This window comes from Pseudomonas sp. 3-2, from assembly GCF_019710535.1.
Classification (GTDB): Bacteria; Pseudomonadota; Gammaproteobacteria; order Pseudomonadales; family Pseudomonadaceae; genus Aquipseudomonas; species Aquipseudomonas pharyngis.
Window position 1 is genome coordinate 5537208 of record NZ_CP081200.1, and the last position, 56183, is coordinate 5593390.

General features: G+C 62.0%; 55 protein-coding genes (2 of these 55 cut by a window edge). 23 read left to right on the forward strand and 32 right to left on the reverse strand.

Features of this window, described 5'->3' with window-relative positions; all coding sequences use genetic code 11:
- Positions 1-396, reverse strand: the 5' portion of a protein-coding gene (locus K3819_RS25110; protein ID WP_221398138.1) for a ferredoxin--NADP reductase. Its footprint begins 381 nt before the window's first position; only the first 396 of its 777 coding nucleotides appear in the window; it begins with the start codon at positions 394-396; the stop codon falls past the left edge of the window.
- A 551-nt stretch (positions 397-947) separates the two neighbouring features.
- Here K3819_RS25110 and K3819_RS25115 point away from each other — a divergent pair.
- Entirely contained in the window at positions 948-1424 is a 477-nt protein-coding gene (locus tag K3819_RS25115) for a LuxR C-terminal-related transcriptional regulator (protein WP_260328995.1), read from the forward strand.
- Between the two features lie 151 nt (positions 1425-1575).
- Positions 1576-2700, forward strand: coding sequence for a class I SAM-dependent methyltransferase (locus K3819_RS25120; protein ID WP_221398139.1), 1125 nt, complete (start codon positions 1576-1578; stop codon positions 2698-2700).
- Positions 2701-2769: 69 nt separating this feature from the next.
- Here the strand turns inward: K3819_RS25120 and K3819_RS25125 are convergent, their stop codons facing one another.
- Genes K3819_RS25125 through K3819_RS25135 form a run of 3 tightly spaced genes read right to left on the reverse strand, consistent with a single transcriptional unit; the run spans position 2770 to position 5442 of the window.
- Positions 2770-2937: a DUF2474 domain-containing protein gene (locus tag K3819_RS25125; protein WP_085612597.1), complete on the reverse strand. Its 168-nt coding sequence runs from the start codon at positions 2935-2937 to the stop codon at positions 2770-2772.
- Between the two features lie 57 nt (positions 2938-2994).
- A complete protein-coding gene (gene cydB / locus K3819_RS25130) occupies positions 2995-4002 on the reverse strand; it encodes a cytochrome d ubiquinol oxidase subunit II (RefSeq protein ID WP_039771762.1) in 1008 nt (335 codons plus the stop codon).
- Between the two features lie 3 nt (positions 4003-4005).
- Positions 4006-5442: a cytochrome ubiquinol oxidase subunit I gene (locus K3819_RS25135; RefSeq protein ID WP_064599574.1), complete on the reverse strand. Its 1437-nt coding sequence runs from the start codon at positions 5440-5442 to the stop codon at positions 4006-4008.
- A gap of 400 nt (positions 5443-5842) precedes the next feature.
- Here K3819_RS25135 and K3819_RS25140 point away from each other — a divergent pair, with 400 nt between their 5' ends.
- Positions 5843-7081: an MFS transporter gene (locus K3819_RS25140; protein WP_221398140.1), complete on the forward strand. Its 1239-nt coding sequence runs from the start codon at positions 5843-5845 to the stop codon at positions 7079-7081.
- Between the two features lie 5 nt (positions 7082-7086).
- Here the strand turns inward: K3819_RS25140 and K3819_RS25145 are convergent, their stop codons facing one another.
- Both K3819_RS25145 and K3819_RS25150 read right to left on the reverse strand, forming a co-directional pair.
- Entirely contained in the window at positions 7087-7638 is a 552-nt protein-coding gene (locus K3819_RS25145) for a DJ-1 family glyoxalase III (RefSeq protein WP_085612657.1), read from the reverse strand.
- 67 nt (positions 7639-7705) lie between these two features.
- Positions 7706-8155, reverse strand: coding sequence for a DUF4879 domain-containing protein (locus K3819_RS25150; protein WP_085612593.1), 450 nt, complete (start codon positions 8153-8155; stop codon positions 7706-7708).
- Between the two features lie 220 nt (positions 8156-8375).
- Between K3819_RS25150 and K3819_RS25155 the strand changes: the two genes are divergently transcribed.
- Both K3819_RS25155 and trmA read left to right on the forward strand, forming a co-directional pair.
- On the forward strand, positions 8376-9671 hold the full coding sequence (locus K3819_RS25155; RefSeq protein ID WP_011336038.1) for an NCS2 family permease: 1296 nt from the start codon (positions 8376-8378) through the stop codon (positions 9669-9671).
- Complete coding sequence (gene trmA / locus K3819_RS25160) at positions 9668-10747, forward strand: tRNA (uridine(54)-C5)-methyltransferase TrmA (RefSeq protein ID WP_221398141.1); 1080 nt, start codon at positions 9668-9670, stop codon at positions 10745-10747. Before K3819_RS25155 ends, trmA begins: the two co-directional genes overlap by 4 nt.
- Positions 10748-10802: 55 nt before the next feature.
- Here trmA and K3819_RS25165 read toward each other — a convergent pair whose 3' ends face one another.
- Positions 10803-11249: a hypothetical protein gene (locus K3819_RS25165; RefSeq protein WP_221398142.1), complete on the reverse strand. Its 447-nt coding sequence runs from the start codon at positions 11247-11249 to the stop codon at positions 10803-10805.
- Positions 11246-11674: a hypothetical protein gene (locus tag K3819_RS25170; protein ID WP_039771768.1), complete on the reverse strand. Its 429-nt coding sequence runs from the start codon at positions 11672-11674 to the stop codon at positions 11246-11248. The genes K3819_RS25165 and K3819_RS25170 overlap by 4 nt, the downstream gene beginning before the upstream one ends.
- Positions 11675-11878: 204 nt before the next feature.
- Here K3819_RS25170 and K3819_RS25175 point away from each other — a divergent pair, with 204 nt between their 5' ends.
- The 3 genes from K3819_RS25175 to K3819_RS25185 all read left to right on the forward strand — a co-directional run bounded on the left by K3819_RS25175 (position 11879) and on the right by K3819_RS25185 (position 14231).
- Positions 11879-12790 carry a LysR family transcriptional regulator gene (locus K3819_RS25175; protein WP_221398143.1) on the forward strand — a complete coding sequence of 304 codons (912 nt, stop codon included), beginning with the start codon at positions 11879-11881 and terminating at the stop codon, positions 12788-12790.
- A 140-nt stretch (positions 12791-12930) separates the two neighbouring features.
- Complete coding sequence (gene aroQ / locus K3819_RS25180; RefSeq protein ID WP_039771771.1) at positions 12931-13380, forward strand: type II 3-dehydroquinate dehydratase; 450 nt, start codon at positions 12931-12933, stop codon at positions 13378-13380.
- A complete protein-coding gene (locus tag K3819_RS25185; protein ID WP_221398144.1) occupies positions 13377-14231 on the forward strand; it encodes a shikimate dehydrogenase in 855 nt (284 codons plus the stop codon). Before aroQ ends, K3819_RS25185 begins: the two co-directional genes overlap by 4 nt.
- Before the next feature lie 32 nt (positions 14232-14263).
- On the opposite strand, the gene K3819_RS25190 is transcribed toward K3819_RS25185, so the two are convergent.
- Together K3819_RS25190 and quiC are read right to left on the reverse strand one after the other, a co-directional pair.
- Positions 14264-14941 (reverse strand): TetR/AcrR family transcriptional regulator, encoded by a 678-nt coding sequence (locus K3819_RS25190; RefSeq protein WP_085612590.1) that lies wholly within the window; start codon positions 14939-14941, stop codon positions 14264-14266.
- Between the two features lie 102 nt (positions 14942-15043).
- The gene (gene quiC / locus K3819_RS25195; RefSeq protein ID WP_085612589.1) at positions 15044-16945 is read right to left on the reverse strand and encodes a 3-dehydroshikimate dehydratase QuiC; all 1902 of its coding nucleotides are present in this window, start codon (positions 16943-16945) and stop codon (positions 15044-15046) included.
- Between the two features lie 273 nt (positions 16946-17218).
- On the opposite strand from quiC, the gene K3819_RS25200 reads away from it, so the two are divergent.
- Positions 17219-18556, forward strand: coding sequence for an MFS transporter (locus tag K3819_RS25200; protein WP_221398145.1), 1338 nt, complete (start codon positions 17219-17221; stop codon positions 18554-18556).
- A gap of 60 nt (positions 18557-18616) precedes the next feature.
- Here the strand turns inward: K3819_RS25200 and K3819_RS25205 are convergent, their stop codons facing one another.
- The 4 genes from K3819_RS25205 to K3819_RS25220 all read right to left on the reverse strand — a co-directional run bounded on the left by K3819_RS25205 (position 18617) and on the right by K3819_RS25220 (position 22334).
- Positions 18617-19495 (reverse strand): DMT family transporter, encoded by an 879-nt coding sequence (locus K3819_RS25205; RefSeq protein ID WP_039771776.1) that lies wholly within the window; start codon positions 19493-19495, stop codon positions 18617-18619.
- A 66-nt stretch (positions 19496-19561) separates the two neighbouring features.
- On the reverse strand, positions 19562-20377 hold the full coding sequence (locus K3819_RS25210) for a sugar phosphate isomerase/epimerase (protein WP_085612588.1): 816 nt from the start codon (positions 20375-20377) through the stop codon (positions 19562-19564).
- A gap of 2 nt (positions 20378-20379) precedes the next feature.
- On the reverse strand, positions 20380-21441 hold the full coding sequence (locus tag K3819_RS25215; protein WP_221398146.1) for a Gfo/Idh/MocA family protein: 1062 nt from the start codon (positions 21439-21441) through the stop codon (positions 20380-20382).
- A 116-nt stretch (positions 21442-21557) separates the two neighbouring features.
- Positions 21558-22334, reverse strand: a complete 777-nt coding sequence (locus tag K3819_RS25220; protein ID WP_221398147.1) for an IclR family transcriptional regulator — start codon at positions 22332-22334, stop codon at positions 21558-21560.
- A 177-nt stretch (positions 22335-22511) separates the two neighbouring features.
- Here K3819_RS25220 and K3819_RS25225 point away from each other — a divergent pair, with 177 nt between their 5' ends.
- From K3819_RS25225 to K3819_RS25240, 4 genes are all read left to right on the forward strand, one after another.
- A complete protein-coding gene (locus tag K3819_RS25225) occupies positions 22512-24248 on the forward strand; it encodes an FAD-dependent oxidoreductase (RefSeq protein WP_221398148.1) in 1737 nt (578 codons plus the stop codon).
- Entirely contained in the window at positions 24232-25065 is an 834-nt protein-coding gene (locus K3819_RS25230) for an aldo/keto reductase (RefSeq protein WP_221398149.1), read from the forward strand. The genes K3819_RS25225 and K3819_RS25230 overlap by 17 nt, the downstream gene beginning before the upstream one ends.
- Before the next feature lie 190 nt (positions 25066-25255).
- Positions 25256-26143: a neutral zinc metallopeptidase gene (locus tag K3819_RS25235; protein WP_039771788.1), complete on the forward strand. Its 888-nt coding sequence runs from the start codon at positions 25256-25258 to the stop codon at positions 26141-26143.
- Positions 26144-27097: a hypothetical protein gene (locus tag K3819_RS25240; RefSeq protein WP_085612583.1), complete on the forward strand. Its 954-nt coding sequence runs from the start codon at positions 26144-26146 to the stop codon at positions 27095-27097. It abuts the gene before it with no gap.
- Between the two features lie 130 nt (positions 27098-27227).
- Here the strand turns inward: K3819_RS25240 and K3819_RS25245 are convergent, their stop codons facing one another.
- The 3 genes from K3819_RS25245 to K3819_RS25255 form a co-directional block, all read right to left on the reverse strand.
- Positions 27228-27821: an HAD family hydrolase gene (locus K3819_RS25245; RefSeq protein WP_221398150.1), complete on the reverse strand. Its 594-nt coding sequence runs from the start codon at positions 27819-27821 to the stop codon at positions 27228-27230.
- Positions 27818-28687 carry an acyl-CoA thioesterase II gene (gene tesB / locus K3819_RS25250; protein ID WP_039771793.1) on the reverse strand — a complete coding sequence of 290 codons (870 nt, stop codon included), beginning with the start codon at positions 28685-28687 and terminating at the stop codon, positions 27818-27820. Before tesB ends, K3819_RS25245 begins: the two co-directional genes overlap by 4 nt.
- Positions 28688-28793: 106 nt before the next feature.
- Positions 28794-29363 (reverse strand): GNAT family N-acetyltransferase, encoded by a 570-nt coding sequence (locus K3819_RS25255; RefSeq protein ID WP_064599611.1) that lies wholly within the window; start codon positions 29361-29363, stop codon positions 28794-28796.
- An 82-nt stretch (positions 29364-29445) separates the two neighbouring features.
- On the opposite strand from K3819_RS25255, the gene K3819_RS25260 reads away from it, so the two are divergent.
- Together K3819_RS25260 and K3819_RS25265 are read left to right on the forward strand one after the other, a co-directional pair.
- Positions 29446-30366, forward strand: coding sequence for a histone deacetylase (locus K3819_RS25260; RefSeq protein ID WP_007958746.1), 921 nt, complete (start codon positions 29446-29448; stop codon positions 30364-30366).
- Positions 30367-30541: 175 nt separating this feature from the next.
- Positions 30542-31783, forward strand: coding sequence for a TIGR03862 family flavoprotein (locus tag K3819_RS25265; RefSeq protein WP_221398151.1), 1242 nt, complete (start codon positions 30542-30544; stop codon positions 31781-31783).
- 38 nt (positions 31784-31821) lie between these two features.
- On the opposite strand, the gene K3819_RS25270 is transcribed toward K3819_RS25265, so the two are convergent.
- A complete protein-coding gene (locus K3819_RS25270) occupies positions 31822-33150 on the reverse strand; it encodes a DEAD/DEAH box helicase (protein WP_221398152.1) in 1329 nt (442 codons plus the stop codon).
- A 65-nt stretch (positions 33151-33215) separates the two neighbouring features.
- Positions 33216-34166: a drug/metabolite exporter YedA gene (gene yedA, locus K3819_RS25275; protein WP_085612579.1), complete on the reverse strand. Its 951-nt coding sequence runs from the start codon at positions 34164-34166 to the stop codon at positions 33216-33218.
- 163 nt (positions 34167-34329) lie between these two features.
- Here yedA and K3819_RS25280 point away from each other — a divergent pair, with 163 nt between their 5' ends.
- Complete coding sequence (locus tag K3819_RS25280; protein WP_085612578.1) at positions 34330-34785, forward strand: Lrp/AsnC family transcriptional regulator; 456 nt, start codon at positions 34330-34332, stop codon at positions 34783-34785.
- A 127-nt stretch (positions 34786-34912) separates the two neighbouring features.
- Here the strand turns inward: K3819_RS25280 and K3819_RS25285 are convergent, their stop codons facing one another.
- From K3819_RS25285 to K3819_RS25295, 3 genes are all read right to left on the reverse strand, one after another.
- Positions 34913-35518, reverse strand: a complete 606-nt coding sequence (locus K3819_RS25285) for a PolC-type DNA polymerase III (protein WP_221398153.1) — start codon at positions 35516-35518, stop codon at positions 34913-34915.
- Positions 35519-35553: 35 nt separating this feature from the next.
- Positions 35554-36033 (reverse strand): NYN domain-containing protein, encoded by a 480-nt coding sequence (locus K3819_RS25290; RefSeq protein WP_007958730.1) that lies wholly within the window; start codon positions 36031-36033, stop codon positions 35554-35556.
- Between the two features lie 137 nt (positions 36034-36170).
- Positions 36171-36929 (reverse strand): DUF2076 domain-containing protein, encoded by a 759-nt coding sequence (locus K3819_RS25295; protein ID WP_221398154.1) that lies wholly within the window; start codon positions 36927-36929, stop codon positions 36171-36173.
- A gap of 178 nt (positions 36930-37107) precedes the next feature.
- On the opposite strand from K3819_RS25295, the gene K3819_RS25300 reads away from it, so the two are divergent.
- Complete coding sequence (locus tag K3819_RS25300) at positions 37108-37782, forward strand: YciC family protein (protein ID WP_218190803.1); 675 nt, start codon at positions 37108-37110, stop codon at positions 37780-37782.
- Positions 37783-37856: 74 nt separating this feature from the next.
- Positions 37857-38933 carry an endonuclease/exonuclease/phosphatase family protein gene (locus tag K3819_RS25305; RefSeq protein WP_221398155.1) on the forward strand — a complete coding sequence of 359 codons (1077 nt, stop codon included), beginning with the start codon at positions 37857-37859 and terminating at the stop codon, positions 38931-38933.
- A gap of 2 nt (positions 38934-38935) precedes the next feature.
- On the opposite strand, the gene K3819_RS25310 is transcribed toward K3819_RS25305, so the two are convergent.
- The 5 genes from K3819_RS25310 to K3819_RS25330 form a co-directional block, all read right to left on the reverse strand.
- Entirely contained in the window at positions 38936-39772 is an 837-nt protein-coding gene (locus K3819_RS25310; protein WP_221398156.1) for an ABC transporter ATP-binding protein, read from the reverse strand.
- Entirely contained in the window at positions 39760-40563 is an 804-nt protein-coding gene (locus K3819_RS25315; RefSeq protein ID WP_064599626.1) for an ABC transporter permease, read from the reverse strand. Before K3819_RS25315 ends, K3819_RS25310 begins: the two co-directional genes overlap by 13 nt.
- A gap of 10 nt (positions 40564-40573) precedes the next feature.
- On the reverse strand, positions 40574-41551 hold the full coding sequence (locus K3819_RS25320) for an ABC transporter substrate-binding protein (RefSeq protein ID WP_221398157.1): 978 nt from the start codon (positions 41549-41551) through the stop codon (positions 40574-40576).
- Between the two features lie 387 nt (positions 41552-41938).
- The gene (locus tag K3819_RS25325) at positions 41939-43309 is read right to left on the reverse strand and encodes an aspartate aminotransferase family protein (protein ID WP_221398158.1); all 1371 of its coding nucleotides are present in this window, start codon (positions 43307-43309) and stop codon (positions 41939-41941) included.
- Between the two features lie 32 nt (positions 43310-43341).
- On the reverse strand, positions 43342-44835 hold the full coding sequence (locus K3819_RS25330; RefSeq protein WP_221398159.1) for an aldehyde dehydrogenase: 1494 nt from the start codon (positions 44833-44835) through the stop codon (positions 43342-43344).
- A gap of 238 nt (positions 44836-45073) precedes the next feature.
- Between K3819_RS25330 and K3819_RS25335 the strand changes: the two genes are divergently transcribed.
- A complete protein-coding gene (locus K3819_RS25335; protein WP_007958716.1) occupies positions 45074-45988 on the forward strand; it encodes a LysR family transcriptional regulator in 915 nt (304 codons plus the stop codon).
- A gap of 3 nt (positions 45989-45991) precedes the next feature.
- Here K3819_RS25335 and hrpB read toward each other — a convergent pair whose 3' ends face one another.
- On the reverse strand, positions 45992-48511 hold the full coding sequence (hrpB, locus tag K3819_RS25340) for an ATP-dependent helicase HrpB (RefSeq protein ID WP_221398160.1): 2520 nt from the start codon (positions 48509-48511) through the stop codon (positions 45992-45994).
- A 108-nt stretch (positions 48512-48619) separates the two neighbouring features.
- On the opposite strand from hrpB, the gene K3819_RS25345 reads away from it, so the two are divergent.
- Positions 48620-49039: a hypothetical protein gene (locus K3819_RS25345; RefSeq protein ID WP_039771823.1), complete on the forward strand. Its 420-nt coding sequence runs from the start codon at positions 48620-48622 to the stop codon at positions 49037-49039.
- A gap of 15 nt (positions 49040-49054) precedes the next feature.
- The gene (locus K3819_RS25350; RefSeq protein WP_221398161.1) at positions 49055-49951 is read left to right on the forward strand and encodes a cation diffusion facilitator family transporter; all 897 of its coding nucleotides are present in this window, start codon (positions 49055-49057) and stop codon (positions 49949-49951) included.
- Here the strand turns inward: K3819_RS25350 and K3819_RS25355 are convergent.
- Entirely contained in the window at positions 49945-50994 is a 1050-nt protein-coding gene (locus K3819_RS25355; protein ID WP_085612564.1) for a DUF6515 family protein, read from the reverse strand. The genes K3819_RS25350 and K3819_RS25355 overlap by 7 nt on opposite strands.
- Positions 50995-51449: 455 nt before the next feature.
- Here K3819_RS25355 and K3819_RS25360 point away from each other — a divergent pair, with 455 nt between their 5' ends.
- Together K3819_RS25360 and K3819_RS25365 are read left to right on the forward strand one after the other, a co-directional pair.
- The gene (locus K3819_RS25360; RefSeq protein ID WP_008081091.1) at positions 51450-51929 is read left to right on the forward strand and encodes an Lrp/AsnC family transcriptional regulator; all 480 of its coding nucleotides are present in this window, start codon (positions 51450-51452) and stop codon (positions 51927-51929) included.
- 106 nt (positions 51930-52035) lie between these two features.
- Positions 52036-52245 carry a DUF2788 domain-containing protein gene (locus K3819_RS25365; RefSeq protein ID WP_003228500.1) on the forward strand — a complete coding sequence of 70 codons (210 nt, stop codon included), beginning with the start codon at positions 52036-52038 and terminating at the stop codon, positions 52243-52245.
- Here K3819_RS25365 and K3819_RS25370 read toward each other — a convergent pair.
- The 3 genes from K3819_RS25370 to K3819_RS25380 form a co-directional block, all read right to left on the reverse strand.
- Positions 52240-52875 (reverse strand): pseudouridine synthase, encoded by a 636-nt coding sequence (locus tag K3819_RS25370; RefSeq protein WP_085612563.1) that lies wholly within the window; start codon positions 52873-52875, stop codon positions 52240-52242. The two genes, K3819_RS25365 and K3819_RS25370, sit on opposite strands and share 6 nt — an antisense overlap.
- 72 nt (positions 52876-52947) lie before the next feature.
- Entirely contained in the window at positions 52948-54447 is a 1500-nt protein-coding gene (amn, locus tag K3819_RS25375) for an AMP nucleosidase (protein ID WP_178076482.1), read from the reverse strand.
- A 192-nt stretch (positions 54448-54639) separates the two neighbouring features.
- A protein-coding gene (locus K3819_RS25380) for an acyl-CoA dehydrogenase family protein (protein WP_221398162.1) crosses the window boundary here: on the reverse strand, positions 54640-56183 show its 3' portion. Its footprint extends 106 nt past the window's final position; 1544 of the gene's 1650 nt are visible here — the last part of the coding sequence; the start codon falls outside the window, past its right edge; its stop codon occupies positions 54640-54642.

Below are 56183 nucleotides of genomic sequence, written 5' to 3' on the forward strand. Positions count from 1 at the left end.
CTGCAGGATCGACAGAAAGGGCGCCACACCCGTGCCTGTGGATAACAGCCAGAGATCACGACCATCAATGAATCGATCCAGCGTCAGATAGCCAAAGGCCTGGCGCTCGATCAGCAAGCTGTCCCCCACCTTCAGGCGGCTCAGTTCGCTGGTGAACTCGCCCCCCGGCACCACAATGGAAAAGAACTCGAGAAATTCGTCGAACGGCGAAGACACCATCGAGTAGGCGCGCCACACCGTGCTGCCATCCTCACGGGTCACGCCAATCCGGGCGAATTGTCCGGCTCGGAAGCGAAAACCGGCATCCCGTGTGGTACGCAGGGTGAACAGACTGGGGGTCAGCGACTGTACATCGAGCAATGTCTGGCGGCTGAATTTTTCGCTGCTGGCGGTCATTGGGTCACTCCATCAACAATGACTGAATTGTTACGCATTAATCCTCATTGGAACACCGACGGTTTGTAATGCTATTTCAATGTGCCACCACCCTGAGAAGGAGTAGTAGATAACATTCAAGCGATGCAATTCTTTAAATGATCCTCCGCATATAAATCGTCATCTGATATTCCCATTACAAGCATCGCTCAAGAGCAAAAGAATCCAACAGACTTGTGGGAATCCTCCTACACTTCCATCCGTGTCGGCGCCTTGGATCCAATCCAGCATTCTCACAAAATAGAAGAGATGGAGAACTCTCGAAATGGAAAGGTGGAAGGAGTATCAAATAGAACAGCTTACGCGCGCGAAGAATATTGAAAACGCATTCCCGATCTTGAGAAATTTTGCCAACAACATCGGTTTTCAATTCTGCGGCATTACAATCTCGCGGCCTGACTCCCAGTCATTCAAACCGTTTTATATCAATAACTTCACAGAGGCGTGGAACGACGAATACGAAAAAACAGTGCTGTGAAAGCGACCCGATTGCGGCTTTTTGCCATCAATCAATGTTGCCGTTTCTCTGGACCAGGAAAGCATTTTCCAGGACACCGAAAATGTGGAGTGCACTTCAGAACCACGGGATGGAACATGGCTGGTCACAGTCGTATCTCGACGAAGAGAACGACCTATGCTGCACAATCAGTCTGGCGCGAACCTACTGCGAAATCTCTGCATTGGAGCTCTACGAACAATACGGTTTGATGCACTTCATCACGCAGCATTTGAGTGAAATGATCGTTCGCGCCCTCCCGCCAGCACAGGCCAAATCACCGCCCGTACGATTGTCTGCCCGAGAGCTCGAAATCGTGAGGCTGTGCGCCTTGGGCAAGACCGCCTGGGAAATCGGTCAGATTCTGAATGTGGCCGAACGGACCGTGAACTATCACATCAAAAACCTGATTGTTAAGTTCAACGCCTGCAACAAGATGTCAGCCGTCATCGCCGCCACCAGGGCCGGGTTCATTCCCAATCACCCTTGCTGAAATCAGACGAGTATTGCCAATAAAAAAAACGTACCATTTGCAACCTTCCTGAGTGATGACGCGATCTTTTGCGCCGCTGTCCACTCGGACGGTTCCGCCGCACTACTCCTGGGCCGCGGGACACCCGTCGATTACCCAGAGTCCCCGCCCCATGCCTTTGCTCGATACGCCCTTCGCCCAGCTCGATCTGATCCGCCAGCCCGAACAGCAGAAGGACCCGCTGCAAGCCTTCGACGCAGCCGACGAATACCTGCTCAATCATCTGGCCGAACAGAACCTGCCGATCGAGACACGGGTTCTGGTACTTAACGACAGCTTCGGCGCCCTGGCCATCAGCCTCTCGGGCAAACTGCAGGTCAGCACCAGCGGTGATTCATTCCTGGCGTTTCAGGGGCTGGAAAAAAACCTGCTGCGCAACAGCAAGGCGTTCGATGCTGTGCGCGGTATTCCCGCCAGCGCGCCATTGGTCGGGCCGTTCGACCGGGTGCTGATTCGCGTCCCGAAAACTCTGGCGCTGCTGGAAGAACAACTGATTCGCCTGCAAGGCCAATTGGCACCGGGCGCTCAGGTAGTGGCAGCGGCGATGGTCAAGCATTTGCCGCGTGCCGCCGGTGATCTGCTGGAACGCTACATCGGGCCGGTTCAGGCTTCGCTGGCAGTGAAGAAGGCCCGACTGCTGATCGCCACGCCCGAGCCCAAGACACCGGCCGTCTCGCCCTACCCAACTCGCTATCGCCTCGACGAGCCGGCCATCGAGCTGCTCAATCACGCCAACGTGTTCTGCCGTGAAGGGCTGGACATCGGCACCCGTGCCTTCCTTGCGCACCTGCCAAAAAATCTTGGCGCTGCACGAGTCGCGGATCTTGGCTGCGGCAACGGCATATTGGCCATCGCCAGCGCCCTGCAAAACCCAGATGCGCATTACACGCTGGTGGACGAATCGTTCATGGCCGTGCAATCGGCAGTCGAGAACTGGCGCGCGGCGTTCGGTGAACGTGACGTGATCGTACGCGCCGGCGACGGTCTGGCCGGTCAGGAAGCGCAATCGCTGGACGTAGTCCTGTGCAACCCGCCGTTCCACCAGCAACAGGTGGTCGGCGATTTCCTCGCCTGGCGCATGTTCCAGCAGGCCCGCGAAGCGCTGGTGGTCGGTGGCGCGCTGTACATCGTCGGCAACCGTCACCTGGGTTATCACAGCAAACTGGCGCGACTGTTCCGGGGTGTCGAGCAAGTCGCCGCGACTCCGAAATTCGTGATCCTCAAGGCGCGCAAATAATCCGGGCAAAAAAAACCCTCCGGTCGGAGGGTCAAAAATCCGTGCCGCAAGGCAGCGGGATGGGAAGTCTCAGTGCGTGGTCAGACCTGCGGCGTTCATGAACATGCGCATCAGGCTGGCGACGACGAACAGAGCACCGACGCTGCCGACCCAGATCATGGCCAACCAGCCGAGCCGCTGCCACAGCGGCTTTTTTTCGGCTTCTTCAATATCGTGCAGGGAATGTTTGCCGGTCATGCTTGCATCCTCCGGTTGCGGGAGATGGCGCCGCGCTCGGCGCCATCGTGATCACCATTAGTGATAACCGTCTTCGTGGGTGACCTTGCCGCGGAACACGTAATAGCTCCAGAAGGTGTAACCCAGGATGAACGGGATGATGAACAGCGTGCCCACCAGCATGAAGCCCTGGCTTTGCGGCGGCGCGGCGGCGTCCCAGATCGAGATCGACGGCGGCACGATGTTCGGCCACAGGCTGATGCCCAGACCGCTGTAGCCGAGGAAGATCAGCACCAGGGTCAGCAGGAACGGCATGTAGTTGGCGTTTCGCGCCACCGCACGGATCAGTGCGTACAGCGTCACCAACACCAGAATCGGCACCGGCAGGAACCAGAACAGATTGGGCAGGCTGAACCAGCGCTCGGCGATTTCCGGGTGAGAGAGCGGCGTCCACAGGCTGACGATGCCGATCACCGCCAGCAACACGAAGGCCAGCGGGCGCGCCAGGTCATGCATCTGCTCCTGAAGCTTGCCTTCGGTCTTCATGATCAGCCAGGTGCAACCGAGCAGCGCATACGCCACAACAAGCGCGGCGCCGCAGAACAGCGTGAACGGCGTCAGCCAGTCCAGTGAACCGCCGGCATATTGCCGGTTGACCACGGGCAAGCCGTCGATGAACGCACCGAGCGCCACGCCCTGGAAGAACGTCGCCGCCACCGAACCACCGATGAACGCCTTGTCCCACAGGTGACGCTTGTCGTCCTTGGCCTTGAAGCGGAACTCGAATGCCACGCCACGGAAGATCAGCCCGATCAGCATGAAGATCAATGGCAAGTACAGCGCCGACAGCACGACCGAATAAGCCAGCGGGAACGCGCCGAACAACGCCGCGCCGCCCAGTACAAGCCAGGTTTCATTGCCGTCCCACACCGGGGCAACGGTGTTCATCATCACGTCGCGGTCGGTCTTGCCGGGGATGAACGGAAAGAGAATCCCGATCCCCAGGTCGAAACCGTCCATGACCACGTACATCATGATGCCGAAGATGATGATCACGGCCCAGATCAGCGGAAGATCAATACCCATGATTCAAATCTCCTTGGTCAGGCTGCGGTCGTGTTCGGCGCCATCGTCGTCGGCAGCGGACAACGGACGGGCCGGCGTACGTTTCTGGCCAGGACCACCCTCGTTGGTTTCCTTGCCTTCGTCGGTCTTCGGCCCTTTGCGCACCAGGCGCATCATGTAGCCCAGCCCCGCACCGAACAGCGCGAAATACACCACCACGAACATGATCAGCGTGATGCTCATCTGCATGAAACTGTGGTTGGACGACGCATCCGCCGTGCGCATCAGCCCGTAGACCACCCATGGCTGACGACCGATTTCAGTGGTAAACCAACCCGCCAGGATCGCGATCAGGCCGGATGGCCCCATCCACAGCGCCAGGTACAGGAACGGCCGCGAGGTGTAGAGCGTGTCGCGCTTGCGCAGCCAAAGGCTCCAGAGGCCGGTGAAGATCATCAGGAAGCCGAGGCCGACCATGATCCGGAACGACCAGAACACAATGGTCGAATTCGGCCGGTCTTCTGGCGGGAATTCCTTGAGCGCCGGGACTTGCTTGTCCAGCGAGTGAGTCAGGATCAGGCTGCCGAGGTACGGGATCTCGACGGCGTATTTGGTTTTCTCTTCCTTCATGTCCGGCCAGCCGAACAGGATCAGCGGCGTCGCTTCGTTGCCGACGTTTTCCCAGTGACCTTCGATCGCGGCGATCTTCGCCGGTTGGTGTTCAAGGGTATTGAGGCCATGGAAGTCGCCGATGACTGCCTGGATCGGCGCAACGATCAGCGCCATCCACATCGCCATCGACAGCATGGTGCGGATCGCCGGGTTGTCCTTGCCGCGCAGCAAGTGCCAGGCTGCCGACGAGCCGACGAAGAAAGCCGTCGCGACGAACGCCGCCGTCGCCATGTGCATCAGGCGATAGGGGAATGACGGGTTGAAGATGATTGCCAGCCAGTCGGTTGGAATGACCTGACCGTTGACGATCTCGAAGCCCTGCGGGGTCTGCATCCAACTGTTGGAGGCGAGAATCCAGAACGTGGAAATCAGCGTGCCGATGGCCACCATCACCGTGGAGAAAAAGTGCAGGCCGCGTCCGACCTTGTTCCAGCCGAACAGCATCACCCCGAGGAAACCGGCTTCGAGGAAGAACGCCGTGAGCACTTCGTAGGTCAGCAAGGGCCCGGTGACGGAACCGGCGAAGTCCGAGAAGCGGCTCCAGTTGGTGCCGAACTGGTAGGCCATGACCAGCCCCGAGACCACGCCCATGCCGAAGTTCACGGCAAAGATCTTCGACCAGAAATGGTAGAGGTCACGGTAAGTGTCATTGCCGGTTTTCAGCCACAGGCCTTCGAGCACCGCGAGATAGCTCGCAAGACCGATGGTGATCGCCGGGAACAGGATGTGGAACGAGATGGTGAACGCGAACTGAATTCGGGCGAGATCCAGGGCCTCTAAACCGAACATAAGCTTTCCTCTATCAGATAACGGTTCCAGGACTGGCGGCCTTGAACCACTGCCCCCACGGGTATGGAGTGCGGCGAACTCGAATTCGTTCTTCTTTTTACAGGCATCGCGACGCAGGGAGTCTGCCGACGGGTCCCGGATCAGTTCCGCGATGGGTCTTGATCTGGATCAATCAACGTTGAAAGAGTAGTCCCATTTCCGACGGAGAACCGCGTGGTCTTTTGCCGCGTGACAAGTTGCCTCACAGACCTGGCAACGCCCTGAAATACATCCGAGGCCGGGGTTCGCGCCACGGCGGGGAAAAATCGATGCCTGGCTAACTAAATTTTTTGTCATAGCAACTTCCTGTTACAGACTGGTGATAATCTCGCGGTTCTCCTCGATCAAGACCGGCCCGCAAATGCCCAGCCAAGAGCCCTTGCTGTTACGTCACCACCGTCCCTTTGTTGCGTTCTGGTTTGCCCGGATCTTCACCGCCAGCGGTTTTCAGATGCTCACCGTGGCGATCGGCTGGAACCTCTATCAACTGACCGGCAATGTGCTCGACCTGGGTCTGGTCGGGTTGGTGGAATTCGCGCCACGCGTATTGTTCATGTTGCACACCGGCCACGTTGCCGATCGCTACGACCGGCGCAAGGTCGCGGCGATCTGCCAGTCGCTGCAGGCCCTGATCGCCCTGGCACTGGCCATCGGCAGCGCCACTGACCATGTCACCCGGGAAATGATCTTTATCCTGGCGTTCCTGCTGGGCGCCGCACGCTCCTTCGAAATGCCGACCACCCAGGCGCTGCTGCCGAGCATCGTGCCCAGCGCGCTGTTTCCACGGGCGGTTGCCGCTGCGCAATCGGCGCAGCAATCGGCCACCATCGTCGCCCCGGCGCTCGGCGGTCTGCTCTATGCCTTCGGCAGCGTGTGGGTCTATGGCCCGACGGTCATTCTGTATGTCATCGCCTGCACGCTGATGCTCAACCTGCCGGCCCGGCAAACCCCGCTGAACAAAGGCAAGGCGACGCTGGACTCGTTGCTGGCGGGGATTCGCTTTATCCGCAGCCGCCCGGACATTCTCGGGGCGATTTCGCTGGATCTGTTCGCCGTGTTGCTGGGTGGCGCCACGGCGCTGTTGCCGGTGTTTGCCAAGGACATCCTGCTGACCGGGCCGTGGGGCCTCGGGCTGCTGCGTTCGGCGCCGGCGGTCGGGGCGTTGATGATGTCGTTGTTCCTGGCGCGGTTTGCCGTTGAGCGAAACGTCGGCCGGGTGATGTTCACTGCCGTTGGCGTGTTCGGTGTTGCCACTATCGCCTTCGGTCTGTCGACCTCGTTCTGGTTCTCCCTGGCGGTGCTGGTGGTGCTCGGCGCGGCGGATATGATCAGCATGGTGATCCGCGCCTCGTTCGTGCAGCTGGAAACCCCGGACGAAATGCGCGGCCGGGTCAGCGCGGTGAACGGCCTGTTCATTGGTGCCTCCAACCAGCTGGGAGAATTCGAATCCGGCCTCACCGCCCACTGGTTCGGCACCGTGCCGGCGGTGGTGATGGGCGGGGTTGGCACGCTGGTGGTGACCGGAACCTGGATCAAACTGTTCCCGACCCTGGCCAACCGCGACCGGATGCATGTGCCGGTGGAAGAGGTGAAGGCCTGACGCTCTCAGGCCAATAACTCCCCCGCCACCTTCGCTCTGACGGCGTTGCCCGCCAGTTGCTCGACCAGTGTCAGCGCAAACGCAAGCGCGGCGCCGGAGCCTTGGGCGGTGATGCAATTACCGTCGACCACTACGGGTTGATCGACAAAGGTGCAACCGGAAAGGTTATGACTGCTGACGGGCAGGCAGGTCATCCTGCGTTGACGTAATACACCGAAGCTTTGCAGGGCGACGGCCGGGGCTTCGGCGATGGCGGCGAACAGGCGTCCGGCACTGGCCTGGTCCTTTAGCAGTTGTTGAAGAGGCTGGTGCGCGGCCAGGTGTTGTGCGCCGACCGCACCGCCGGGCAGGACGATCAGGTCGAAGGTCTGGGCCAGCACATCAATGAGCATGCCGTCGGCGGTCAGGCGCGTGCCTCGGGCGCAGGTCAGCATGCGCCGGCCTTCGATGCTGGCCGCCACCACTTCGATGCCGGCGCGGCGCAGCACGTCGATCAGGGTCACGCATTGCAGATCATCGATGCCCTCGGCGAGGGTAATCAGGGCTCTAAAGGTCATGGGCGCCATCCGCTGGTTGATCCTTAAAGCGTAGTCAGCTTTGCCTTGCCCTGTTCGGTGACAGCCGTTACTTGATGTAAAGCTGGGTCGACAGCGTGTTGCGCGGGGCGTTGATCGAGGTATTGCTGAAGGTAAAAGTGCCTTCCTGACGGGCCGCCAGATCGAAGGTGTACAGCGAACCGACGGTTTTCGCGCCTGGCGTGCATTCGGTCAGGTTGCCGTTATAGAAAGCACAGACCGGGCTCCGGGTGCCGTTCACTTCAAAGCCGTCCAGCGCTGCCTGAGGCTGGCTCTGGCCGTAACCGATTTCCAGCACATACACCTTGATGCCCGGCGCGCTGTGATCGCAGCGGGTCTGCACCTGGCCATCGGTAATGTCTTCGAGCCCGCAGGACGATGACTGAACCTTGATGACTTTCACCTCGCTCAATGGCGGTGCCGACGCCGCGAGTGCAGCCGGTACACCGGCCAGCAGCAAGGCCATCAGTCCAGCGGTCTTCATCCAACCCTTGTTCATGCGATCCATCCCCGAAAAAACAGCGCGCAGTATGGCGTACTTGGTCGTGGTGCAAAACTTCGCCGACGATCGACACCAACATCCGCCATCTTCCTCACGCTGCTGGTATGATGCGCGGCTTTTTCCGGCCCACCACAATTTTCCAGGCGCTTGCGACGGTCTGTGCTTTGCTGTTGAGGTCGATACATTCACGGCGCCACGCGCGCCACGGGGAGCAGACATGCTGGAAAGGCTGTTTCAACTCAAGGCACACAACACCAACGTGCGGACCGAGATTCTGGCGGGCGTCACGACCTTCCTGGCCATGGCCTACATTCTGTTCGTCAACCCGAGCATCCTCGGCGAGACCGGCATGGACAAAGGTGCGGTGTTCGTCGCCACGTGCCTGGCAGCCGCCATCGGCTCCACGGTCATGGGCCTGATCGCCAACTACCCGATCGCCCTCGCGCCGGGCATGGGGCTGAACGCCTTCTTTACCTACACCGTCGTGCTGCACATGGGCCACACCTGGCAAGTGGCGCTGGGCGCGGTGTTCATTTCGGCCGTGTGCTTCTTCCTGCTATCGATCTTCCGCATCCGTGAATGGATCATCAACAGCATCCCGCTGCCACTGCGCTCGGCGATTGCCGCCGGTATCGGCCTGTTCCTGGCGCTGATCGCCCTGCACAATGCCGGCATTGTGGTCAGCAACCCGGCGACCATGGTCGGCCTCGGCGACCTGAAACAACCGGCCCCGATCCTCGCCACCCTCGGTTTCGCCCTGATCGTCGCCCTTGAGGCCCTGAAAGTACGCGGCGCGGTGCTGATCGGCATCCTGGCGGTGACCATCGTTTCGATCGTGATGGGCTTCACCCCGTTCGGCGGCGTGACCTCGATGCCACCTTCGCTGGCCCCGACCTTCCTGCAACTGGACATCAAGGGCGCGCTGGACATCGGTCTGGTCAGCGTGATCTTCGCTTTCCTGTTCGTCGACCTGTTCGACAACTCCGGCACCCTGATCGGCGTCGCCAAGCGCGCCGGCCTGATGGGCAAGGACGGCCACATGCCTAAAATGGGCCGTGCGCTGATCGCCGACAGTACGGCGGCAATGGCTGGCTCGCTGCTGGGCACCTCGACCACCACCAGCTACATCGAATCCGCTGCGGGCGTGAGTGCCGGCGGCCGCACCGGCCTGACCGCCATCGTCGTCGCGATCCTGTTCCTGCTGGCGTTGTTCTTCTCGCCACTGGCCTCCAGCGTACCGGCCTTCGCCACCGCACCAGCGCTGCTGTTCGTCGCCGTGCTGATGACTTCGGGCCTGGCGGAAATAGACTGGGAAGACATCACCGTCGCCGCGCCGGTCGTGGTCACCGCCCTGGCGATGCCCTTCACCTATTCCATCGCCAACGGCATCGCCTTCGGCTTCATCGCCTGGACTGCGATCAAACTGCTGTCCGGCCGCGCCCGTGAGCTGAACCCGGCGCTGGTGATCCTGTCGATTCTGTTCGTGATCAAGCTGGGTTGGTTCAACGCATGACTTTTGATTCCCAGGCCTACGCCGCACAACTCGAAGACAAGGTCACGCGTTTGCGTGACCTGCTGGCCCCATTCGATGCACCGGAGCCAACGGTGTTCGACTCGCCGTTGCAGAACTTCCGTCTGCGCGCCGAATTCCGCCTGTGGCGCGAGGCCGGCGAGCGGCATTACGCGATGTTTTCCCAGGACGACAAACGCACGCCGATCCTGATCGACGAGTTCCCGATCGCCAGCCTGCGCATCAACCAGTTGATGCCGCAATTGAAAGCGGCCTGGCAGGCCAGCGCGGCGCTGAGCCACAAGCTGTTCCAGGTCGAGTTTCTGACCACCCTGGCCGGCGACGCGATGATCACCCTGTGCTATCACCGTCCGCTGGACGAGCACTGGCACGCGGCGGCGACCCAACTGGCGACGGATCTGGGCGTCTGCATCATCGGCCGTTCCAAGGGCAAGCGCGAAGTACTCGGCCTCGATTACGTGGTCGAGAAGCTCGACGTCGGCGGTCGCACATTCAGCTATCGCCAGCCGGAAGGCGCGTTCACCCAACCGAACGGCACCGTTAACCAGAAGATGCTCAACTGGGCATACGAAGCGCTGGGCGATCGCAACGACGATCTGCTGGAGCTGTACTGCGGCAACGGCAACTTCACCCTGCCGCTGGCAACCCGCGTGCGCAAAGTGCTGGCCACCGAAATCAGCAAGACCTCGGTCAACGCCGCACTGAGCAACCTGGCCGAAAATGCTGTGGATAACGTCACGCTGGTGCGCCTGTCCGCCGAAGAGTTGACCGAAGCACTGAACGAAGTTCGCCCGTTCCGTCGCCTGCACGGCATCGACCTGAAAAGCTACGAGTTCGGCAGCGTGTTCGTCGACCCGCCACGGGCCGGCATGGACCCGGACACCTGCGAGCTGACCCGTCGCTTCGACAACATCCTGTACATCTCCTGCAACCCGGAAACGCTGGCGGCCAACATCGCCCAACTGCACGACACGCACCGCATCACCCGCTGCGCGCTGTTCGACCAGTTCCCCTGGACTCACCACATGGAATCCGGCGTGCTGCTGACCCGACGTTGATCGCAAGTGCCAGAAACAAGAAAGCCGTCCTCATCGACGGCTTTTTTGTGCCTGTTCATGGCACGGGATCGATCTTGCGCGGACGCCCGCCCTTCCTGCCGTTGGCCCGTGCAGCTTCAGCTTTCGCAGTGCTGCTCTGGCGGCCATTGCGAGAAGCGATCACCGAGGCTGCCATGGCCATCAATGGTTGACTGGCCGAGATCATGCCGGCGATGGAAACCTGCAGATCCTTGCCGTCGTGGCACAGCGCGGTGCCAGCAAAGCCGACGTGCAATCCGCTGAAATCTTCCGGTTCGAAATCATCGAATTCGCGGTAGAGATTCACTGGGAGCAGCACGCCGCTGTCGTCCTCGAAGTGAATCACCAGGCAGGGTTTCTGAAAGGCCACCGACACGGCTTGAAGGCTGCTGCGTCGGCGCAGCCCTCCCCGCTCAACAGCTTCATCGAGACGCTTTTCTGTTACCGGTCGATCAGCATGCAAACCGGCTTTTACTGTTTTCATAGTTCGATCTCCACACCTTCCTGAGCACCAACCAGGGCCAGCAGGGTTTTGTTTTCTTCTGGTTCGTAATACGCCGATCCGATTCTGAAGGTTGCTCCGGTGACTTCGCGCATGACGGCCACTTCGTTCGAGTCCCCGTCCCACCATTGATTATCGAGACACGCCGTCTGCAAACGAGTCCACCAGATTCGACGGGCCCGCCGCAGATGAACAGTTTCACGCAGCGATTGACGCAGCCCCTCAAGCACTGCAATCGGTGGCCGACGCGACAGGGGCACCACATCCCATAACTCCACGCCGTTGTGCCAGAAGCTGAATTTGAAACGGGCACTCCATGCACCTGAATCAACGTGCGCATGGGGCGGACAATGTTCGTCTCGCAGCATGATCACCACCGACAATCCCTTGTAACTGCACACTTTCATGCTAACCCATCCGTTAGGTTAAAGAGTTTCGAAAACTGCCATTCCCTGACAATTCCGACCATCGGCATTGCTGTCTCAAATGGTCATTACGTTTTCGAGCCTAGTGCGGGATTCAGGAAAGCCCCGCGCAAAATGGTAAGCAGTTCTTTCGCAGCGGCCACGCATTTGCTACATACGAAGACTCATTCCCCGGCGTAATCAATCATGCAGAGACACTTCGACGATCTTCAGCTGGGCAGCATCGAGCTGTTTTGCCTGGCCGCCGAGTGCGGCAGTTTCACCGGCGCGGCGCAAGCGGCCTCGGTGACGCCGGCAGCGGTGAGCCGCTCGGTGTCCCGCATGGAAGAACGCCTTGGCGTGCGGCTGTTTGCACGCACCACCCGCAGCGTGAAACTGACCGACAGCGGCCGGCGCTACTACGAAGAGTGCAGGCAGGCGCTGGCGCAACTGGTCGAGGCGCAACGGGAAGTCATGGGCCAGCAGCAGGAACCGTCCGGCACCCTGCGTATCAGTATTCCTACAACCTACGCCCATCACCGGATCCTGCCGCTGTTGCCCGCGTTTCGTGCGCGCTTCCCGCAGGTGAAGGTCGACATGCACATCAGCAACCGCAACATCGACTTCATCGGCGAGGGTTACGACATGGCGATCCGCGTGCGGGCAATCCCCGACTCCGGCCTGATCGCCCGCCATCTGGAGGACGCAGCGCTGGTGATGGTCGCCAGCCCCGACTACCTCAAACGCGCCGGCACGCCGCAGACCCTCGAAGACCTCGAACAACACGAGTGTATTCAGTACGAATTGCCCAGCAGTGGGCGGCGGATCACTTGGCTGTTCTATGAGGAAGACGCGCCACGGGAAATCCTCGCCGAGGGCAACTTCTGCTGCTCCGATGACGTGCTCGGTGGCGTGACCCTGGCCAAACATGGCGCCGGGTTGTTCCAGACGTATCGCTTCATTGTCGAAAAAGAACTCGCCGACGGCTCGTTGGTGGAAGTGCTCCAGCCCTACAGCGGACGCTCGCGGCCGTTCACTTTGCTGTACCCGCAGAATCGCCACATGCCGCTGCGCGTCAGGGCTTTCATTGATTTTCTGGTCGAGCAGTTGCCGCATTGATTTCACCTGTGTGCGATCACCGCACACAAAACCGGACTGTCGATGCAGAGCAATTGATTAAAGTAACCATCTAGTACAATTTAACTCCACAGGTCGAAACCCTCGGCCCAAGCCAAAAACAATAAGTGGAGTTTGCCCCCATGCCCCCTATCGTTCTGGTGCTCAACGGCCCGAACCTGAACCTGCTCGGTACCCGTGAACCGGCAACCTACGGTCATGAAACTCTGGCCGACATCTCTGCCCTGTGCGGGCGCGCCGCCGAAGAGTTCGGCCTGGCCGTGGAGTTTCGCCAGACCAACCACGAAGGCGAACTGCTCGACTGGATTCACGGCGCCCGCCAGCGCTGCGCCGGCATCGTTATCAACCCGGCCGCCTGGACCCACACTTCGGTAGCGATCCGCGACGCCCTCGTTGCCAGCGAATTGCCGGTGATCGAAGTACACCTGTCCAACGTCCATGCCCGCGAGCCGTTCCGTCATCACTCGTTCGTCTCGGCCATCGCCACCGCCGTAATGTGCGGCTTCGGCAGCCACGGTTATCGCCTGGCCCTGGAACATTTCAGCCAGCGGCTGAAGGGGCGAACCGCATGAATCGTAACAACGTGATACTCGCCGGGCTGATCGGCGCCGGCATCCAGGCCTCCCGCACCCCGGCGCTACACGAACACGAAGGCGACGAACAGGGCCTGCGCTACTTGTACCGGCTGATCGACCTCGATCAACTGCAATTGGACAGCAGCGCCCTGCCCGATCTGTTGCAGGCCGCCGAACGCATGAATTACACCGGGCTGAACATCACCTTCCCGTGCAAGCAGGCAATCATCCCGCTGCTCGATGAATTGTCCCCGGAAGCCCGAGGCATCGGCGCCGTGAACACGGTAGTACTGAAAGACGGTAAACGCGTCGGCCACAACACCGATTGCCTGGGTTTTGCCGAAGGTTTTCGTCGCGGCCTGCCAGACGTTACCCGCGAACGTGTAGTCCAGATGGGCGCCGGTGGCGCAGGCGCGGCAGTGGCCCACGCCTTGTTGAGCGAAGGCGTACAGCAACTGAGCATTTTTGATGTGGACGTGGAGCGCGCCGAAAGCCTGGCCAACAACCTCAACCAGCATTTCGGTGCCGGTCGGGCCGTGGCCGGACATGATCTGGCGAGCACGCTGAGTCAGGCCGATGGTCTGGTAAACACCACGCCGATGGGCATGGCCAAATTACCCGGCATGCCCGTGCCGGCGGCGTTGCTGCGGCCCGAGTTGTGGGTGGCGGAGATCGTGTATTTCCCGCTGGAAACCGAACTGCTGCGCAACGCCCGCGCCCTGGGTTGCCGAACCCTGGATGGCGGCAACATGGCGGTGTTTCAGGCAGTGAAGGCGTTTGAGCTGTTCAGCGGCAAGGTGCCGGATGCGCAGCGAATGCTCGCGCATTTTCAAAGCATGAATGGCTAAAACCGTGAGGGGGCCTGGCCCCCTCGACATGGTCATGCCTGCAAGTAGCGCAGTACCGACTCACAAATCATCTCGCGATGACGTTGCTTGATGCTTTCGTCCGGCAGGTCGATCTGGAAGATCTCACCGAAGGTATGGCGGTTCGATACGCGATAGAAGCAGAACGAACTGATCAACAGATGCACGTCCAGCGCGTCGAGCCCGGCGCGGAACACGCCTTCTTCAGCACCCCGACGCAGAATCTCGCCCAGAGAATCGAGGATGGTGTTGTTCATCGCCTTGATCGCATCGGAACGCTTCACGTACTCGGCGTTGTGGATGTTTTCGATGCTGACGATCCGCACGAAATCGACGTTGCGATCGTGGTGATCGAAGGTGAATTCCACCAGACGCCGGATCGCTTCCACCGGCGGCAATTCAGCCAGGTGCAGGCGGTTTTCGGTGCTGCGGATATCGCCGTAGAGCTTCTCCAGCACTTCGACGTACAACTGCTCCTTGCTGCCGAAGTAGTAATAGATCATGCGTTTGGAGGTGTGGATACGCTCGGCGATCGCATCGACGCGAGCGCCGGACAGCCCCTGCTGGACGAACTCGACGATCGCCTCCTGCAGGATATTCTCGCGGGTCTTTTCCGGGTTGTTCTTGCGACTTTTGCGCGGCTCTACCGCGGGGAGAACGGGAGCTGCGGGAAGTTCTGAAGTCATTGTCATTGCGGGCTCACGGCCATCACTGCACAGGCTGGCGATTATGGGCCGCGCGCCCCAGTGAAGGAAGCCGCGCGACCGGTGTTTAATCCCGCGTTTACGAATTTCCTACAACTTCGCCTGGCGAACCGCACCACTGCGTGATTTGGCCATCGCCGCCAGCCGCACCGCGACGTTGGCGGCGCCATAACCGGCGTAACCGTTCTTGCGCTGGATGATCTCGAAGAAGAAGCGCCCCTCGAACGGCTCGGTGTAGACGTGGAACAACTCGCCACCTTGCGCATCGCGGTCGTACAGCACGTTGTAGTACGCCAGTTCGCTGAGGAATTCGTCATCGAAATCGAAGCGCGCCGCCAGATCGTCGTAATAGTTCAGCGGGATGTCCAGCAGCGGCACGCCTGCCTCTTTCGCTCGGCTGACTTCGGCGAAGATATCGTCGCAATCGAAGGCGATGTGATGCACCCCGGAACCGCGATAACTCGACAGCGCGTGTGAGATCGCGGTGTTGCGGTTCTCGGAAATGTTCAGCGGCAGCCGGATCGAACTGTCGCGGCTACGCAGGGCGCGGCTCTTCACCAGCCCGTACGGATCGGGCAGCACCACTTCATCGTCAGCCTCAAAATCCAGCAGGCTCTTGTAGAACAGCACCCAACTGTCGAGGCTGTCCGCCGGCAGCGCCATGGCCATGTGATCGATGCGCTTGAGCCCGCTGCGAGCCACCGCGTCCGGCAGCAGATTGAAGTCGGTGCCGTAGACATCCGCTTCCTGATCCACCAGATAAATCAGGCTGCCGTCCGGTGCACGCACCGCCGCCAGTTCCAGTTCATTGGGGCCGACCAGTCCGCGATACGGCTGACCTTTATAGGCGACGGCGCGGGCCAGCGCGCTGGCGCTGTCCTTGACCCGCACGGCAGTAGCGCACAGTGACGGGCCGTGGGCCTCGAAAAAGCTGTGGCCGAACGAATAGGGTTCAGAGTTGAGGATCAGGTTGATATCACCCTGACGCAACAGGCTGACGCTCTTGGAGCGATGCTGTCCGGCCTTGACGAAACCCAGCCGTTCCAGCCAGTTCGACAGCTTGGCGCCGAGGCTTTCATCCACGGCGAACTCAAGAAACTCGATGCCGTTGTATTCGCTGGCCTTCGGCGTTTCGAAGAGGATGTCGCGGTTATCCACAGGACGGATTTCCTGCTCCAGACGCTGGCGGGTTTTCTCCTCCAGGTACAGCAGCGAACGCAGACCGTCGGCCGCATTGGCCCGAGGCGGCGCGGCGCGGAAGCCGTCGTTGAAGATTTCCAGCGACAGCGGCCCGGTGTAGCCGCTCTGGATGATCGGCGCGAGGAAGCCCGGCAGATCGAATTCGCCCTGCCCCGGGAAGCAGCGGAAATGCCGGCTCCACTCCAGCACGTCCATCGCCAGGATCGGCGCGTCGGCCATCTGTACGAAGAAAATCTTGTCGCCGGGAATCTCGGCAATCGCCCGTGGATCGCCCTTGAGCGACAAGGTGTGGAAACTGTCGAGCAACACGCCGAGGGCCGGGTGATCGGCCTGACGCACAATGTCCCAGACCTGTTGATAAGTATTGACGTGACGGCCCCAGGCCAGCGCTTCATAACCGATGCGCAGGCCACGGGCGCCGGCGCGCTCGGCCAGCAGGCGCAGGTCGTCGATGAGGATTTGTTGATCACCGAGGCTGTCGGGGGAGGCGTTGCTGCAGACCAGCACCAGGTCGGTGCCCAGCTCCTGCATCAGGTCGAACTTGCGCTCGGCCCGCTCCAGGTTGCGCTCCAGGCGATCGCGGCGGCAGCCTTCGAAATCGCGGAACGGTTGAAACAGGGTGATGGCGATTCCGAGGTCGGCGCACATCTGCCGGATTTCCCGGGGGCTGCCGTCGTAATACAGAAGATCGTTCTCGAAAATCTCCACCCCGTCGAACCCGGCGGCGGCAATGGCTTCGAGTTTTTCCGGCAGGGTTCCGCTCAAGGAGACGGTGGCAATGGATCGCTGCATGTTTCAACTCCCGGTGGAGACGTCGGCTACGGAAATTGCGCCGCTTTTATAGGGTGAGCGAATTATTGGTCCCGGTTTTTCATTGAGCAATTTAAACTGTACTACCCGGTTAGTTTTGCGTGCGATTATCGAACAGAATGCCGGTTTGGCGAATTGACGATTTTTCGTCCACTGCCCAACATCCGTCTCACCTTGAGTCCGGAACTGAACCACCGGTCGCAGCGTGCACAAGAAAAGCACACCAAATAACAAATCCAAAAACGGGTGGAACACATGATTCCTTCACAGACTTCCCGCATGGCTCCGGCCATGAGCACTGCCACGGGTGGCATCGGCGACAAGATCCGCGGCGCCATGGCCGTCGGCAAGACCCGTTGGGGCATGCTGGCGCTGGTGTTTTTCGCCACCACCCTCAATTACATCGACCGCGCCGCACTCGGCGTCATGCAGCCGATCCTCGCCAAGGAAATGAGCTGGACGGCGATGGACTACGCCAACATCAACTTCTGGTTTCAGGTCGGCTACGCGATCGGCTTCGTGCTGCAAGGACGGCTGATCGATCGGGTCGGCGTCAAGCGCGTGTTCTTCTGCGCGGTGCTGCTCTGGAGCCTGGCCACCGGCGCCCACGGTCTGGCGACCTCGGCGGTGGGCTTCATGGTCTGCCGATTCATCCTCGGCCTCACCGAAGCAGCCAACTACCCGGCCTGCGTGAAGACCACGCGCCTGTGGTTCCCGGCCGGCGAGCGCGCCGTGGCCACCGGCATCTTCAACGCCGGCACCAACGTCGGCGCGATGTTCACCCCGATGCTGCTGCCGCTGATCCTTCACGTGTGGGGTTGGCAGGCCGCGTTCCTGTGCATGTCGGCACTGGGCGGGATCTGGCTGCTGTTATGGGGCCTGAAGTATTTCAACCCGGAAGATCACCCAAACGTTAAGCAGTCGGAGCTGGAATACATCCAGAAAGAAGTCGAACCGGAACAGGCCCGCGTGCCGTTCTCGAAGATCCTGCGGATGCGCGGCACCTGGGCCTTTGCCCTCGCCTACTCGCTGACCGCGCCGGTGTTCTGGTTCTACCTGTACTGGCTGCCGCCGTTTCTCAATCAGCAATACAACCTGGGCATCAACGTCACCCAGATGGGCATTCCGCTGATCATCATCTACGTCACCGCTGACTTCGGCAGCGTGGGCGGCGGGATTCTGTCTTCGTTCCTGATCGGTCGCGGCATGAACTCGATCAAGGCGCGGCTGCTGTCGATGTTCCTGTTCGCCTGCTGCATCATCGGCGTGGTCATGGCCGCCGGTTCCGCCAACCTGTGGATTGCCGTCGCCGCCATCTCCCTGGCCATCGGCGCGCACCAGGCCTGGACCGCCAACATCTGGAGCCTGGTGATGGACTACACGCCCAAGCACATGATGAGCACGGTGTTCGGTTTCGGCGGCATGTGCGCGGCGATCGGCGGGATGTTCATGACCCAGATCGTCGGCCATATCCTGACCGTCACCAACAACAACTACACCGTGCTGTTCACCCTGATCCCGGCGATGTACTTCATTGCCCTGACCTGGATGTACTTCATGGCACCGCGCAAGATTCCTACCGTCACCGAGTAGCCCTTCAATACTGAGAAGCCGTCCTGCACCGACCGGCCTGATTTCAGGCCGGTCACGTCTTCAGCGCCGGCTCTGCTGCCACGCTGCCGCCAGCCCGCTGCAACAGATCACCGCGATCCCGATCACCGTCATCAGGGTCGGTGTGTGAGCAAACAGCAACCAGCCCAACAGCCCCGCAAACACGATCTGGCAATAACCGAACGGCGCCAGCAACGCCGGCGCGGCATGGCGGAACGCCTGGGTCAGAAACAGGTGCGCGGTCATTCCGCAACTGCCCAGCGCCAGCATCAACAGCGCATGCCCCAGGCTCGGCACCTGCCAGAAGAACGGCACCAGCGCACTCATCACCAGCGTGTTGCACAACCCGGCGAAAAAGTTGCTGGTGGTCGGGCTGTCGACTTCCGCGAGCTTGCGGGTGAGCAACTGATAGAAGCAGAAAAACAGCGCCGAACAGAACGGCAACAAAATTGCCGGGGTGAACAGGTCACCGCCCGGATGGACGATGATCAGCACCCCGATGAACCCGCACACCACCGCGATCCACTGACCGCGCGTCACCCGTTCCTTGAGCAGCGGCACCGACAGCGCCGTCACCAGCACCGGCGCAAGAAAGTTGACCGCCGTGGCTTCGGCCAGCGGGATGTACAGCAACGCCGTGGTGAAAAACAGGCTGGTGCCCAACAGGCACAACGCCCGCGCCAACTGCCACAACGGGCGTTTGGTGCGCAGCACACGCAGCCCGGACTGCGGCAGGAAAATCCCCGCCATCAGCAACGTGTGCACCAGATACCGCGCCCACACCACCATGACGATCGGATAAAAACCCGAGAGGTATTTCGACAGCGCGTCGTGACTGGAAAACAGGAAGGTTGCCACGACAATCAGCAAGATCCCCTTGAAGGGTTGGTTGACGCCGGAAAGCGGAGTGCTGACGGTCATTGGCTCTCTCTGAATGAAAAATAAACGGTGACGAGGTCGCGTGCGCCCTCGCCCCTTGAAGCAGACTTAAAGTCGGGCCAACAATTCCCGTGTCCGGTCGATCGCCATTTGCGCCCGCTGCAATCCACTCACGCCCTGCTCCAGCAATTTGACCGTGGGAATTTCCAGACTCAGGGGAAGGTTAGCCGGAAGACAGCGCAACAAGCCGATCAAGTCACAATCGCCCTCGCCGGGAAACCGTCGCTCATTGCGGGCCTGACGCAAGATCTCGGCCATGTCCGTCGGCCTCGGCCCGGCAACATCGCACAACTGTGCGTAGCGCAGCCGCGAGGCCGGCACGCCGGCCAGCTCCTCCAGCCGCGACCCGGAGCGGTCGAAGTGAAACGCATCGACCAGCACCGCACCGTTTTCGCGCCCGGCGTTGGCGACGATGCGCAACGCCTGCTCAAGATTGCGTGCATCGGTCCAGGGCATGAACTCCAGATGCGGATGCAAACCGTAGCGCGCCGCCAGATCGCACAGTGCCGCGAAATTATCGGTGAGCCGCTGTTCGTCGGGATCGTTACCGGCGACCAGCAATTCACTGGCACCGAACTCCGCGCCAACGCTGAGCAGTGGCTCGAAATCCGCCACCACTGTCTGCGGCTTCAATCGAAGGATTTCCACGTCGAGCACACCGATTCCGGTGTCACGCAAACGCGCCAGTGTCTGACGCCGCAAATCGCCATCGGCTACCAACGGAAAGTGATATTCCTCTGGCGTCGCCGGCTCCAGACGCAGGCCGACATGACTGTATCCGGCACGGGCCGCGACCTCGACCATCTCGGGTGGCGACAACTCCAGCACGGTCAGGCTGGCCAGGGACAGAATTCGTTCGCTCATGTTCAGGCCTCGATCTGCGCGGGTTCGGTGGCGCGACCGCTGGCCGCCGCTTCACGGATGGCCTCGACCAGCGCCAGCGTGCGGGCGGCGTCGGCGGCACTCACCAACGGTTCGACTTCCCGCCGTACCACGCGGACGAAATGCTGCAACTGCAACCGGAGGGCTTCGTCCGGTGTGAACGGTTCATCAACGGACAGCAACGGCTCATGCCAACCGGCGTCCACCTGCTCGGCGCGGTAATGCCAGCGCTTGAGTTGCGGAATGCTCAAGGCCCCGGCCGTTCCCGCCAGTAAATAGCACGGCTGATCCGCCTGACGTGGATAGACCGGGTTCTCACCGGAGTTCAACTCCCAGCTCCATGGAGCCGCCACCGCATCGGAACCGGTCAGGGTGCCGAGCGCTCCGCCATCGAATTGCAGCAGAATCGCCGCGCTGTCTTCATTGGCAAAACCGCGCACCGAACGGTCGGTGATCGCCTGCACCGAACGCACTTCACCACACAGGTGACGCAGCAGATCGAGGTCGTGAATCAGATTGGTCAGCAGCATGCCCGCACCGGCTTCGCGCCGCCACGCGGTTTCGAAATACTGGTCAGGCTTACGCAGCTGGAACAGCGCAGTCACCAGCGTCAGCCGTCCCAACGCCCCATCCTTGACCAGCTCATGAGCACGCACGATCAACGGATTGTGCCGCCGATGATGGCCGACCAGCACCGGTACGCCACTGCGCTTCACCGCCGCCACCAATTCCCGCGCTTCATCCAGGTTTACGCCCACCGGCTTTTCCAGCAACACCGGAACGCCAGCGGCCAAGCAATCCAGCGCGGTGCTGACGTGCTGATTATTCGGATTGGCGACGATCACTGCGTCTGGCCGGTTCTGCTCCAGCATCTGACGGTGATCGGCGAAATGCGCCACACCCCACTCCGCCGCCAGGGCCGGTGCCTGAGGGCCGGGGTCGGCCACGGCGCATAACGTGGCCTCAGTGAGATTCTTCAGGTGCCGGTAATGTTGCTGGCCCATGTTGCCGGCGCCGATCAGGGCAATTCGAAGGGGCGGGTTCAAGGTGCGATCCTCTTGTGATTGTTGTGGGAAAAGTCACTCCATCAACAATTTAGAACCGGGTTCCAGATTCTCACACCCACCCGACCGAAAAGTGGGCGAACAGCGCACAGCTTTGCTTAAACGAACAACTCCGAGGCCAGGCTCGCCGCCGACAACTCCTCGGTAAACGTCAGCAGCACCGGCGCCAATTCATGCAAGCGCGCCGCCGACATCCTTGCGCTTGGCCCCGCTATGCTGAGCACGCCAATCACCCGACCATCGGCGGGATGTTTCACCACGGCAGCAATCGCCGAAGTGCCCACCGCCGAGCTTTCTTCCACACAGGCATAGCCCTGTTCCCGGGCCACGCGCAGGCGTTCGAGCAGTTCAATATTGGAGCGCGGCGCATTGGGCCCGATATCCGCCGGCACCTCCGCGCCCTGGCGCTCGACCAGCGACAACGCCTCGGCGTCGCTCATGCACGCCAGCCACGCATGGCCCGACGCGGTGTAGAACAGCGGCGCGTCGCGGCCCATGTCCGGGTCGTAACGCAGACCGCTACGAGCGCCCTGGGCCTTGGCGATCCAGGTCTGGCGCTCGCCGTCGATCACCCCCAGACGCACCAGCTCACCGGTTTCCTGGGCCAGTCGATCGAGCACCGGCTGCACAATGTCGGCACCGCTGCTCGACAGATATTGAAAGCCCATCGCCACCAGTTTGGTCGACAGGTGATAACGCAACGTCTCCGGGTTCTGCCGCACATAACCCAGGCGGATCAGCTCGGCGAGCAGGCGGTGCGTCGCGCTCTTCGGAATGTCCAGTTGCTCGGCCAGGGTCTGCATCGGCAGCCCGCGCGGATCACTGGTGAGGCTTTCCAGCACGCTGAAAACCCGTTCGATTTGACTGCCGGCCATGGTGCGCTCTCGGTGAAATTTCGCCGATTCTAGAAGACATCCCGAGGAATGCGAAATCTGGAACCCGACGTCCGATAACCGCCCACTTTGCGCGTCAGTCGGTTGATCTGCTTCGCCCACACTGGTTATTTTCTGGAACATGATTCTAAAAAAAATTGATTGCTGGAGCCCTTGCTGATGTCTGCCCTTCCCGATATCGACTGCGACGTTCTGGTGGTCGGCTCCGGCGCCGCCGGTTTGTCGGCCGCCGTCACCGCCGCCTGGCATGGCTTGAAGGTCATCGTGGTGGAAAAGGATCCGGTGTTCGGCGGCGCCACCGCGTGGTCCGGCGGCTGGGCGTGGGTGCCGTGCAATCCGCTGGCCCGGCGCGCCGGGATCGTCGAAGACGTGGAATTGCCGCGCACCTATCTGCGCCACGAACTCGGCGAGCACTACGACCCGGCCATGATCGACGCCTTCCTTGAAGCCGGCCCGCGCATGGTGGCGTTCTTCGAACAACACACCGCCCTGCAATTTGCCGACGGCAACGCCATCGCCGACATCCACGGCGAAACACCGGGCGCCGGCACCGGCGGACGCTCGGTGATTGCCGCTCCCTATGACGGGCGAAAGGTCGGGCGCCTGCTCAAGCGTCTTCGCACAACCATGCGCGAAACTTCATTCATGGGCATGCCGATCATGGCGGGGGCGGATCTGTCGGCGTTTCTCAATCTGACCCGCTCGTTGTCGGCGGCCTGGCACGTGACCCGGCGTTTCACCCGTCATCTGCTGGATCTGGCGTTGCATGGCCGGGCGATGCAATTGGTCAACGGCGTGGCGCTGGTAGCGCGGCTGGCGAAATCCGCCGAAGACCTCGGCGTATTGCTGTGGGAATCGGCGCCAGTGACGGAACTGCTGCGCGACGAATCACGCATCACCGGCGCTCGCGTGAACACCGCAAAAGGCCCGGTCACCGTCCATGCACGCAAAGCCGTGGTGCTCGCGGCGGGCGGTTTTGCCAATGACATCGAGCGGCGCAAGGCCTTGTTCCCTCGCACGCCCACCGGTCATGAACATTGGGCGTTGCCTCCGCTGGCAGTCAATGGCGATGGCCTGCGACTGGGTGAAACCGTCGGAGCCCGGGTCAACACCGATGTGGCCTCGCCAGTCGCCTGGGCACCGGTCTCGCAGGTGCCACATTCCGACGGCAGCATCGGCCATTTCCCACACATCATCGAGCGCGGCAAACCGGGCGTCATCGGCGTACTGCGCAACGGCCAGCGCTTTGTCAACGAAGCCAACGGCTATTACGACTACGTCAGCGCCATGGTCGCCGCCGCCCCCGAGGGCGGAGAGGTTGCGTCCTGGCTGATCTGCACCCGCGCGTTCCAGCGACGTTACGGGCTCGGCATGTCTCGGCCGTTTCCGGTTCCGGTGTCAGGTTTTATCCGCAGCGGCTATCTGAAAACCGGCAATACCCTTGAGGAATTGGCCGCTGCATGCGGCATCGACGCGGAGGGTTTACGCGTCACCGTCGATGACTACAACCACCATGCCCGGCACGGCGAAGACCCGCAGTTCGGTCGCGGCTCGACCCCGTACAACCGCAAACAGGGCGATCCCGCGCAACAGCCCAATCCGTGCGTGGCGCCCATCGAACAAGGCCCGTTTTACGCGGTGAAGGTGCAGCCGGGCTGCTTCGGCACCTTCGCCGGGCTCAAGGTCAACCCGCACGCGCAAGTACTCGACGCCGAAGACCGGCCTATCGCCGGGCTCTACGCGGCGGGTGGCGACATGGCCAGCATCATGGGCGGGCATTATCCGGCGGGCGGGATCAACCTCGGCCCGGCCCTGACTTTCGGTTACATCGCCGCCCGGCACATGGCAGGCGTCACGGCTTTCGAACAGGAGATCGACCATGCAGCACATCGTTAACAAAAAAGGACTGAACCTGCCAAAACTCGGCCTCGGCACCTGGCCGATGCTCGGCGACGAATGCACCCGCGCCGTGGAGCAAGCCCTGGAACTCGGTTACCGACACATCGACACGGCAGCGGCCTACAACAACGAAGACGCAGTCGGACAGGCGCTGGCGAATACGCCGACACCCCGCGAGCAGATCCACGTCACCACCAAGGTCTGGTGGGATCAGTTGCAACCGGACGCCATGCGTCACTCGCTGGATCGCAGCCTCAAGGCCTTGCGCAGCGAGTACGTTGATCTGTTCATGATCCATTGGCCGAGCACTGACTGGGACCTGCCGCGCACTCTTGAAACCCTCGCGTCGTTCATGGAACAGGGGCTGGCTCGCAACATCGGCGTAGCGAATTTTCCGCTGCCGATGCTGCGCAAAGTCGTCGAGGAATACGGCATTCCTCTGTCAGCCATTCAGATCGAGTACCACGTCCTGCTCGGACAAAACGCCCTGCTCGACTACGCCCGTCAACATGATCTGGCGCTGACGGCCTACACGCCACTGGCACGTAACAAGGTCTCGGAGATTCCACAGATTCAGCAGATCGCCGAAAAACACGGCGTGCTGCCGACTCAGGTCGCGCTGAAGTGGCTGCTGGATCAAGACAACGTGGCGGCGATTCCCAAGGCCAGCAGCAAGACCAATCAACTGGCCAACCTGGCGTCACTGCAGGTCGAACTGGACGATGATGACCGGGCGCTGATCGCCGCGCTGCCCAAGCGCGAACGTCAGGTCAGCCCGGACTTCGCGCCGGTGTGGGATGCCTTCGACCGCTGACACCCGACCCGGCGAAAGAAATCTGCCGCCGGATTGAATTCCCGGCGCTCGCGCTCGTCAATAACAGGCCCGACCTCATCACCCCGAGGCCGGGCCTTTGTACGTGTGTGCGAATAGACGGACGACCGGACTGGCGCCACACTCACACACCAGCAACACTCATCACCACCTACAGATAGAGGATTCCCACATGCTATGGAAAAAAGGCCGACGCAGTGACAACGTCGTCGATGCCCGTGGCGATGACATGGGTGGTGGCGGCGGCATGCGCTTCGGCGGTGGCAAGGGGCTGAGCCTCGGGGCGATCCTGCTGATCGTCGGTATCGGTTGGATCACCGGGCAGGACCCGTTACAGATCCTCGGCCAGCTCACCGGGCAGATGACCGAACAATCGGCCCCCACTTCGCAAACCCGTCAGGCGCCGCCGGCCAACGATGAACAGGCCGAATTCGTGCGTTCGATCCTCGGCGACACCGAAGACACCTGGGGCGCAATCTTCCAACAGGCCGGCCGGCAATATAAAGATCCGACCCTGGTGCTGTTCAGCAACCGGGTCAATTCCGCCTGCGGTCTGGCAACCTCGGCCACCGGCCCGTTCTATTGCCCGGCAGACCAGAAGGTCTATCTGGACATGGCGTTCTTCCAGGAAATGGCCCAGCGCTTCAAGGCCGCCGGCGACTTTGCCCAGGCCTACGTGATTGCTCACGAAGTCGGACACCATGTGCAGACGCTTCTCGGCGTCTCGGCGAAAATTCAGACAGCCCGTCAGCAAGGCCGGCAGATGGAAGGCGACGGCGGTCTGCTGGTGCGTCAGGAACTGCAAGCCGACTGCCTGGCCGGGGTCTGGGCCTACAACGCCCAGAAGCGCCTGAACTGGCTGGAACCGGGCGACATCGAAGAAGCCTTGAACGCGGCGAACGCCATCGGTGATGATCGCCTGCAACAACAGGGTCAGGGCCGTGTGGTGCCGGACTCGTTCACTCACGGTACGTCGGCGCAAAGGGTGCGCTGGTTCAAAACCGGATTCGCCCAGGGCCAGGTCGGCCAGTGCGATACCTTTGCGGCGAAAAACCTGTAAATGCATAAATGGCTGTTGGCTTTACTGTTCATCGGCGGCACCGCCCAAGCGGCCGGCGTCGACGCAATCAGTCCCGGGCGCCTGCAATTGCAGGCCGGCGAAATGGCGGTGGGCATCGGCCCGGCGCCGGCGAAAATCGAGCGCGTGCTGATCGTCATTCATGGCCGTCTGCGCAACGCCGAGACCTATCGCAAAAGCGGTGAAGTCGCGGCGGAACTGGCCGGGCAAACCGCCAACACCCTGGTGATCGCCCCGCAGTTTCTCAACGAAAGCGATGTGTCGCTCTACTCGTTACCCGCCAGCGTGCTGCGCTGGCAAGGCAACGAATGGATGGGTGGCGGGTTATCCACAGGACCGAATCCGCTGAGTTCCTACGCCGCACTGGACGAAATCGTCGGAAGGCTGAGCGATCGCAAGCAGTTTCCGGACGTGAAGCAGATCGTGATCTTCGGCCACTCCGGCGGCGCGCAGGTGGTGCAGCGTTACGCGCTGCTGGCCCAGGAACAGCCGGCGCTCAAGACCGAGGGCATTCGCCTGCGCTACGTGGTAGCCAACCCGTCGTCGTACGCCTACTTCAATGAGCAACGCCCGGTAGCTTTCGATCATGCGAAGTGCCCGGGTTTCAACCGCTGGAAGTACGGTCTGGTGGACCCGCCGATCTACGCGGGTGGGCAGACGCCCGCGCAACTTGAAGGCCGTTACGTCAAACGCGAGGTGATTTATCTGCTGGGCCAGCAGGACACCGACCCGCAACACCCGGCGCTGGACAAGAGCTGTGCCGCCAAAGCCCAGGGGGCTTATCGACTGGAGCGCGGGAAGCTGTTTTTCGGTTACTTGCTGCGTCGTCACCCTGAAGGGGTCAATCAGCGCCTGATCGAAGTGCCCGGCGTCGGGCATAACGGCGACGGCATGCTGACCTCGCCGGAAGGCCAGAAAGCACTGTTCGAGCAATAAGTTGTTGGGTGGATGGTCTGGCCTCTTCGCGAGCAAGTCGAGTCGTCGCACCGCCGCTCCCACATTTGGAATGCGTTTCCCTGTGGGAGCGGGCTTGCTCGCGAAGGCGTCCGTGCAGACAATGCAGGCCTCAGGCGAACAACATTCGCCGCAATTCCACACAATCCTTCGCATGCCAGTCGGTCAACTCCGGCCATGGATTGTCCGGCAGGTTCACCAGCACCGTGCGTGCGCCCGCCGCCCGGCCGCAATCAAGATCAAACCGGTAATCACCGACCATCACCATCTCGTTCGCCGGCACTTGCCAGGCCTCGGCCAGTTTCAGCAGACCACCCGGATGCGGTTTTGGCTGTGCTTCATCGCGGCCCAGCACATCCTCCACCGCAAAACAGTCAGCCAGGCCGATGGCCTCCAGCGTCACGTGGGCCAGCTCCCGCGCATTGCGGGTCAGGATGCCGAGGCGATAGCCTCGGGCGTGCAGGTCGCGCACCAGCTCCACCGCGCCGACCGCCGGGGTCGAGCCGAGCGCCAGATCGCGCTCATGCTCCAGCAGCCACGCATGTTTCGCCGCCGCTTCCTCGGCGGGCAATGCCGCGAGGTGGGTGAGGATGTCGTCCTCCGCCGGGATCGACAGCGCCACGCGAATCGCCGCGAAATCATGCACCGCGACGGTCAGGGTGCCGTCCATGTCGAACACCCAGTGCCGCACTTCCGCCAGACTCATGCCCAGTCCTTGCGATGACGGATCAGGCCTTCCTGGGTCACGGACGCCACCAGTTGCCCGGCGCGGTTGAACACGCTGCCACGGGAGAACCCGCGAGAGTTGCCGGCCCACGGGCTGTCCATGGCGTAGAGCAACCAGTCATCGGCACGCAGATCATTGTGGAACCACAAGGCGTGGTCGAGGCTGGCGACCTGCATGTCTTTCTGCCAGACCGATTTGCCGTGCGGCAACATCGAGGTGGTCAGCAGACCGAAGTCCGAAGCGTAGGCCAGCAGGTATTTGTGCAGCGCCGGGATGTCTGCCAACGCGCCGTCGGCGCGGAACCACACGTACTTGATCGGATCCGCCGGTTGCGGGTTGTACGGGTCTTTTTCAGTGACCGGGCGCACTTCGATCGGCTTCGGGCACAGCAGCTTTTCGCGCATGTGTTCCGGGATCAGGTGCGCGCGTTGCTGGGTCAGTTCCAGCTCCGACGGCAGGTTTTCCGGGCCGACCACCTGAGGCATCTGGCTCTGGTGCTCGAAGCCTTCTTCGTCGTACTGGAACGAAGCGCTGCAGGTGAAAATCGGGTGGCCCTTCTGGATCGCGGTCACGCGGCGGGTGCTGAAACTGCCGCCGTCGCGCACACGGTCAACCGAGTAGACCACCGGCAACTTGGCATCGCCCGGACGCAGAAAATAACCGTGCATCGAATGCACATGGCGCGCTTCTTCAACGGTCTGACTGGCCGCCGACAGCGACTGGCCGAGCACCTGGCCGCCGAACAACTGGCGAAAGCCCAGATCCTGGCTGCGACCACGGAACAGGTTTTCCTCGATCGGTTCGAGGGTCAGCAGATCCACCAGATCTTCCAACACTTGGCTCATTCAGACTCTCCTCACACAACGCTATGCCGCGCAGCCCTGGCTGCGGCGGCCAATTCAGATTCTGGCGCGAGCCATTGATCGCGCCATTGTAAACGTCCGTGTCGGCTTAGCCATGCAAGGTCTGCAGCCATTGCTCCCGGGTGATGCGGTACAACACATGTCGACTTAACGGATGGTCGACAGCCAGTTTCGGGTGATCGAAATCGTCGGCTGGATCGTGATGCATGCCGATCGCCTGCATGACTTTTTCCGACGGCAGATTGCTCTGCGCGGTGAAGGACACGATCTCCTTCAGGGACAAACGGTCAAAGCCGCAACGCAGCGCGGTCCACGCCGCTTCGCTGGCATAACCCAGGCCCCAATGTTCCTTGGCCAGCCGCCAGCCGATTTCCACCGCCGGGGTGAACGGCGCATCGAAGCCGACCACGCCGAGCCCGGTAAAACCGATGAATTCGCCAGTGTCTTTGCGCTCCAGCGCCCACAGGCCGTAACCGTGTTCGGCAAAATGCCCACGCACCCGGCCGATCAACGCGGCGCTTTCCAGCCGACTCAAAGGCGCGGGGAAGTAGCGCATCACCTGCGGGTCGGCGCACATGGCCGCGAACGCCGGCAAATCCTCGTCCTGCCATTGGCGCATCAGCAGCCTTGCGCTTTGCAGCTCCAGTATCGGTTCCATCCCGCCCCTCCGCTTGATGCCGTCAGTCTACATCGCTGTTAGGCTTTGCACTCTTTCCTGCAGCCTTTATGAATAGTCCACCATGCCGTTGCCGCTGATCTACCACGAAGACTACAGCCCGGAATTTCCGGCGGATCACCGCTTCCCCATGGACAAGTTCCGCCTGCTGCGCGATCACCTGGTGGACAGCGGCCTGACACGCGACGAAGACCTGCTGCGCCCCGAGTTGTGCCCTGCCGACATTCTCGCCCTGGCCCATGACCGCGGTTATATCGAACGCTACATGAGCGGCGAGTTGTCCCGCGAAGACCAGCGGCGCCTCGGTCTGCCGTGGAATGAAGCGCTGGCGCGACGCACGGTGCGGGCGGTCGGCGGTTCGATTCTGGCAGCGGAAAAAGCGCTGGAACATGGCCTGGCCTGTCACCTCGCCGGCGGCACCCATCACGCCCACTACGACTACCCCGCCGGGTTCTGCATCTTCAATGACCTGGCAATCATCAGTCACTATTTGCTGCAAAGCGGTCGGGTGAACCGGGTGCTGATCTTCGACTGCGACGTGCATCAGGGCGACGGCACTGCGCGGATTCTGCACAACACGCCGGAAGCGATCACCGTTTCCCTGCACTGCGAAAAGAATTTTCCTGCACGCAAGGCCGAAAGCGACTGGGACATTCCGCTGCCCAACGGCATGGGCGACGCCGACTACCTGAAAGTTGTCGACGACGCACTCAACTATCTGCTGCCGCTGTATCAGCCGGACCTGGTGCTGTACGACGCCGGTGTCGACGTGCACAAGGACGACGCCCTCGGTTATCTGCAACTGACCGACGAAGGCGTCGCCGCCCGCGACGAAAGCGTGATGCGCCACTGCCTGGGTCGCGACATCCCGGTGGTCGGGGTGATCGGCGGCGGCTACAGCAAGGATCGCCACGCCCTCGCCCGCCGCCACGGGATCCTGCATCACAGTGCGCAGCGCGTCTGGCAGTCATCCGGTTGTCATTGAGTTGTGCTGCGTTACCCACAATGGCTGTGGAACGGCCTGTGGATAACCTGAGCGAAAGGGACTACAGCCCACGCTGAACATGGCTTGCAGCGCACTGGTTGTTTTTTGATCAGGTCTGACGATGGCCGCTGCTGCTAGAATGCGCGGCTTATTCCGCCACGCTATTGCCGCTGCCATGACCCAGACTTCCGCCGCCCTTCCCGCTCACGTCGCCATCATCGGCGGTGGCCCCGCCGGCCTGATGGCCGCCGAAGTGCTGAGCCAGGCCGGAGTCCGCGTCGATCTGTACGACGGCATGCCCTCGGTGGGCCGCAAGTTCCTGCTGGCCGGGGTCGGCGGCATGAACATCACCCATTCCGAAGCCTACCCGGCGTTCCTCTCGCGCTACGCCGAACGCGCCGCGAACATCGCCCCGCTGCTGCGCGCGTTCGACGCCGATGCACTGTGCCGCTGGATTCACGAACTGGGCATCGAAACCTTCGTCGGCAGCTCCGGCCGGGTGTTCCCCACCGACATGAAAGCCGCGCCATTGCTGCGCGCCTGGCTCAAGCGCCTGCGCGACAGCGGCGTGGTTATCCACACCCGCCACCGCTGGCTCGGCTGGGACGAAAAAGGCGCACTGCGCATCGACAGCCCGGAAGGCGAGAAAACCCTTTCCCCCGACGCCACCCTGCTCGCCCTCGGCGGCGGCAGCTGGTCGCGACTGGGCTCCGACGGCGCGTGGATGCTGCCGCTGGAGCAACGCGGTGTAGGACTGGCGCCGTTGCAGCCGAGCAATTGCGGCTTCGAGGTGCAGGCCTGGAGCGAAGTGATGGTCAGCAAATTCGCCGGCGCGCCGCTGAAAAATATCGCCATCGGTTTGAACGACGATGTTCCGCGTCTGGGTGAATGCGTAATTACCGCAACCGGCATCGAGGGTAGTTTGATCTACGCGCTGTCGGCGCCGATTCGTGAGGCGATCAATGTGCACGGTGCCGCGACCATTCACATCGACCTGCTGCCCGGCCGACCTGTGGATAAATTGCAGGCGGCATTGAGCAAACCACGGGGTTCGCGCTCGATGGCCAAGCATCTGCACAGTCAGGTCGGGATTGATGGGGTGAAAGCGGCGTTGCTGCGGGAACTCACTGATGCGGCGACGTTTGCTGATCCGGCGTTGTTGGCGAGAGCGATCAAGGCTTTGCCGCTGACGCTGGTGAAAACCCGTCCGCTGGATGAGGCGATCAGTAGTGCTGGCGGGGTGACGTTCGAGGCGATGGATGAGCGGATGATGCTCAAGGCGTTGCCGGGGGTGTTTTGTGCGGGGGAAATGCTGGATTGGGAAGCGCCGACTGGCGGGTATTTGCTGACGGCGTGTTTTGCCAGTGGCCGGGCGGCCGGAGCTGGAATGCTGGACTGGTTGAAACAGCGTAACTGATCGTTCCCGCATTGCGCGGGAACGACCCTGTCTGACGCTTAAGGCTTACGCTTACGCGGCCCGGTATTGAACACCGGCACCTTGCGCACAGGCTTGATCGAAGGCTCCGGCGCCTGGGTCTCGCCGCTGTCCACCCACTTGCCCAGATTGCGCTTGCCACCGCCACCGGAAGCTTTCGGTTTCTTCGGCTTCTTGATCACCTGACCACTGGCATCGGTGTCCGGCACGCGGTGCTCGGGCACGAAATCCGGCTCAACCTCGCGCTTCAACGTGCTGCGGGTCAGCATTTCAATCGCCGACAACATGTTCACTTCATCGGCGCACACCAGCGAAATCGCCTCACCGGTCGAACCCGCGCGGCCAGTGCGGCCGATACGGTGAATGTAATCCTCGGCCACGATCGGCAGATCAAAGTTGACCACCAGCGGCAGGTCTTCGATATCCAGACCACGGGCCGCCACGTCGGTGGCCACCAGAATCTGCACTTCGCTCAGTTTGAAGCGGTCCAGCGCCCGCTGCCGGGTCGCCTGCGGCTTGTCGCCGTGGATCCCGTCGGCGTTCACGCCCAGGCCCTGAAGTTTCTCGACCAACGCGTCCACACCATTACGGGTCTTGGCGAACACCAGCACCTGCTTCCACTTGTTCTTGCGCAGCAGGTGCACGAACAGTTCCGGCTTGCGCTTCTTGTCCACCGTCACCACCCACTGCTTGACGGTGTTGGCGGCGACGTTGCGCGGGCTGACTTCGATGCTCTGCGGATCGTTGAGCATCTGCCCGGCCAGCAGGCGGATGTCATCGGAGAAGGTTGCGGAGAACAGCAGCGTCTGCCGCTTCTTCGGCAGCGCGCGGTAAATGTTCGCCAGCTCTTCGGAAAAGCCCAGGTCGAGCATGCGGTCGGCTTCGTCCAGCACCAGGGTCTGCAGCTGATTGAACTTCAGCGCGTTCTGGCGGAACAGGTCGAGCAGACGGCCCGGGGTCGCGACCAGCAGATCGACGCCGCCGCGCAGCTTCATCATCTGCGGGTTGATACTGACGCCGCCGTACACCGCGTAAGTGCGCAATGGCAGGTTTTCGGCGTATTGGCGCACGGCTTCGTGGACTTGCTCGGCCAGCTCGCGGGTCGGCACCAGAATCAGCGCGCGCACCGAGTTGGCGGTGACTTTCGGCCCTTCCATCGCCAGCAGTTGCAGCAGCGGCAAAGCGAAACCGGCGGTCTTGCCGGTGCCGGTCTGGGCCGCAGCCATCAGGTCGCGACCGGCCAGCACGGCCGGAATGGCTTGCGCCTGCACCGGCGTCGGGGTCTGGTAGCCGAGCTTCTCGAGGGAGCGCAGCAAGGGTTCGATCAGGCCAAGGGTGGCGAAAGTCATGGGAGTACCGTAGGAAAAATCAGAGCGGTTGTGCAAAACAAGTATGCGATGACGCGCAGTTTACCCTAATTCCCACGCTGCTCCGTCGCTATGACCTTCGCTGCGGCAGCCGGCTCGCTGACCACCGGCGACCGCGCCGGACGCCGCCACTGCGGCAGACTGATCAGCACCACCGCGCCGATGATCACCAGCATCGCCAGCGCCTCTTCGATGCCGATGGTCTCGCCGACAAACACGATCCCCAGCAACACCGCCACCGCCGGGTTGACGTAGGCATAACTGGTGGCCGCCGCCGGACGAACGTTTTTCAACAGATACATGTAAGCGTTGAAGGCGATGATCGAGCCGAAGAAGATCAGGTACGCCAGCGCCAGCCAGCCTTCCAGCGGCGGCATGGCCTGCAGGTGCTCACCGCTGGCCGCGCTGCCGATCAACAGCACCACGCCGCCCACCAGCATTTCCACGGCACTGGCCATTGCACCCTGGGGCAGCGGCAAGTGCTTGCTCCACACCGAACCGAACGCCCAGCTCGCCGCCGCGAAAATCAGCAACGCCGCGCCCAGCGGACTCGATTGCAGGTTGGAGCCCATGTTGAGCATCGCGATGCCAATAATCCCCATCACCACCCCGGCCCACTCCAGGCGAGTGTTGCGCGCGCCCCAGAAATAACCGCAGAGCAAGGTAAACAGCGGCACCGTCGCTACCGCCAGCGCAGCAACACCCGACGCCACGCCGCTGTGCTCGGCCAGGGTCACCGCGCCGTTGCCGAAGCTCAGCAACAAAATCCCGATGATCCCCGCCGCCTTCCACTGCGCCCAGGTCGGCGCCGGTGCTCCGCGCCAGCGCAGGAACGCGTACATCAGGGTGCCGGCAATCACGAAGCGCACGCCGCCGAGCATCAGCGGCGGCCAGTATTCGACGCCGATGCGGATCACCAGATAGGTCGATCCCCAAATCACGTACAGCGCAAAAAACGCAGCGATCAAGGGCAGGGAAAAACGGCGCAAGGCAGACATGGGCAGCTCGAAAGTCAGACTCAGGGGATGGGTTATTCTAGAAAGGCCAACCGCTAAAAATAAGTTACAAAACCTGTTTATAGCGCCGGTACACTTTTGAAAACACGGAGATCGACGGCCAAAACCGCGATTTCGAAAGTCTGGCATTTTCAGGAGTCCGACCTTGGACAAATACGACCGCATGCTGCTCAGCGCCCTGCTCGAAAACGGTCGCGCGTCCTACGCCGACCTCGCCCGCAAAGTGAACCTCTCAGCCCCCGCCGTCGCCGAACGCGTGGCCAAACTCGAGGCCAGCGGCGTCATCACCGGCTACTCGGCCAAAGTCGACATGGCCAAACTCGGCCTGCCGATCCAGTGCGTTATCGAACTGCGCCTGAACCAGCACGGCAACCCGAAGGTGTACGACGAACTGATCAGAATTCCGCAACTCACCGAATGCCACCGCGTCACCGGCGACCCGTGCGTGATCATGCAGGCAGCCGTGGGCTCGATGACCGAGCTGGAAGAACTGATCAACCGGGTGGCGAAATTCGGCTTCAGCAAGACCTCGATCGTGTTGTCGAGCGCGATAGAGAAGCGGGTGCCGCTCGGCCACATTGAAGGCAACGGCAAATCCTGAGACAAGAGTGATCCCTGTGGGAGCGGGCTTGCCCGCGATGAGGCCATCACATCCAACAATTTGGGTGACTGACAATACGCCATCGCGGGCAAGCCCGCTCCCACAGGGAAATGTGTTTGCCTGAAAATCAGCGATAGCGCTGAAGGTGCTCACCGACCTTGGCGGCCGGGACTTTCTGCAACTTGCACAGCAGATCGTGCGATAGCTCCCGCACCCCATGCTTGCGCCGCAACTCTTCAGCCATGTGCGCCATCAGGTTCGCCGCCATCTCCGCATCCGCCATCGCCCGGTGCGCCTGACCGGTGTGCGGCAGTTGAGCGAAGGTAGTGAGCGTACCAAGCTTGTGGTTCGGCGCCGCCGGCATCAGACGACGGGCCAGCAGCAGCGAGCAGGCGAAGTTCTGCAAACGGGTACGTTTGATCCGGCCCAGTTCGAAGTCCCAGAACTTCTGGTCGAACGCGGCGTTGTGCGCCAGCAGCGGCGTGCAGCCGACGAATTCGTTGACTTCGTTCATCACTTGCTCGGCCGACGGCGCGGTGCGCAGCATGGCGTTGCTGATGCCGGTGAGTTGTTCGATGAAGGCCGGGACGCGGACGCCGGCGTTCATCAGGCTCTGGTAACGCTCGACGATGCGGCCGTTTTCCAGCATGACCACGGCGATTTCCGTAGCCCGGCAGCTGCTGCTCGGCGAGATGCCGGTGGTTTCAAAGTCGATGACTGCAATGCGTTCCAAACCGGGTTCAACTCCGTTCAATTCTTGAGCAACGCTCAGTTTTTCAACAGCAGTGCGCCTTCGATCGGCACATAACGGCTGGCGGCGCGGATCAGCGAGTTGGCGGTCAGGCCGGGAACGCCGTAGGCCACCGCTTGCACGCCGTGTTTGTTGATGATGCGTTCGAGCAGCATGTCGAAGTCGCCATCACCGGAGGCCAGGACGATTTCGTCGACGTGGTCGGCGGCGTCCATGATGTCGAGGGTGATGCCCACGTCCCAGTCGCCCTTGGCCGAGCCGTCGCTGCGCTGGATGTAGGGTTTGAGTTTCACGGTGAAACCGAGGTTGCGCAGGATCTGCTGGAACTGCTGCTGTTTGCTGTCGCCCCGGTCGATCGCATAGGCGTAGGCCTCGACGATCTGCCCGTGCTGGCTGACATCCGCCCACAGCGCCGCGTAGTTGAAGTGGCAACCATAGGCCTGACGCACGGTGTAGTAGAGGTTCTGCACATCGGCGAACACTGCGATTTTTTTCACCGGAGTTCCTGTGAGCGCTGACGCGCATGAGCCGGATCAGGCACCTGGCCCGAAAAAGGCGCTCAGTATGCCAGCCCGAAGGAAGGTTCCGCGAATAATCGGCCCGGGGCGATCAGGCGCCCCGGACGAATGGTGAATCAGACGAAGGAATCGTCGTCATCGAAGAACGATGAGTTGTCGTCGCTGTAGTCGGTGTCGGCAAAGCCGCCCTGATCATTACCGTAGGTGTCGTTGTTGGCCATGCGCTGGTCATCGCCCCAGCCGTTGTTGCTCTGGTCGTTGACCTGGGCCGGCTCTTCCTTGATGACTTCGACGATTTCTTCCGGCTGCTGGTTGTGATGGAACAGGCTGCTGATGCCTTGTGCCAGCATCACGCCACCCGCCACACCGGCCGCCGTTTTCAGGGCACCGCCGAGGAAGCTGCTGCCGGCCGCCGGAGCCGCTTGTTGCTGGCCATAACCCGGTGGTGGCGCGCCGAAATTCTGTTGCGGCGCGGGCGCACCGAAATTCTGCTGCGGTGCCGGCTCACGCCAGCCGCCGGTGGACGCCGGGGCGCTTTGGGGCGGTGCCGGGCGCGGGCTGCTGCCACCGAAGATGCTCGACAGGAAGCCACCGCCGCTGGAGGCCGGCGGCGCGCTCTGCGCCTTGGCCGATTGCAGTTCGGCCTGCAATTGCTTGACCTGTTGAGTCAGTTGTTTGTTCTGTTCGTCGAGGCTCTTGAGGGCAGCCTCCTGCACCAGAATCGCCTGGGTCATGAAATAACCTGCGGCCGGCTGGCGCGTCAGGTGTTCCTTGATCCGCGCTTCAGCCAGTGCGTCGCGCGGGGCTGCCTCCGTTTCGGCCTGTTGCAGCCGGGAAAACAGTCCGTCGATCAGGGTTTGTTCTTCGCTGTTCATGGCGACCTCGTAGATTGCCGGAGATAACGTTGCCCTCCTCCACGTCGGAGGAGGCGCACCTCTGTAATGGAGGCAGCAACAGAATGTTTCAATGACCTTTACCGAACGTTTACGTTTGCGCAGCGAAACGGATCATCGGTTAAAGTGGGCCACTGTTTTTGACCTGCGATACCGACTGATGAATGCCTTCGATGTGCTGCGCGACTCCCTGTATTTCTTCAAACGCAATCTGGGCCGGATCGTCCAGTTGTGCCTGCCGCTGGTGATTGTCGAAGCCGTGCTGCAACAGGTGGTCGACCATGCCAGCGACCCGGACGGCTACTCGGCCATCAGCGTGATCGTCGGCCTGCTGGTGTATCCGTTGTACACCGCCGCGCTGATTCTGTTTCTCGATGCCCGCACCCGCGGCGAATCCCCGCAAACCCGCGATCTGCTGGCGATGGCCGCTCGTCTTTGGCCGCGCTTTGCCCTGCTCACCGCGCTGAACACGCTGTTGATCCTGCTCGGGCTGTCGCTGTATTTCCTGCCGGGGCTGTGGCTGATGGTCACCCTGGCCTTCGGTGAATACCTGCTGGTGCTGCGCGGTTACGGGCCGTTGCAGGCGATGAAGGAAAGCCTGCGCCTGAGCCGTGGGCATTTTCTGCGGATTCTGGTGTGCATCCTGTGTGTAATGGGGCCGCTGTGGCTGCTCAAGGGCCTGACCCTGCAGGTCTATCCGGATCCGCAAAATCCATTGATCGCGGTGCTGATCGACAGCGGCCACAGCTTCCTGCAACTGTTCACCAGCGTGGTGCTGTTCCGCCTGTTCATGCTGATCAGCGAATTGCCCGACAAACGTGACGGATTAGTCTGACTGCACCGAGCTTGGGCTGATCGATGGGTCTCGGGTATGCTCGGGACCACTTCCGTATCGCTATAAGCCGAGCCATGACCCGTCTACTGCGCTACATCCTGTTGCCCGTACTGCTCGCCCTCGCCCTGATCGGCACGCTGATCTACAGCCTGACCTGGCGCCCCGACGCCCGGGAAACCCTGCCGGTCAGTTGCATCGGGCAACCGCCGACGCTGGTCCCCGGCCAGGCCCTGAAGGTCATGACCTGGAACGTGCAATACCTGGCCGGCAAGCGCTACGTGTTCTGGAATGACCTGGCGCAAGGCGACGACGAAGCCCCGACCCCGGAAGACATGGCGTTCAGCCTCGATGAAGTGGCGCGGGTGATCCGCGACGAACAGCCCGACGTGGTGCTGTTGCAGGAACTGGATGACGGCGCCAAGGCCAGCGACTATCAGAACCAGCTCAAGCTGTTGCAGGAGCGCCTGACCGACCTCTACCCGTGCAGCGCCCACGCCTTTGACTGGAAGGCCGACTTCGTCCCGGATCCGCACATCTTCGGCAGCGTCGGCCGGCAACTCGCGACCCTCAGCCGCTACCGCATCGAACACGCCGAGCGCCTGCAATTGCCGGTGCAGCCGGCGAACCTCATCAGCCGTCAGTTCCAGCCGAAAGATGCGCTGCTCGCCACCACTTTGCCGCTCAGCGATGGCGGGCAACTGGTGGTGTTCAACACCCATCTGGATCGCGCCGTACAGCCGGACGACACCTTGCAGGCGCAGGTGACCGCGGTGGCCAAGGTTCTCGACAAACACGAAAGCCACGGCACGCCGTGGCTGATCGGCGGTGACTTCAACCTGTTGCCGCTCGGCCAGTACCGGCGCCTGCCCACCGAGCAGCGCACGCCTTACTCCGCCGACAGTGCGCTGCATGTGCTGTGGGACAAGTACCCGATGATCCCGACCAACAACGAAGCCAGCGGCATCGACCGCGCCAAATGGCTGACCCATTACCCCAACGACCCCGGCCTCAACGGCCCGGACCGCACGGTCGATTACCTGTTCTACAGCCCGAAGATCAAACGGGTCGAAGCCACGGTGCGGCAGGACGATACCTTGCGCATTTCCGATCATTTACCGGTGATTGCCAAGTTCCTCCTGCCGCCCAACTGACCTCAATGAGTCTCTTCGAGATCATCGTGCAACAGCCCGAAGATCTGCCGCTTCATGTCGATGAATGAGCGCTCCATCACCATGTCCAGGGTGCGTGGGCGTTCGATCGGCACATCGAGAATCTGCTTGATCCGCCCAGGCCGCGCGCCCATCACATACACCCGGTCGCCAAGCAGGATCGCCTCGTCGATGTCGTGGGTGACGAACAGCACGGTCTTCTTGCTGTTGCCCCACACCCGCAATAACAGCTGCTGCATTTGCAGGCGGGTCTGGCTGTCGAGGGCGCCGAAGGGTTCGTCCATCAGCAGGATCTGCGGATCGTTGGCCAGTGCCCGGGCAATCGCCACCCGCTGCATCATGCCGCCGGAGAGCTGCTTGGCGTAGTTGTCGGCAAATCCCGACAGGCCGACTTCGTGCACATAGTGATCGACAATCTCCTTGCGCTTGGCCGCCGGCATGCCCCGGCGCTTGAGGCCGAACTCGACGTTCTGCCGCACGGTCAGCCACGGAAACAGCGTGTAGCTCTGGAACACCATCCCGCGATCCGCGCCGGGGCCCTGCACTTGCTGGCCGCCGACGTAGATTTCGCCGGAGCTCGGCTCGGCCAGGCCGGCAGTGAGGTACAACAGACTCGACTTGCCGCAGCCCGACGGCCCGACCAGTACCGCGAACTGCTGATCCGGCACTTCGAACGACACTTCTTCCAGCGCAGTGAATGTACCGCCGCCGGGTTTGCTGTAGCGCAGGCTGACCTTGTCCACCTGCAACCTTGGCGCGGCGTGGGCCGGTGCGGCGACTGGCTCGATGAAACGACGGTTGGCAGCGGTTACTGAGCCCATGCGGCAATCCTCAAACGCAAGAAGCGGAACAGTTGATCGGTGACCAGGCCGAGCAGGCCGATGATCGCGATGGCGAGAAAAATCACATCGACCTGAAAGCCGCGCATGGCCTTGAGGCTCAAGTAACCAAGGCCACTCGATGCGGCGACCAGTTCGGCGACCACCAGATAGGTCCAGGCCCAGCCCATAGTCACCCGCAAGGTGTCGAGCACGCCGGGCAACGACGCCGGGGCGATCACATGCAGCACCGCGTCACGCCGGTTCGAGCCGAGGGTGTAGGAGGCGTTGATCAAGTCCTTGGAAATGCCTTTGGACACGTCGGCGATCATCACCAGTTGCTGGAAGAACACGCCGAAAATGATCACCGACACCCGCTGCTCCAGACCGATACCGATCCACAGGATGAACAGCGGCACGAACGAGGTCACCGGCAGGTAGCGGATGAAATTGACCAGCGGTTCGAGGAACGCCTGGACGATGCGAAAACTGCCCATCAACAAACCCAGCGGCACCGCCACCAGCGACGACACGATGAAACCGACCATCACCACTTCGACACTGGCCCAGACATGCTGGCCCAAGGTGCCGTCACGGCTCAGGCGCACGGCGGCTTCGACCACCGCGCCGGGCGTCGGCAGGAACATCCCCGGCACGACGCCGCCATAGGACAACCCGGCCCACAGGCCGACCAGCAACACCCAGGCCAGCCCGCTGGCGCTCCACACCACCGGCACCGGCAAGCCGGTCTTCGGCGTGATGCAACGGCTCAGCCATGAATTGCGCTTGAACATGACCAGTCTCCTAGAGCGGGCTGACGAAACGGTTATCCACCAGATCGTCGTTGCTGACGTTGTAGGGCTTGCCCTGCAATTCGCTGGCGGTTTCGTTGGCCAGTTTGATCAGCGGTGCGCTGTCACCCGGCTTGCCCGGCGAGCCAAGGAGTTTTTCGCTCATGGCCTGATCGTAGAAGCGCACGCCTTGCGCAGCGGCGGCCAGTTCCTTCGGATCGGACAGGTAACCACCGACGCCCTTGGCCATGATTTCGTACGCTTGCTGTGGATGGTCCTTGGTGTATTGCACCGCTTTGTAGAGACCGGCGACCAACGCCTTGACATCTTCCGGCTGCTTCTCGATCACCGTGCAGTTGAGCGCCACCACATCGACGATCACCCCCGGCGTACTGCTGCTGTCGATCAGCACCTTGCCCTGCTGCTTGTCGCGCACCATCGACAAATGCGGTTCCCAGGTCACGGCGGCAGGCACACGGCCGGCGATGAACGCGGTGGCGGCGTCGTCGGCAGTCATGTTCTGCACGGTGATGTCGCTCATGCTCATGCCGTTCTTTTTCAACAGGTACGAGAGCCAGAACTGCGAGGTCGACCCTTCGTTGACGGCCACGGCCTGGCCCTTGAGTTCTTGCAGGCTCTTCACGTTTTTACCGACCAGCACGCCATCGCCGCCATGGCTGTCATCCAGCGCGGCCACGGCCTTGAAACAGAACTGCGGGCGGTACTTCAGCACTTCGTCGATGGTCGACGCCGAGCCGGACAATTGCCCGGACGCCTGGGCGGCCATGTACATCGAAGCCTCTTCGACCACCGGCAATTCGACGGTCAGGCCGTTCTCCTTGAAGTAGCCCAGATCCTGAGCCAGATACAGGGTGCCGTAACCGACCCACGTGGTGTGGCCGATCGACAAGGTGCCGGCTTGGGCGGCGGTGATGGAAAGGGCGGAAATCGCCAGAGGACCTGCAAGACGGGTAAACAAGGACTTGTTCATGGAGCACTCCCAACGCTGTTGATTTAGTTGTCATGGGCAGTACGGCCAGCCTCGTCGGCGCGGATGCACGCTGCGGTCTCTGCTGGACTCTGGCGGGCAATGCCTTGGCTGGCGAAATCGATGTTGACCCAGGCTTGGCCTCAGGAAAACGAGGAAATAGTTAGACGCGAACGATGAAAAAACTGGGTAGTGCGCACCGCGAAAGGGCGCATCGGGCGGGGGCGCCCGGAGGGGGTGCAAGACAGCTAAAACAGTGGTGAGTCGACTGACGCAATCGCGAGCAAGCCCGCTCCCACAGGTTTCTTGGCTAACACAAATATTGTGTACGCTCGGGATCCCTGTGGGAGCGGGCTTGCCCGCGAAGGGGCCCTTGAGCCCTACGAATACCTAGAGGCGACCGTATTCCTGCGCCGTACGATCAACCGCTTTCAACGTCTTGCCCACCAGTTCGTCAATCTCTTCACGACTGGCAATCAACGCCGGCGCCATGATCATCCGCCCCAGCGTCGAGCGAATGATCACCCCCTCTTCAAAACCGATCGTGCGGCAGCGCCAGGCGATGTCGTTCTCATTGGCAAAGCGCTTGCGCGTGGCCTTGTCTTCGGCCAGTTGCAACGCCGCGACCATGCCGGTGCCCTGGATATCGCCCACCAGCGGGTGATTGCCGAACACCTCGCGCAGGCACTGCTGCAGGTACGGGCCGATGTCATCCTTGACCCGCGTCACCACGCCTTCATCGCGCAATGCCTTGAGGTTGGCAATCGCCACCGCCGCCGCCACCGGGTGCCCGGAATAGGTCAAACCGTGGGCGAACACACCGCCCTGCTCCACCAGCACGTCGGCCATTTTCTTCGACAGGATCAGGCCTCCCATCGGGATGTAACCAGAGGTCAAACCCTTGGCGATGGACAGGGTGTCCGGCTCGAAACCGAAGTATTCGTGGGCGAACCATTCGCCGGTACGACCGAAGCCACCGATCACTTCATCGGCGCACAGCAGCACGTCGTATTGGCGGCAGATGCGCTGGATTTCCGGCCAGTAGCTTTCCGGCGGAAAGATCATCCCGCCCGCGCCCTGGAACGGTTCGGCGATGAAGCCGGCAACCTTGTCCGCGCCCAGTTCGAGGATCTTCGCTTCAAGTTGGTGCGCCGCCCGCAGGCCGAATTCTGCCGGGGTCAGATTGCCTTCGTGGGCGAAGAAGTACGGCTCGTCGATGTGCGCGATGTCGGGAATCATCCCGCCCATTTCGTGCATGAACTTCATGCCGCCGAGGGCCGTCGCCGCCAGGGTCGAACCGTGATAGCCGTTCCAGCGGCCGATCATGACTTTCTTCTCGGGCTTGCCCAGCACCTGCCAGTAACGGCGCACGGTACGGATCAGCACCTCGTTGGCCTCGGAGCCGGAGTTGGTGTAGATCGCGTGGCTGTAGTGCCCCGGCAGCAGGCTGAACAGCAGCTCGGAGAGCTCGATCACCTGCGGGTGGGTGGTGTGGAAAAACATGTTGTAGTACGGCAACTGCTCCAGTTGCCGGCTCGCGGCGGCGTTCAGATCCTTGCGCCCGTAACCGAGGTTGGTGCACCACAGCCCGGACATGCCGTCGAGGTAGCGCCGACCGTCGTTGTCCCACAGGTGCAGGCGTTCCCCGCGCACCATCACCCGTGGGCCTTCGTCGTTGAGGGCCTTCTGGTCGACGAACGCATGAATGTGGTGCGCTGCATCGGCGGCCTGGTAGTCGCGGGTTTCACGTGACGTGGTCATCGCCGGATCTCCTTTCTTGTTGTGAGCGGCTGTCATGAGCGCAGTTGAAACCAGGTGGTTTTCAACTGGGTGTATTTGTCGAACGCGTGCAGCGACAGATCGCGGCCGAAACCGGATTGCTTGCCACCGCCGAACGGCACGGTCACGTCCAGCGCATCGACGCTGTTGACCGACACCGTACCGGCTCGCAATTGCCGCGCCACCCGGTGCGCGCGGTGCAGATCATCGGTCCACAGCGACGCCGCCAGACCGTAGACGCTGTCGTTGGCCAGTTGCACGGCATGGGCCTCGTCATCGAACGGCATCACCGCCAGCACCGGGCCGAACACTTCTTCACGAAACAGGGTCATGTGCGGCTGCACGCCGGTGAAAATCGTCGGCTGAACGAAGTTGTCCGAGCCGTTGAAACTCAGCTGCCGCCCGCCACAGACGCGGGTCGCGCCTTCGCGTTCGGCCTGATGGATGAAGCGCAGAATGCTTTCGGTCTGACGGGTGTCGACGATCGCCCCGGCCGCACTTGCCGGGTCCAGCGGATCGCCCGGTTGCCAGCGCTCGGCCTGAGCCTTCAGCCGCTCGACGAACTCGTCATGAATCGAGCGCTCCACCAGCAATCGCGAGTTGGCCGAGCAGACTTCGCCCTGATTGAAGAAGATCCCGAACGCGGCTTTCTGCGCCGCCAGATCCAGATCCTTGCAGTCGGCAAACACCAGATTGGCGCTCTTGCCGCCGCACTCCAGCCACACCTGCTTGAGGTTCGACTGCGCGGAGTACTGCATGAAATATTTACCGACCTGGGTCGAGCCGGTGAACACCAGGCAATCGACATCCGGGTGCAGGCCCAAGGCTTTGCCGGCCTGTTCGCCGAGCCCCGGCAGCACGTTCAGCACACCGGCCGGCAGCCCGGCTTCCAACGCCAGCTCGGCCAGACGCAACGCGGAGAATGGTGATTGCTCGGCGGGTTTGAGAATCACCGAGTTGCCCGCCGCCAGCGCTGGTGCCAGCTTCCACGCGGCCATGTCCAGCGGGAAGTTCCACGGCACCACGGCGGCGACCACGCCCAGCGCTTCGCGGGTGATGGTCGCCAGCACGTTCGAGGCGCTTGGCGCGACCTGATCGTAGAGCTTGTCGAGGCTTTCGGCGTACCAGCGAAACACCCCGGCGGCGCCCGGCACGTCGATGTTGTAAGCGTCCATCACCGGCTTGCCCATGTTCAGCGAATCGAGCAGCGCCAGCTCTTCGCGATGGGCCAGAATCAGGTCTGCCAGCCGCAGCAGCACTTGCTTGCGCTCGGTCGGTGAACGCCCGGCCCAGGTGCCGGCCTCGAACACCTGCCGCGCATTCTGCACCGCCGCGTCGACATCCTCTTCACCGCACGCGGCAACGTTTGCCAGCAGTTGGCCGGTGGCCGGGTTGATCGCGGCAAAGGTCTGCCCCGACTGCGCCGCACGCAGTTTGCCGTCGATCACGGCCTGGTACGGATAGCTCAATTCAGCGGCCTTGCGCTGCCAGTCTGCAAGCTCGAACACGGTGGTTGCTCCTTGGACTTCTATTCTTTTGAGAACAGTGCGCAGTGATAGTCGCTCAGGCCCGTGCGGGCTAAAACCAGTAAAAATGTCTTCGCAGACAATAAAAAAGGTAACCAGCCGATGGCCCCTTCGCGCGCGTATGGGGCTATTGTTCAGGGACAAAAAAACCGCCGACAGAACGGAGGCCGGCGGCTTACAAATTGCTTGGATGTGAAATCCGTTCGCTTTGAGGTTCACCGTGGCCGCTTACAATCTGCGTCAGTTGAAATACTTCATCACCACCGTCGAATGCGGCAGCGTCGCCGAAGCGTCGCGCAAGCTGTACATCGCGCAACCAGCGATTTCCACGGCGATCAAGGGGCTGGAAGACAGCTTCGGCGTGCAACTGCTGATCCGCCATCACGCCCAAGGCGTGTCGCTAACGCCTAGCGGCGCGCGGTTCTTCCGCAAGGCCCAGGAACTGCTGCGCATGGCCAAGGAGTTCGAACAGAACGCCCTCGCCGACAACGACGTGGTGGCCGGGCAGATCGATATCGGCTGTTTTGAAACGGTCGCGCCGCTGTACCTGCCGCAGTTGATTGCAGGCTTCTCGGCGCTGTATCCGGGGGTAAAGATCCGCATCCGCGACGGCGAACAACAGGAACTGGTGCAAGGCCTGACCTCGGGCACCTTCGACCTGGCGATCCTGTACAAGCACGACCTCGACGCCACCATCGAAACCGAACCGCTGATGCCGGCCCAACGACCTTACGCCCTGCTCCCGGCGGATCACCGCTTCGCCCAGCTCAAGCAGGTTTCGCTGCGGGACTTGTGCCTGGAACCGATGATCCTGCTCGACGTGCAACCGAGCCGCACCTACTTCGTCAGCCTGTTCGAAGAACTCGGGCTGTCGCCGCGCATCGAGTTCAGCTCACCTTCGATCGAAATGGTGCGCGGCATGGTCGGCCAGGGTTTCGGCTTCTCGATCCTGGTCACCCGCCCGCATTCGGAATGCACCTACGACGGCAAGAAAGTCGTGTGCGTGGACATCGTCGAAGACGTCACCGGCTCAGGCCTGGTGGCGGCGTGGCTCAAACGCGGACAACTGACCAAACCGGCGCAGTTGTTTGCCGATTATTGCCGGGAGCAGCTGACCGCGAAGGCCAGTCGCTGACCCTCAAGTACCGCGCGGTTTGGCTCGTGCGGTGGCTTCGGCCACCAGCGGGTCATCCGGCCAGTAATGCTTCGGATACCGCCCCTTCAGATCCTTCTTCACTTCGGCATAGGTGCTGCGCCAGAAGTTGGCCAGATCCTGCGTCACCTGCACCGGCCGCCGTGCGGGGGACAGCAGGTGCAGTTTGACCACTTGCCGGCCGCCGGCGATGCGTGGTGTGTCCGCGAGGCCGAACAACTCCTGTAAGCGCACCGCGAGAATCGGTGGCTGCTCGCTGTAGTCGAGGCGAATCGACGAGCCTGACGGCACGCTCAGGTGATGCGGCGCCTGTTCGTCGAGCTGTTGTGGCAGCGGCCATGGCAGCAGATTACGGACGATGCTCGACAGGTCGAGGTTGGCGAAATGACTGAGGCGCGAAACCTTGCCCAGGTAAGGCATCAGCCAGTCTTCGAGGGTTTTCAGCAGTGTGGCGTCGCTGACATCCGGCCATTGGCTGTCGCCCTTGGCGTCCAGATCGAGCTGGCGCAGCAACGCGACTCGCGCCTGCCACTGGCGCAATTCCGGAGTCCACGGCAGCAGCTCGAGACCTTTGCGGCGCACCAGATTGACCAGCGCCTGACTGCGGGCGTTTTCGTCGAGACCAGTCAGCGGCTCGCGGCTGAGGATCAGTTCGCCGACCTTGCGCTGACGCTCGGCGCGCAACACGCCTTCGCGTTCGTCCCAGTCCAGTTGATCGACGTTGTGCACCTGTTCGGCGAGCACCGAATCGAACAGCGCCGGATCAAAATCCGCCGCCAGATAGATCCGTTCTTCACGCTGGCCTTGGCGGCTGCCGAGGTCGGCGATCACGATCCACGGTTGCTTCATCAGGCTGTCGGCTTCGGCGAACAGCGCCGCACGACCGTTGGCCAGACGATATTCGGCGCCACCAGGACGCCGCTGCTGTGCAACGCGATCCGGGTAGGCCAATGCCAGCAAGGCACCGAGCCAGCGCGGATGATCCGGGTCGGCGACCGGCTCGCTCGGTTGCCCACGCAAGTAGCCGCGATATTGCCGCGCCAATTGCCGGGCGCGCTGCACACCGCCCTGGGCACCACGAGCCGCGCGCTCTTCGCCGGACAGCAGCGCCAGACGACTGTGCAGATCGGCCCCGGCGCCACGCAAAATGTCGCGCTCGCCGAGCAACGCGGCGACGTCGCACGCCATGTTTGCCAATCCCAGTGCCTGACCGCGCAACAGCAAATGGGCGATGCGCGGATGTGCCGGCAATTCAGCCATGGCTTGACCGTGGCGGTTGAGGCTTTCGCCGTCCAGCGCACCGAGGCGCTGCAACAGGTCTTGAGCCTGTGCATAAGCGGCGGCCGGCGGCACGTCCAGCCAGATCAGATCACTCGGCGCCACACCCCAGCGCCCGAGTTGCAAGGCCAGGCCCGCAAGATCCGCCGAGAGGATTTCCGCACTGCCATAAGCCGCCAGTTGCTCATGCTGGTCCTGCGACCACAGGCGATAACACACGCCCGGCTCCAGACGCCCGGCCCGGCCCGCACGCTGGGTGGCACTGGCTTTAGAGATGCGTTGGGTGTCGAGGCGGGTCATGCCGCTGCCCGGGTCGAAACGCGGCACCCGCGCCAGCCCGGCGTCGATTACCACGCGCACGCCGTTAATGGTCAGGCTGGTCTCGGCGATGTTGGTGGCCAGCACCACTTTGCGCTGACCCGCCGGGGCCGGGTCGATGGCGGCGCGCTGTGCGTTCAGGTCGAGTTCGCCGTGCAACGGGCAAAGCAACACGTCGCTGCGCTCACCGATGGCGTCCACCAGCTGCTGATGAACACGGCGGATTTCCGCCTGCCCCGGCAGAAACACCAACAGGCTGCCGGTTTCATCGTGCAGCGCTTCGAGCACCGTTTGCGTGACGCGTTGATCGATGTATTCGCCGGGCTGGAACGGCCGGCCCCAGCGCATCGTCACCGGGAACATCCGGCCTTCGCTGCGCAGGATTGGCGCGTCGTCGAGCAGCCCGGCCAGACGTTCACCTTCAAGGGTGGCGGACATCAGCAGAATCTTCAGCGGTTGTTCAGCTCGAAACAGCTCGCGACCGTTCAGACTGAGCGCCAGCGCCAGATCGGCGTCGAGACTGCGTTCGTGGAATTCGTCGAAGATCAGCAGGCCCACGCCTTCCAGCGCCGGGTCGTCCTGCAAACGCCGGGTGAGGATGCCTTCGGTGACCACCTCGATGCGCGTATTCGGGCCGACCTTGCTGTCGAGGCGGATGCGATAACCGACGGTTTCACCGACCTTCTCGCCCAGCTCGCTGGCCAGCCGTTCCGCGGCTGCGCGGGCGGCCAGCCGACGCGGTTCGAGCATGAGAATGGTCTGCCCGTTCAGCCACGCTTCATTGAGCAGGGCCAAGGGCACGCGGGTGGTTTTACCGGCGCCGGGCGGTGCTTCGAGCACGGCTTCGTGGCGTGTCGCGAGGGCTTCACGCAGGGCGGGTAAAACGTCATCGATCGGCAACGAATTCATGCTGGCTCCAAAACAGAGGGCCGAGTATAACGGCGAACTGCCAGGCGTTCGTCAGGGTCTTAACTTCACACGATGACGCTTCGTTAACAGATGACTCAGGAGATTCCCATGCGCTTACCTTTTCGCCTGATCGGCGGTGTACTGGTTGCCACCCTGCTCACTCAGATCACCGCGTGCGGTTCGATTTTCTATCCCGACCGGCGCGGCCAGATCGACGGCAAGATCGACCCGGCGATTGCCGTGCTCGATGCCGTGGGCCTGCTGTTCTATATCCTTCCTGGCGTAATCGCGTTTGCCGTGGACTTCGCCACCGGCGCGATCTACTTCGAACCGGGCCACACGGCGCAAGTCGATCCGGCCAAGCTCAAGCAAGCCATCGGCCCGGACGGTCAAGTCGATAACTTGAAGTTGCAGGCTATTCTCGAAACGGAGCTGGGCCGCAATCTGCCGCTGGACGACCCGCGCCTGATCCAGCACAAGGGCAGCACTCAGCAACTGGCGATGTTCGGCCTGCAACCTGCCGCATAAGGAATTGACGCACCCATGACCACAAGCACCGAACACGCCCGCCTGCTGCGGCTGGCGACCCGCGCCTCGGTGGCGGTGGCCTGTACGCTGATCATCGCCAAAGCCATCGCCTGGTGGCTGAGCGGTTCGGTGAGCATGCTCGCCGGCCTCACCGACTCGGCCCTCGATGGCGTCACTTCGTTGCTCAATCTGCTGGCGGTGCACTACGCGCTGCGCCCGGCGGATGACGATCACCGTTATGGCCACGGCAAGGCCGAATCCCTGGCGGGCATGGCGCAGGCGCTGTTCATTGGCGGCAGTGCGGTGCTGATCGCGTTTCAGGCTTATGAGCGCCTGAAACATCCCGAGCCACTCGGCGCGCCGTGGCTGAGCATTGGTGTGATCGTGTTTTCCCTGCTGCTGACTGTCGCACTGTTGATGCTGCAGCATCGGGTCATCAAGCAGACCGGCTCCAACGCCGTGCGGGCGGACTCGCTGCATTACCGTTCGGACCTGTTGCTCAACGGCAGCATTCTGATTGCGCTGGTGCTGGCCGGGCTGGGGTTCGAGCAGCTGGATGCGTGGTTCGGTCTGGGGATCGCGGCGTACATCCTATGGAGCGCGATCCAGATCGCCCGGGAAAGTTTTTCGGTGCTGATGGATGAAGAGCTGCCGGCGGATGTCAGTCAGCACATGCTCGAACTGGCCTGCAGCGTACCGGGCGTGTTGGGCGCGCATGATTTGCGCACACGGATTTCCGGCAATCACTGGTTCGTGCAGTTGCACCTGGAACTGCCGGGGGAACTGACGCTGTCAGTGGCTCACGGCATCAGCGATCAGGCGGCAGATGCCATTCACAAAGCCTACCCACGGGCCGAAGTGCTGGTGCACGCCGACCCGCAGGAAGTGGTCAAAGCCGCTCGGGCTCAGTAGTTGACCTGATAACCGCGACTGCTCAGGCAATTGCCCTGGGCCTGGCGGTAGGCCTGCACCACTTCGGGCGCCGGTTGATAAGTCGCGGTGCGCGGATTGAAGCCGCTCTGCTGCACCGCGTACTGATAGCACTCATAGCCGTCGCGCTGAACCTGCTCAGGTGACTGACCGTTGGCCGGATAGGCCTCCACGTCGTAGCCATTGCCGGTCGGCTGCGGTGGTTGCTGCACCGGCGGTTCGACCACCACGTAATCCTGCGTCGCTTCCTGATAGGCGTAGTACGAGCCGGCGGCGAGGAACAGCAGCGAACCGCCGATCCACACCTCACGAGCGTAATCCGGCAGGTACTGGATGCGAATTCCGCGCGGCGGTTGGACCACGATGTAGCGCGGGCCTTGCGGGCGATACCAGTAGCCGCCGGAGTAGAAATAGTCCTGGCCGCGATACGGCACGCGGTAGTCGCGATCCGGGAAACGATCGATTACATGACCCGGCCGGTATTGCGGACCGGGGCCCCAGCCGTTGCCATGCCCGTCGGGGCGACCCGGCCAGCGGTTGTCGTTGGGGCGGTTGCCGGTCTGCCAGTTCTGGTGATAACCATTCTGCGGACGCTCGTCGCGGTAGTAACCCTGACGCGGTTCCTGGGTCTGGCGCACGGTGTCGGGGCGCGGCTGGATCGGCAGGTCATTGGCCGGCAGTTGCGGCGGCGGTGGCGGCTGGCGCACCGGGTTGGGGTTGTAGGCCGGACGTGGCTGGTTCTGGTTCTGCCACTGGCCATTGTTCGGTTGGCCGCGGTTCTGCTGGCCGTTGTGCTCGAACTGGCGGCTATTGTCGCCACGGATGATGTCGTTGTTCTGCCGCTGCGGATTGTCTTGGCCGCGCTGCTGATTGCCGCCGCCATGCCCCGGATTGTTACCCTGATGCTCCGGCCCGCGTCCGCCGCCGTCGGGGCCGCGATTCTGCGGCTCATCCGCCAGCGCTTGCGCACCGATACTCACACACAGAAAACCAACACTGGCCAGACGCCAGATGCGCGACTTCATGAAATTCCTCACTGCGGACTAGCGCCTGAAATTAAGAGGGCGTGTAGCTAAGACCGGGGATGGACACACCGGGTTCTGCTACAGGTTATCAGTCACGGCATTTATTTATTGAGCGAGAGGGGCCAAATCGCGGGCAAGAAAAAAGGGAGACCCGTCGGCCTCCCTTCTAGAGAACTTCGTCCTGGCTCGACGCTTTTGACGTCGGCTCACCTCACGCCGTCTTCTGGACAGTGTGCAGCTCGGGGGCCGGCACAACCCCGGTGGGGGTGGCGGCCGCGGCGGGCCGGATTGGGCGGGCCGCAGTGGACTGTGTTACCGAGCAGTGATTCTGGTGATAAGAATAGGCTCGGAGCCGCGACAGATGATTGCGAAGATTGCTCAAATAAACATCACTTGCGCAATTTTTAACCCTGGATAGATAATCTGCCGCAATAGTTAAGACAAAGGACCGTTTGATGAGCAAACTCGACCGTTACGACCTGAGTATTTTGGCGGAATTGCAGCGCGACGCCCGCATCTCCAACCAGGAACTGGCCGAGCGCATCGGTCTGTCGCCCTCCCCGTGCTCGCGCCGGGTCAAGCAACTGGAGGATGACGGCTACATCTCCCGTCAGGTCGCCCTGCTCGATCGAAAGATGCTCGGCCTGAGCCTGACCGCCTACGTGCTGATCGGCATGGACCGGCACACGCCGGAGCGTTTCGAGAACTTCGAAGCCGCAATCCGCACTTTGCCGCAAGTGCTGGAATGCAGCCTGGTGACCGGGGTGGATGCCGACTATCAGCTGAAAGTGGTGGTGCCGGACATGGATCACTATCAGAAGCTGCTGCTGGGGCATCTGACACGGATCGAAGGCGTGACCAGCGTGCGCTCGAGCTTTGTGCTGAATCAGGTGCTCAACAGCACCGAACTGCCGCTGACTCACCTGCGCAACTGAAATCGACGAATGACTGCGGCACACCGACGCAGGTCAATGCTGCGTCGTTCACCGCTGGCGTATACTCCCGGCCGCCCTTTCAGCCGCGCAGCGCCGGAGATGCCCGATGGATCCAGCAGTATTTGAAGAGTGGATGATGACTGGCCTTGTCAGCATCCTGATCATTTTCATGGGTTTCATCGTCTGGGATCTGGCGAAGAAGTCCAAGGCCGGGCGCTTCGGCTCGTTCATTCTGTTCTTCGTGCTGGGCCTGGGCGTGGCCGCGTTCATCATCAAGAGTGTGGTGATCGGCCTGATCGAGTCCGGCGCCTTATAAGCGCGCCGGCACTTCTTTCCACTGGCCCTGATCGAGCCCTTCGATCGTCCAGTCACCAATCCTGACCCGCACCAGCCGCAACGTCGGCAGCCCCACCGCAGCCGTCATCCGCCGCACCTGGCGGTTGCGCCCTTCGCGAATCACCAGCTCCAGCCAGGTTGTCGGAATCGTTGCGCGAAAGCGTACCGGCGGATTGCGCGGCCACAGCTCGGGCTCATCCAGTTGCCGCGCTTGCGCGGGCAAGGTCATGCCGTCATTCAGCTCGACGCCGTCACGCAGGCGCTGCAACTGCTCGGCTGTCGGCACGCCTTCGACCTGCACCCAATAGGTTTTCGCCAGCTTGTGCTTCGGGTCGGCGATCCGCGCCTGCAACTGGCCGTCGTTGGTCAGCAGCAGTAAACCTTCGCTGTCGCGGTCCAGCCGCCCGGCCGGGTAGATGCCCGGAATGTCGATGTAATCCTTGAGCGTCGCCCGCCCTTCACCGTCGCTGAACTGCGTCAGCACATCGAACGGTTTGTTGAACAGGATCAGCTTCGGCTCAGCGGGCGGTGCCTTGGCGACACGGCGCGGGGCTGAAGAAGCTGGCTTCGCGCCGGGACGGCGGGAAGGTGGACGTTGGGGACGGGACATAAGTGCACAGGCATTTGGCGATCAGGGCTGACAATGCTAGTGCCCCGACCGCCAAATGACCATGACAAACCGTTAGCGGAACGGCGGTTCGTCGAAGCTGCGCAGTTTGCGCGAGTGCAGCGAGTTGAGCTCGGTGCGCAGCAGATCCACCGCTTCAATGCCGATCTTCAAGTGCTGACTGACCGCACGTTCGTAAAACGCGTTGGCCGAACCCGGCAGCTTGATTTCACTGTGCAGCGGCTTGTCCGAAACGCACAGCAACGTGCCGTACGGCACTCGCAGGCGATAACCCTGGGCGGCGATGGTGCCGCTTTCCATGTCCACCGCCACGGCGCGGGACAGGTTGATCAGCGGTCGCTCCTGGGCCCAACGCAGTTCCCAGTTACGGTCGTCGTAGGTCAGCACGGTGCCGGTGCGCAGGCGTTTCTTCAGTTCTTCGCCTTTTTCGCCGGTGATGTTGGCCGCCGCTTGTTGCAGCGCCAGTTGCACTTCGGCCAGGGCCGGAATCGGAATGTTCGGCGGCACCACCCGGTCGAGAATCCCGTCGCGACGCATGTAAGCGTGAGCCAGCACGTAGTCGCCGATGGTCTGCGACTGACGCAGGCCGCCGCAGTGACCGATCATCAGCCAGCAATGCGGACGCAGCACGGCCAGGTGGTCGGTGATGTTCTTGGCATTGGACGGGCCGACGCCGATGTTGACCAAGGTCACGCCGTGGCCATCGCTGGCGATCAGGTGATAGGCCGGCATCTGGTAGCGGTGCCAGACCACACCGGCGGCAATTGCCGAGGCTTCGCCGTGATCCATGCCTTTTTCGATGATCACGTTGCCCGGCAGCACCATGCGCACGAAGCGCGGGTCGCGGCGCAGTTGTTCCAGGCCATGGACGATGAACTGGTCGACATAACGGTGATAGTTGGTCAGCAGAATCCACGGCTGCACATGGCGCCAGTCACTGCCGGTGTAGTGCACCAGACGACGAAGCGAGAAGTCGACGCGCGCCGCATCGAACAGCGCCAGCGGCAGCGGATCGGTGTTTTCCCAGTCGTAGAGGCCATCGGCGATGCCATCGGTGGCGGCGGACAGGTCGGTACTCGGGAACACTCGCGCCAGCACGGCAGCCGTGACGCCGGAGCCGGCCAGTTCATCGCCCTGCTCGACCACGTACGGGTACGGAATGTTCTGCCCGCTGACCCCGACTTCGACGGTCACGGTGAAGTCGTGCATCAGCGGCGTGAGCTGCTCGAGCAGGTATTTGCGAAACGCCTTCGGATGGGTAACGGTCACGCTGTAGGTGCCCGGCAGCTGCACCTTGGCGTAGGCGCGGGTGGTCTGCGGGACTTCACCCTGGCAGTGGTAGGTCAGACGCAGTTCGGGATAACGGAACAGGGCACGTTGCTCGGCGTCGGGCTCGACGCGGTCCTTGAGGTAACGCTTGAGCGCCGAGTTCAGCGCCGTGGTGGCCTGCTCATGCAGCTCGGCCAGACGATCCACGGCCTGTTCGGCGGTTTGAACGACAATAAACGCTTCGGTCACGATCAGCTTCCTGTGTTCTGACTTGCAGGGCTTCATCTTGCCTGCATCGTGGCGTCACGGAAACAGTGGCGTTGTGGGTTCACCCTAATCTTTCAAACAATGAAGATACCTGTGGGAGCGGGCTTGCCCGCGATGAGGCCATCACATTCAACATCGATGTTGACTGACAGGCCGTCATCGCTGGCAAGCCAGCTCCCACAGGGTATTGCAGTGTGTGGGAGATTTGCTTCAGAAACCTTGCGGTGTCGAGCGAGCGACGATGGCCTCGACATCCAGCCCACGCGGCAACGCGCCGTAGACCCGGCCGCCACCGCTCAGGCGACTGGCGATAAAAGCATCGCTGACCGCCGAATTCCCGGCCTCCAGCAGCAGCTTAGCTTGCAGTCCCAAAGCGATGTCTTCGGTCAATTGCCGAGCGCGGTACTGAATGTCACTGGTGTCCTTGAACTGCGCCTGCAATTGCTGAATGTGCGCGGCCAGACGCTTTTCTCCATGGCCGTCGCCCAACTCGCTGAACAGCACATCGAGCACGCCCGGCTCTTTCGACAAGGCGCGCAGCACGTCGAGGCATTGCACATTGCCGGAGCCTTCCCACGTCGAGTTCACCGGTGCCTCGCGGTACAGACGCGGCAGAATGCTGTCTTCGACATACCCGGCGCCGCCCATACACTCGGCGGCTTCGTTGATCATCCCCGGCGCACGTTTGCAGATCCAGTATTTGCCCACCGCTGTCACCAGCCGGGCGAACTGCGCTTCATGGCCGTCGTCCAGATGATCCAGCGCCTTGCCCATGCGCAGGCTCAGAGCCAGCGCGGCTTCGCTTTCCAGCGCCAGATCGGCCAGCACGTTCTGCATCAGCGGTTGTTCGCTGAGCAGTTTGCCGCCGACCTTGCGATGGGCGCAGTGATGGCTGGCCTGGGTCAGCGCCTGACGCATCAGCGAACTGGAGCCGACCATGCAGTCGAAACGGGTCATGGCCACCATCTCGATGATGGTCGGCACGCCGCGTCCTTCCTCGCCGACCATCCACGCCAGCGCGCCACGGAACTCCACTTCGCTGGAGGCGTTGGACTGGTTGCCGAGTTTGTTTTTCAGGCGCTGGATGTAGAACTGGTTGCGCGTGTCGTCCGGACGATGGCGCGGCAGCAGGAAACAGCTCAGGCCCTTGTCGGTCTGCGCCAGCGTCAGGAACGCATCACACATCGGCGCCGAACAGAACCACTTGTGCCCCACCAGTTCATAAGCCTGGCCCGGGCCACTGGCGCCGACCGGATAAGCCTTGGTGGTGTTGGCGCGCACGTCGGTGCCACCCTGCTTCTCGGTCATCGCCATGCCGATGGTTACGCCAGCCTTGTGGGCCATGCCGACATTGCGCGGGTCGTATTCGGTGGCAAGGACTTTCGGCAGCCATTGCTCAGCCAGATTCGGCTGTAAACGCAGCGCGGGGACACTGGCGAAGGTCATGGTCAGCGGGCAACCGCTGCCGGCTTCTGCCTGGCTGTGCAAATAGGTCATGGAGGCACGGGCAACATGAGCGCCGTCCTGTGGATGAGCCCAGGGCAACGACGTCAAGCCATGTTCGATGGCGGTGCGCATCAGCTCGTGATACGCCGGATGAAACTCCACCAGGTCGATGCGATGACCGTAGCGGTCATGGCTGGCGAACACCGGTTTGTTTTGATTGGCGAGGAACCCGGCCTCCATCAACGGGCCGCCGGCCAAGGCGCCGTAAGCGTCGATCCGCGACTCGGCCCAGCCGGCGCCGAACCGCC

What these genes read in the sequence shown, in the direction of transcription:
- K3819_RS25115 (WP_260328995.1), top strand. Translation starts at nt 948, where the DNA reads ATGTTGCCGTTTCTCTGGACCAGGAAAGCATTTTCCAGGACACCGAAA.
- K3819_RS25120 (WP_221398139.1), top strand. Translation starts at nt 1,576, where the DNA reads ATGCCTTTGCTCGATACGCCCTTCGCCCAGCTCGATCTGATCCGCCAG.
- K3819_RS25125 (WP_085612597.1), bottom strand. Translation starts at nt 2,937, where the DNA reads ATGACCGGCAAACATTCCCTGCACGATATTGAAGAAGCCGAAAAAAAG.
- cydB (WP_039771762.1), bottom strand. Translation starts at nt 4,002, where the DNA reads ATGGGTATTGATCTTCCGCTGATCTGGGCCGTGATCATCATCTTCGGC.
- K3819_RS25135 (WP_064599574.1), bottom strand. Translation starts at nt 5,442, where the DNA reads ATGTTCGGTTTAGAGGCCCTGGATCTCGCCCGAATTCAGTTCGCGTTC.
- K3819_RS25140 (WP_221398140.1), top strand. Translation starts at nt 5,843, where the DNA reads ATGCCCAGCCAAGAGCCCTTGCTGTTACGTCACCACCGTCCCTTTGTT.
- K3819_RS25145 (WP_085612657.1), bottom strand. Translation starts at nt 7,638, where the DNA reads ATGACCTTTAGAGCCCTGATTACCCTCGCCGAGGGCATCGATGATCTG.
- K3819_RS25150 (WP_085612593.1), bottom strand. Translation starts at nt 8,155, where the DNA reads ATGAACAAGGGTTGGATGAAGACCGCTGGACTGATGGCCTTGCTGCTG.
- K3819_RS25155 (WP_011336038.1), top strand. Translation starts at nt 8,376, where the DNA reads ATGCTGGAAAGGCTGTTTCAACTCAAGGCACACAACACCAACGTGCGG.
- trmA (WP_221398141.1), top strand. Translation starts at nt 9,668, where the DNA reads ATGACTTTTGATTCCCAGGCCTACGCCGCACAACTCGAAGACAAGGTC.
- K3819_RS25165 (WP_221398142.1), bottom strand. Translation starts at nt 11,249, where the DNA reads ATGAAAACAGTAAAAGCCGGTTTGCATGCTGATCGACCGGTAACAGAA.
- K3819_RS25170 (WP_039771768.1), bottom strand. Translation starts at nt 11,674, where the DNA reads ATGAAAGTGTGCAGTTACAAGGGATTGTCGGTGGTGATCATGCTGCGA.
- K3819_RS25175 (WP_221398143.1), top strand. Translation starts at nt 11,879, where the DNA reads ATGCAGAGACACTTCGACGATCTTCAGCTGGGCAGCATCGAGCTGTTT.
- aroQ (WP_039771771.1), top strand. Translation starts at nt 12,931, where the DNA reads ATGCCCCCTATCGTTCTGGTGCTCAACGGCCCGAACCTGAACCTGCTC.
- K3819_RS25185 (WP_221398144.1), top strand. Translation starts at nt 13,377, where the DNA reads ATGAATCGTAACAACGTGATACTCGCCGGGCTGATCGGCGCCGGCATC.
- K3819_RS25190 (WP_085612590.1), bottom strand. Translation starts at nt 14,941, where the DNA reads ATGACAATGACTTCAGAACTTCCCGCAGCTCCCGTTCTCCCCGCGGTA.
- quiC (WP_085612589.1), bottom strand. Translation starts at nt 16,945, where the DNA reads ATGCAGCGATCCATTGCCACCGTCTCCTTGAGCGGAACCCTGCCGGAA.
- K3819_RS25200 (WP_221398145.1), top strand. Translation starts at nt 17,219, where the DNA reads ATGATTCCTTCACAGACTTCCCGCATGGCTCCGGCCATGAGCACTGCC.
- K3819_RS25205 (WP_039771776.1), bottom strand. Translation starts at nt 19,495, where the DNA reads ATGACCGTCAGCACTCCGCTTTCCGGCGTCAACCAACCCTTCAAGGGG.
- K3819_RS25210 (WP_085612588.1), bottom strand. Translation starts at nt 20,377, where the DNA reads ATGAGCGAACGAATTCTGTCCCTGGCCAGCCTGACCGTGCTGGAGTTG.
- K3819_RS25220 (WP_221398147.1), bottom strand. Translation starts at nt 22,334, where the DNA reads ATGGCCGGCAGTCAAATCGAACGGGTTTTCAGCGTGCTGGAAAGCCTC.
- K3819_RS25225 (WP_221398148.1), top strand. Translation starts at nt 22,512, where the DNA reads ATGTCTGCCCTTCCCGATATCGACTGCGACGTTCTGGTGGTCGGCTCC.
- K3819_RS25230 (WP_221398149.1), top strand. Translation starts at nt 24,232, where the DNA reads ATGCAGCACATCGTTAACAAAAAAGGACTGAACCTGCCAAAACTCGGC.
- K3819_RS25235 (WP_039771788.1), top strand. Translation starts at nt 25,256, where the DNA reads ATGCTATGGAAAAAAGGCCGACGCAGTGACAACGTCGTCGATGCCCGT.
- K3819_RS25240 (WP_085612583.1), top strand. Translation starts at nt 26,144, where the DNA reads ATGCATAAATGGCTGTTGGCTTTACTGTTCATCGGCGGCACCGCCCAA.
- K3819_RS25245 (WP_221398150.1), bottom strand. Translation starts at nt 27,821, where the DNA reads ATGAGTCTGGCGGAAGTGCGGCACTGGGTGTTCGACATGGACGGCACC.
- tesB (WP_039771793.1), bottom strand. Translation starts at nt 28,687, where the DNA reads ATGAGCCAAGTGTTGGAAGATCTGGTGGATCTGCTGACCCTCGAACCG.
- K3819_RS25255 (WP_064599611.1), bottom strand. Translation starts at nt 29,363, where the DNA reads ATGGAACCGATACTGGAGCTGCAAAGCGCAAGGCTGCTGATGCGCCAA.
- K3819_RS25260 (WP_007958746.1), top strand. Translation starts at nt 29,446, where the DNA reads ATGCCGTTGCCGCTGATCTACCACGAAGACTACAGCCCGGAATTTCCG.
- K3819_RS25265 (WP_221398151.1), top strand. Translation starts at nt 30,542, where the DNA reads ATGACCCAGACTTCCGCCGCCCTTCCCGCTCACGTCGCCATCATCGGC.
- K3819_RS25270 (WP_221398152.1), bottom strand. Translation starts at nt 33,150, where the DNA reads ATGACTTTCGCCACCCTTGGCCTGATCGAACCCTTGCTGCGCTCCCTC.
- yedA (WP_085612579.1), bottom strand. Translation starts at nt 34,166, where the DNA reads ATGTCTGCCTTGCGCCGTTTTTCCCTGCCCTTGATCGCTGCGTTTTTT.
- K3819_RS25295 (WP_221398154.1), bottom strand. Translation starts at nt 36,929, where the DNA reads ATGAACAGCGAAGAACAAACCCTGATCGACGGACTGTTTTCCCGGCTG.
- K3819_RS25300 (WP_218190803.1), top strand. Translation starts at nt 37,108, where the DNA reads ATGAATGCCTTCGATGTGCTGCGCGACTCCCTGTATTTCTTCAAACGC.
- K3819_RS25305 (WP_221398155.1), top strand. Translation starts at nt 37,857, where the DNA reads ATGACCCGTCTACTGCGCTACATCCTGTTGCCCGTACTGCTCGCCCTC.
- K3819_RS25310 (WP_221398156.1), bottom strand. Translation starts at nt 39,772, where the DNA reads ATGGGCTCAGTAACCGCTGCCAACCGTCGTTTCATCGAGCCAGTCGCC.
- K3819_RS25315 (WP_064599626.1), bottom strand. Translation starts at nt 40,563, where the DNA reads ATGTTCAAGCGCAATTCATGGCTGAGCCGTTGCATCACGCCGAAGACC.
- K3819_RS25320 (WP_221398157.1), bottom strand. Translation starts at nt 41,551, where the DNA reads ATGAACAAGTCCTTGTTTACCCGTCTTGCAGGTCCTCTGGCGATTTCC.
- K3819_RS25325 (WP_221398158.1), bottom strand. Translation starts at nt 43,309, where the DNA reads ATGACCACGTCACGTGAAACCCGCGACTACCAGGCCGCCGATGCAGCG.
- hrpB (WP_221398160.1), bottom strand. Translation starts at nt 48,511, where the DNA reads ATGAATTCGTTGCCGATCGATGACGTTTTACCCGCCCTGCGTGAAGCC.
- K3819_RS25345 (WP_039771823.1), top strand. Translation starts at nt 48,620, where the DNA reads ATGCGCTTACCTTTTCGCCTGATCGGCGGTGTACTGGTTGCCACCCTG.
- K3819_RS25350 (WP_221398161.1), top strand. Translation starts at nt 49,055, where the DNA reads ATGACCACAAGCACCGAACACGCCCGCCTGCTGCGGCTGGCGACCCGC.
- K3819_RS25355 (WP_085612564.1), bottom strand. Translation starts at nt 50,994, where the DNA reads ATGAAGTCGCGCATCTGGCGTCTGGCCAGTGTTGGTTTTCTGTGTGTG.
- K3819_RS25360 (WP_008081091.1), top strand. Translation starts at nt 51,450, where the DNA reads ATGAGCAAACTCGACCGTTACGACCTGAGTATTTTGGCGGAATTGCAG.
- K3819_RS25365 (WP_003228500.1), top strand. Translation starts at nt 52,036, where the DNA reads ATGGATCCAGCAGTATTTGAAGAGTGGATGATGACTGGCCTTGTCAGC.
- K3819_RS25370 (WP_085612563.1), bottom strand. Translation starts at nt 52,875, where the DNA reads ATGTCCCGTCCCCAACGTCCACCTTCCCGCCGTCCCGGCGCGAAGCCA.
- amn (WP_178076482.1), bottom strand. Translation starts at nt 54,447, where the DNA reads ATGAAGCCCTGCAAGTCAGAACACAGGAAGCTGATCGTGACCGAAGCG.